Source organism: Bernardetia sp. MNP-M8 (assembly GCF_037126285.1).
Lineage (GTDB): Bacteria > Bacteroidota > Bacteroidia > Cytophagales > Bernardetiaceae > Bernardetia.
Genome location: NZ_CP147012.1, coordinates 230,686 through 288,356 on the forward strand (window position 1 = coordinate 230,686; position 57,671 = coordinate 288,356).

The window sequence follows — 57,671 nt, forward strand, 5'->3', positions numbered from 1 at the left end:
ACACCACAAACAAAGTCAATCCCTTTAGTTGTTTTTTGGCTTGTTTTGGGAGCAATTTATTTTACCTTCAAAATGAATTTTATCAATTTTAGAGGTTTCAAACACGCAATTGATTTGGTAAGTGGAAAATTTGATGACCCTGAACATGATACTGGAGAAGTTTCTCACTTTCAAGCACTTACTACGGCACTTTCGGCTACCGTTGGTTTAGGAAATATTGCCAGTGTTGCTATTGCAATTTCTATTGGAGGACCAGGAGCAACTTTTTGGATGATTACAGCAGGTCTTTTAGGAATGTCTTCAAAATTTGTAGAATGTACATTGGGTGTGAAATATAGAATTATTGATAAAGAAGGGACAGTTTTTGGAGGTCCTATGTATTATTTGAGTCAAGGATTAGCTAAAAAACGTTTAGGTGTTTTGGGTAAAGTTTTGGCTGTTACTTTTGCTGTTCTTTGTATTGGAGGCTCTTTTGGTGGTGGAAACATGTTCCAAGTAAATCAAGCCTTTGCACAATTGGAAGGACAAATTCCAGCATTAGTAGGTAATGGAGTATGGTTTGGAGTTGGTTTTGCCATTTTAGTAGGTGTCGTAATCATTGGAGGTATCAAAAGTATTGCTAAAGTAACGGATAAAATTGTTCCGTTTATGTGTGGTATTTATGTTTTGGCTGCCCTTATTGTAATTATGATAAATATTACTGCTGTTGGTGATGCAATTATGCTTATTTTTGATGGTGCTTTTAATGCTGAAGCTGCTGCTGGTGGTTTTATCGGTGTTTTGATACAAGGTTTCCGTCGTGCAGCCTTCTCTAATGAAGCTGGTGTAGGTTCGGCTTCTATTGCTCACTCAGCTGCCAAAACAGATGAGCCTGTAAGTGAAGGAATTGTAGCTCTTTTAGAGCCATTTATCGATACAGTTATCGTTTGTACAATGACTGCACTTGTTATTATTTTTACAGGAGAATATGCAAATACAGAGGGTTTATCAGGTGCAATCTTGACTTCTAAAGCCTTTGGTAAATCAATTCCTTGGTTTCCTTATGTACTGACTATTGCTATTGTTTTGTTTGCTTTCTCTACTATGATTTCTTGGTCATATTATGGTGAAAGAGCGTGGGCTTATCTTTTCGGACAAAGCAAAGTTGCGAGCTTAGTTTACAAAGCTATTTTTCTGATTTTCGTAGTAATTGGTGCTTCTATCGAACTAGGTGCAGTAGTAGACTTTTCAGATATGATGATTTTGGGAATGGCATTTCCAAATATTTTGGGTCTGATAATCTTATCACCAGAAGTGAGGAAGGATTTAAGAGAATATTTTGGAAAAGTAAAATCAGGTGCAATAAAGAAGTTTAAATAAAACTTTGAATTAAGATACTATAAAAAAAGGCTTGAAATTTAATTTTCAAGCCTTTTTGTTTTTCTTTTTACTTTATCGTCTGCATTTCCTCTGGCAATTTAACATGTTTTTCTATAAACTTTTGAATATCCTCAATAGTATGTTCGTCTGTAAACTGAACAGGTTTTTTAAAGGTTACTTGTAAATCTGTACCTCGTTTTTTCAAAAAGAATCCCTTTTTATCAAATGCTCTTCTAAAGCCGTTTATGTAAACAGGAACTACAATTGGTTTTAGTTCATGAATCAAATGTGCTGAGCCTTTTCTGACTGGTGCAAATGCTTTTGTTGTCCCTTGTGGAAAAGTTACTACCCAACCTTCTGCTAAGGCTTGTTTTATTTTATTGGGGGCAGATGTATCAGCTCCCCGATTAACTTCTTCTCCTTTTGCCCTCCAACTTCTTTTTATGGTTACTGCGCCTGTATAAGCTAACAATTTAGGCAACCAGCCACCATCTTTCATTGTTTCTTCAGCAGCGACATAAAACATTTTTGTACGTGGATTGAGAAGATAAACAGGAAAGTTTATATTTTTAAGTTTCCATTTTACGCTACAAAAAATATGATACATGACCATTACATCAGCAAAATAAGTTTGATGATTGGAAATAAACATAACTCCTTTATTAGGAAGGTTTATCAAATGCTCTGCACCTTCTACTTTTGTGTTATTCAGAATATTAAAACGTGGATAAGTAGCTGCCCCTAGAACGCCTACTAGCATTCGTTTCAAAAAAAGAAAATTTCCAAAGGGATCTTTTCTGATGAGTTTAATATCTTTTACTTGGTTTATCCAAGACATTTTCTGTTTGTCAGAACGTCTTTTATTAGTTTTTCTAAATTTTTTGGGCGATTGAATTTTATTTTTTTCTTCTTTGATAGGTGTGTGTGTGTCCATTATTTTATAAGTAAAAATGATAAAATGTGGTAGTATGAATAGTGTATTGGTTTGTTTGCTTTTTATACTAAACGAATAGCAATACACTTAGGTTTGGTTCTGAAAAGTTAAACAAATATTTTGAGAGTAAGTAGTTTTATTTTTTCTTAAATCATTTTCTATAAAAAAACTCTTTCTTATTCATCATTCTAAAAAAATAGAATAAAAATAAAAAAGAGTTTAGAAGTATTTTTATAAATAGATATAAGTTCAAATTTTTCTATATCTGTAAATAATTATGAATATAAATTAAATAAACTACTCATTCGTAATTAGCTTCACTGCTTTAGCAGATCATAATTTTTAATTCGTAATTATTTCTTATAATTATTCTCCTGCATTTTCTGTTGTTTCTTCCGTAGATGCTTCTGGAGCTTCTTCACTTGCTTCAGCAGCAGGCTCATTAGCTTTAGCAGCTTCTTCTTGTTTCTTACGGATAGCTTCAGTACGAGCTTCTTTTACCTTAGCTTCAGCAGCCATACGGTCTTTTGCAGCTTGTTGCTTATCACTAGAAAGTTTAGAAATACGGCTTTCAATTTTTTGATCTTTAGCTTCTCTCCAAGCTGCCATCTTTTCATCAGCAGATTCTTGAGTAATTGCTCCTTTGTTTACACCTAATTGAAGATGTTTACGGAACATTAAGCCTTTATAGTGCAACATTCTTCTTACTGTTTCTGAAGGTTGCGCTCCTACCATAAGCCATTTCATTGCTTTCTCATCGTCAATAACGATAGAAGCAGGAACAGTTTGTGGATTATAAGTCCCAATTTTTTCGATGAATTTACCATCACGTGGCGCTCGGGAGTCTGCTATCACGATTTCGAAACGTGCAGCTTTTTTGCGCCCTCTTCTTGCAAGTCTAATGCGAGTTGCCATAACTTATACAAAGTTTGAGAGGTCTGAAATAAAATAATTCTCTACAATAAAATAAAATAGAGCTTGTGATCCTTATACAGAAAACAAGACTGCAAAGGTAGAATTTTATTTTAATATTTACAATATTTTACTTCATTATTTAATTTCCAATGCTCCAATTTGATTAAAACCTTTATTTTTTGAGGTAATTGTAATGTACATTCTTTGGATTAGATATGCCCAAAACCCACAAATAAATGACATTAGAAGGGCTATTCCAAAATGAAAAAATAATCTAAAAAAAGTAATTTCTCCATATCCAATAAAATATTCTCCCAGATCAGTTCCATATTTCCATTGCATAAGTGCCAAAAAACAATGATGCCCAATAGCTAAACACGAATAAACAACCTGCATATGCCAATCTTGATAAATAATAAGAAGTGCTGCATTAGTAAAATAAAAAAAGTGCATTTCTGCCATTCCGTGAAGCTGACCTATAAATTGCAATAGAAAAATAGTATACACAACTGCAATCAAAGCTCTAGAAAGTTTACCCTCTTGCAAAACTAACCGAACTATAAGATACAACATACAGGTACAACCTGCTGTAATCCAAGTAAAAACCCACGTACTATATATAGGAGCAAGACAAATTCCAAGTAAAAAAAACAATCCCACAAACTTATCTGAAATAGAATCTACCTGCTTTTGTACCTCATTGAGATAATTTTCCTTATTGGTATATTCAACAATGGGAATCCATTTGTTAGTAAAAAATTTAGTCATATTTATAGAGTAGTTTAAAAAATAGGTAGGCAAAAAAGTAAACAGATACAGTAATTTTACAAATATAATCAGAAAAAACCATTGATTAATCAGCTTTTATTTGGAAAAGTGGAATAAAATGTAAAAATTACGTATTAGTTTATCCAATTCTATCTCTCTTGAGCGTTTTAGTAGTGTCTAAAAACGTTTTTGTCCAGAAAGCACATACAATAATTCATGAATTCATCCAATTTTAATAAATTTATAGAAGATTTTTCTTCCATTAATTCATCAGATGCAACCAATTTTGAAAGGGTTTTGAAAAAATATCCTTATTTTCAAACGGCTGCACTCTTTCTAGCTAAATCAAATCCTTTACAAAACAATACACAAACGGCTGCATTGCGTTCGGCAGACCGTAGAGTGTTACGCACTTGGTTAGACGAAAATTATAGGAAAGAATTAGAAAAAGAAAAGCGAGAACTAGAGGCTAGAAAAGCTGTTTTGGAAACAGAAAATTACAAAGAAAATGAAGAATTAGATATTAATACAGAGTCTATAAATGCCTTTGACAAACTTGTGGGAACGCCAACAGTAGTACCAAAAAATAAAGAAATATCAGAAAATACATCAGAAGAAAGCAATCAAAAGCTAGAAAATACTACTGAAAATAATCAAGAAATTGAAAATAAAGAAGTTATTTCTGAAAGCAATTTTTTTGATGACATTGAAGAAGATAACTCCATAACTAAAACAGAAACGACCGAAAGCCAAATTGATTCTTCTAGTTTTTTTGATGACTTAGAAGATAACGAAGAATTAGAAAAAATAGAGAATTCGACAATAAACTCTGATGCCAATTTCTTTGATGAAGTAGATGAAAACGAAAGTAATGAACCTATTTTCAAGGAACAATCAGATATAAATGAGCCTTTACCAACTTCAATTCCAGAAGAAAGCACTGATGCAAACTTCTTTGATGAAATAGATGAGAACGAAAGTAATGAACCTATTTTCAAGGAACAATCAGATATAAATGAACCTTTGCCAACTTCAATTCCAGAAGAAAGCACTGATGCTAATTTCTTTGATGAAATAGATGAAAACGAAAGTAATGAACCTATTTTCAAAGAACAATCAGATATAAATGAGCCTTTGCCAACTTCAATTCCAGAAGAAAGCACTGATGCTAATTTCTTTGATGAAATAGATGAAAACGAAAGTAATGAACCTATTTTCAAAGAACAATCAGATATAAATGCCCCTTTACCAACTTCAATTCCAGAAGAAAGCACTGATGCTAATTTCTTTGATGAAGTAGATGAAAACGAAAGTAATGAACCTATTTTCAAGGAACAATCAGATATAAATGAGCCTTTACTAACAAATACAGTTACAGAAATTCCTCCAACGACTACAGATGCTAACTTTTTTGATGAAATTGAAGGAGATGATGAGATTTTTGGAGATGCTCAAAAAGATTTAGATAATTATGATGCTTCAGGTTTTTCAAACTTTCCAGACTTTGAAGAAGAAAAAGAAGAAGTAGAAAAGAACAAAAAAGCAAATGAAGATGCAAAAGAAGATGGAAGTTTTTTTGATGATATTTAAAAAAATCCTTGTTGATACTGATTCAACAAGGATTTCTTTACAAAAATTTAAAACAGAATCTAAACCAATTCTTTCCATCCATTTTTATCAATATTTTCTACATCTGTAATTACTTTTTCTTTTAGGGCTTCTTTGAAGTGATCTAAACGAATCGCCAACTGTTCATCAGACGCACCCAAAATTTGAGCAGCCAAAATACCTGCATTCTTTGCTCCATCTAATGCCACAGTAGCCACAGGAACACCTGAAGGCATTTGTAAAATAGATAAAACAGAATCCCAACCATCAATAGAATTAGAAGACTTAACAGGAACACCAATTACAGGCAATGAAGTAAGTGAAGCCACCATTCCAGGTAAATGTGCTGCACCTCCTGCACCTGCAATGACTACTTTAACTCCATTTTTCCTTGCATTTTTGGCAAAATCAAACAAACGCTCAGGCGTACGATGTGCTGAAACAATTGTCAAAGAATATTCTACTTGAAGTTCTTCCAAAACTTCTGCTGCTGCACCCATTACTCGTAAATCAGAACGGCTACCCATTATTATCGAAACCATAATTTCTTTTTTGTAATTTTTATTCTACAAATTATTTAAAAATTCAGTACAATATTACAGAAAATGAGAGTAGAAAAGGAATTTTTGAAAGGTTTTATACAAAATTTTCAAACCAAAAAATCCTTATCGTTTTCAATCAACAATAAGGATTCAATAATTTTATTTTTTTGATAATTTATAATACTTCTTTCAAAACTTCTACTAACTCTTGATTTGTAATAGCTGTTTTTACTATCTCGCCTTTTGGATTGAGAAGGACGTGATAGGGAAGTCCAGAAACTTTATATTTATTGCACACAGCACTTTCCCAACCTTGTAAATCTGAAAGTTCTAACCAAGAAGAATTATTTTGAGCAATAGCTGTTTTCCAACGCTCCTTCGAATTATCTAAAGAAACAGACACAATTTCTAAATTCTTAGAATTATATTGCGAATATACTTCATTTAATACATTTCTATCTTTCATGCTTTCACTGTTCCATGAAGCCCAAAAATCTAAAAGTATCCATTTTCCTTTTAGTTTTTCATTTTTGTTTAGATTGTCTAGTTCGATTTTTTCGCCTTGAGGAGTTTCTAAATTTATAGTTTTTGTAGTAGAAGAGCTTTTTTTGAAAGTTGAAGGAGAAAATATATTACCACATAATCCTACAAGGAATAAGCTCATGGCAATAATAGGTAAGGCAAATAAGGAAAATTTCATATTATTATTTTGAATAAGATTGTTTAGATAGTTTTTTTATTAAGTGTAATTTTGATAGAAAGAGCTGATAGAAAAATTTATTTTTTATTTTATCATAATTTTATCTTTAATAGAGAGAAATTCAAAACAGCTAAATCAATATATTCAATCACACATACTTATATAAACAAAATTAGTGCTTAGTTTTCTTTAAAAAAATGCAACTTAATAGTAGAAGTTACGTTAGAAGTATTTCTACTAGAATAAATGGCATTTTTGTCTCAAAAACAGTATAGAATATAGGAAACGAGCATTTTCAATAAAAAATTTAACACCTATTTAACCTAATTAATTATTTTATTTTAGATTATTTAATAATCTAAAATTTCATCTTAACAGAATTTTCATTCAAATTCAATATCTTTGTAGCCTAATTTTGCTTTAGTTTTTGCTCTTTTTTTATAAATGATATTATCTAAGTCATATCTTAATCTATCAAAAAAGTATAGGCAAAAGAGCAATATATTCATTTTTCAAATTGCACTAGAATCAAAAAAAAATGCAAGAACAAAACTACTCACTCACTCATATTCCTAATCGTCCGTCCAAACCACGTCAATCAGGACTTACTATGGTAATGGATAAAGGGTTAAGTGTCAGAGAAATAGAAGATCTTATCAGTGTAGCAGGCGATTACATAGACATTGTAAAACTCGGTTGGGCTACCTCTTATGTCATTCAAAATTTACAAGAAAAACTAGATGTTTATAAAGCTGCTGGAATTCCTACTTACTTTGGTGGGACACTTTTTGAGGCTTTTTTGGTTAGAAATCAAGTAGATGAATATCAAAAAGTATTGGATAAATATGGAATGCAATACGCTGAAATTTCGGATGGTTCATTAGATTTAGATCACGAAGAGAAATGTAAACTTATTGAGCGTTTCTCTAAACAAGTAACCGTTCTTTCAGAAGTAGGCTCAAAAGATGCTGAAAAAATAATTGCTCCTTATCAATGGATTCAGCTTATGCAAGATGAATTAGAAGCAGGAGCTTGGAAAGTAATTGGAGAAGCTAGAGAAGGTGGAAATGTAGGGCTTTTTCGTTCTACTGGTGAAGTTCGCTCAGGACTTGTACAAGAAATTTTGACCAAAATTCCTGCTGAGAAAATTATTTGGGAAGCTCCTCAAAAAGCACAACAAGTTTATTTTATCAAACTCATTGGTGCAAATGTAAACTTGGGAAATATCGCTCCTAACGAACTTGTTCCTTTAGAAACTATTCGTTTAGGACTTCGTGGAGATACTTTTGATTTCTTTTTGAATGGAAAGTAAAAAGTAATTATTTCAAAAAACAAAAATAGCATAGGGTACTAATAATAATCTATGCTATTTTTTATGTCAAAAAAAACTCTACAAAATCTCAAACTCTATTCTTCTATTTTTTGCTTTATTTTCTGGCGAATTATTCTCTACTTGTGGCTTTACTTCTCCAAAACCTTTAATTACTAATTGTGTCTTCGGAATTCCTGCATTTATCAAATAGTCTACTACCGAAGTAGCACGTTTTTCAGATAGTTTTTGATTATAGGTTTTGTCTCCTACATTATCTGTATGACCAGAAATTTGCACTTTGATTTTCGGATTTGTTTGCATATATCTTACTATTAAATCCAATTCTGTTTTTGATTCATCTTTTAAATCCCATTTGTCAGTATCAAAGAAAATATTATTCAGAACTACCTTTGAGCCTTTTTCAGCTTTCTCTAAATAAATATCTACAACTATATTTTCTTGTGTTCCTGTGGAATAATCAAAGGCAAGACTTTGAAATAAATAACCTTCTTTGTTTACATTAAGGGCATAATTTGAACCTTCATTTAAAACAAAAAGATACTTTCCATTTCGTGGGTCTGATTTTATAGAAGACTGAATAGTTTTGTTAGTCAGGTTATATAAATCTATACTTGCACCTAATTTTTCTTTTGTCTTGGCATCATAAACAGTTCCTTTTATATATCTACTGACTATAATTTCAATTTCTTTAGGCATTTCAAATTTATAAATAAAACTATTACTCAAATCTTGACCTATTATATTATTTTGCTTATCTACTTGAAGCTCTGTTTCTCCATCTGCATAATAAGCTGTTTTCCCATCTGCTGTAACAAAAAGACTTTGTTGGTCAGTATACGTATTTATCGGATAACCCAAATTTTGAGGTTTAGTCCAACCTTTTGCTGAGTTTTCATCTATTTCTGTTTTGAATAAATCAAATCCTCCAAAACCCAAATGAGCATCAGAAGAAAAGAATAATGTTCTGCCATTTACATGAATAAACGGACTATACTCTTCGCCTGCTGTATTTACTTGACTTCCTAGATTTTGAGGGGCTTCCCATTCTCCTTTTTCATTACGAGTAGATTTCCAAATATCTGTTTTTCCTAAACCTCCACTTCTATCAGAAATAAAATAAAGCGTTCGCCCATCTGCTGAAAGAGAGGCTTGAGACTCCCAATTACTTGTATTAATGAGATTACCCATATTTTTAGGTTCAGACCATTTATCACCCTGTTTTTCACTAATAAATAAATCACAACGTCCGTAAACTCGCCTTTCACTACCTTCACAAATAGTAAAAATAATTGTACGTCCGTCTGCCGAAATTGTACACGTTCCTTCATTTGTTTGAGTATTTAGCTCTGTTACTTTTTCAGGAGTCTGCCATATACTATCTTTTTTTACACTTCTCAAAATATCTTCATCAGCTCTAGGATGATTACTTTCTCTTGCGGTAAAATACATTTCTTCTTCATCAGCAGTTAAGACAGCAAAATACTGTAGTTTTCTAGCATTAATCACATCAGTTACACGTTCTGGCTTTATGTCTAAAGGATTTTTGATTCCTGTTTCTGCAAATTTACAAATTGCTAATCCTCTTGTAGCACTATTTTTTTCAGACTGAGATTTAGCATATTGATATGATTTTTGATATAATTTATTAGCTTCTTCGTATTTTCCTTCTTCCAAATAATCTCCTGCAACTACCATATACAAATTAACTCTTTTTGGGTCGTTCGGTACAATTCGTGCAGCTTCTTTAAAATGCAATTTAGATTTTGCTTTGTTCCGAAGTATATGATAATAGCTTCCAAGTGCATAATGTGCCTCAAAATAGTTATTATCTAAATCTACAGCTTTCTCAAAAGATTGTATTCCACGATCAAAATCTCTATTTGCAATATAATCTTGCCCATTTTTATAAGCTGTTTGCGCTCTTCGGTTGCTTGTTCCTTGTGAGAAGGAAGAAGATAATGTAAAGAATGATAGTACGAAAAACAGAATCGTTACTATATATTTGTTAGGATTTAATATCATTGAATACGAATTTTTCATATCTATAAATTTGGATTGTTATTTTTTCTTGTTGATAATTTAGCTCTTAATTTAGTAACAGAACGTCAATAACATTCATAAATTACTTGATTATTATTTGTCGTTGGTGAGGACACCATAGCCGTAAGGTTAAAAATTTATTTGTCTTTCTGTTCCGTGGGAACTTTATATTGGTAGTAAAAATAAAATAGAAAGAGTATATTCTGTTCCGTTAGGAACTTCATATTGGTAGAATTTTAAGAATTTTAATACAAAATTCGACCAATATACAACTCCTACGGAGTAAATGAATTTTAATTTTTCGGTTTTTATCTACCAATATGAAACTCCTAACGGAGTAAAAGGCAAAATTTCTCAATAGCCTTACGGCTATGGTGAGACCTTATTCCCAAAAATAAAAAGAGAATAAATATTATACTTTGTATAACACCATCGATTATATTCTAAGAACCGAACCAAATTAGACAAAAATATTTTAAAGTAATAAAAAAATGAGCAAAAAAGTCGTTTTATTAAATACACAAAACCATTTGTACTAGACTTTGTTGCAAATTTCATAGATTTAAAAAGTATCAAACTTATAAATCAAATTCGCTTTGTCGCTCTTTAGGAGTAATAATTAAACAAACTACTATTCAAAAACACATAATCAATTAATAGAATTCGTAATTGTTCCTTAGGTGTTACATGGTTTGGTTTGTATCTTTAATTTTTTGATACATTTCTATATATTTTTGAGCTAATTTCTGAGAAGAAAAATCATTTTGAATAATTTGAGGAGCAGTTTGTCGGATTTTTTCTCTTTTTATTTTGTCATTAACAGCTATTTCTAAAGTTTGAAGTAAAGAATCTATACTATTTGTTTTACAAACCCAGCCCAATTCTTTTTCTTTTACATAATCAGCTAATCCTACCTTATCTGAAACCAAAACAGGAGTTCCTGTACTTAAACATTCTATAACTACATTGGCAAAATTTTCATTAAAGGAAGGCAGTACAAAAAGATCAGATTTTTCTAAATGTTCAAATTTTTGGTTTCCTTCTAACCAACCTATCCATTTTACTTTGTTTTCTAAATTATTTTGAATAATCAATTTTTGCAAAGAATTTTGATACTCTATACTTTCACTTTTCCCTATCAAATCAAGTTGCAGATTTATTTTTGAATTTTTATTGTTTTGCTTCTTAAGTTGTGAGATGGCTTCAATCAAAATTTCTAGTCCTTTTTTGTGATGAATCCTAGACATAAAGACTAATTTGAAAGTATTAGTATCTTCTTTATCTTGTGTGTTTGTTTTTTCTATTTTATTTTGATTAATAGGAATAGATAATAAATTAGGCAATACAAAAACACGATTATCTTTGATATAATCAACTTCTTCTCTTTCTATTTGTGCTGTGAGATGTAAATATGATTTTTTTAGTAGCTTTTTGCCTAAAAATTTATGAAAAATACTCTTTGGAGATTTTTTTTGTGATTGCAATGTATATTCACCAAGCATTCCACGAGGAGCAACAATTACTTTTACTCCTTTCAAAATACATATCAAAACAGAAAAAATAACAACAGTATTCCACCACGAATGCACATGAATAGCATCAAAGTTTTGAGCTGTTTGGAATAGTTTTTTTAAAAGAGCCATAGAAAAATGAGTATGGTCTTTTGTTTGCCTTTCGAAATACCAAACTTCTACACCATCTACTAAAATAGGCTTATTACTCTCAACATCTAGTTCTTCATTTCCATTTGCTGTTGTGGTATAAACAGTAACTTTATTAGCTGATTTATTATTTTTTATAGTCTGACTATTTATAAAATGAGCTTGAGCTTCACACAATCGGCTTATCGATACAGTAGTTCCTCCATAGATATAGGCAGGTTTGTAAGAAGGGGTAATATGAAGAATATTCAATTAATTATTTTTTTAAGATTACTGAGGTAAAATATAACTATTATTAAGACTCATAATTGGGATTCTTGACAAGTAAATCAAATCTTCTTGCTATATGAAACAATAAATACATCGTAAATACACTCCAAAATACAGAACTGACTACATATTCAAAAGCATTTCCTCTTATCAAAATATAAAATAACCCTAAAAATATACAACCTGATCCAATGGCATATCCACCAAAAAGTGATTCTGCTTTTTTAGATAAAAAAGTAACTAAAATACCTAACAAAAACAAACAAACAAAGACACCTAGTTCTCCCCCTACAATATATGAATCTGCAATAAAAGCAGGTTTGGCTGATACTGTAGTACCTCTACCTACTGCACCTATTTTATACACTCTATCCATAATCACTTCTTCAGGAACTGGTTTGTCTGGATAAAGAATACGGGGAGGAATAGATTCTAGTGACTGAATAAGAATATCTTGTGTCATATAAGGAACTTCAACAGGTATTTTATCTACGTATACCATAAACATTTTTATCTCAGAGAGTCGATAGGTTAAAAATAGCCAATTGTCATCTAACAAACCATCAACATTTTCATTTTGTATTTTTTCTAAGGCTATAGATGCAGCCTGTGTAGATTCTACCTCACCTCCCCAACTCAACCCTCTAACAATTCCTGTATAATAAGGAATTACAAATAAAAAGAGAAATAACATAAAAGGAGAAGCTATTAGGATTATCTTTTTGTAGTTTGACCATAAAATAGCTGCTAAAAGTAATATAGGAAGAACTGTAAATTCTTTCCAACCAGAAATTAATGCTTGAAACTCTCCATAAAAAAATAATATTCCTGTTATGAATATATATTTTTTTTCGTTCTCTAATAAAGAATATCCAAATGAAAACACAGCAAAAACAGCCATAGAAAGTTGAAATTGACTTAAAAATTGTGACCCTCCAGGTAAAAATCTAAAAGTAATGCTTCCTACAAAGAAAAATAAAGTCGCTAAAAAGAGTATTTTAGATATAGAAGTTTGAGAAGAAACTTTAATAATATATTTGGGAACTTTATATGTTGAAAATAACAGTAGTCCATGCACATAAGCAGCATGTCCTAAACAATATAAAATTTGACAATATGCAATAGTAGAAATATAAACATAGGATTCTTCTGCTTTTACTTTATCTAAATAAAAATAACCCATTGCATCTAAATAAAAGAATACAGAGGTTACAGCCATATAGCCTGAAAAAATGAGATGTACCAAAAAGAAAGGACGAAATACTTGATCTAAGATAGGACGGTCAGTTGGAAGTTCTTTAACTACTCCTGTAAAAGTAATCAGATATATCCAAAAAGAACCTCCCCAAGCTGTCCAATAAGCTAATGAATGATTTGTAGAATGAATTAAAAAAGCAAAAAAAACAGGTAAATAAAGTAGTAAATAACGTGGATTCATTTTATTTCAATACGGTTATCTTATAAAAAAAAAGAAAATTCTTTCAGATTCTATTCTTCATCTTCTCTTTTTGCTTCTGCTAATACAATATTAGATTTTTCTGTATTTTCTTTAGCAGTATTATTCTTTTGTGTAATGAGTATGGCTTGTTTTTCCTCCTTCTTTTTTTGCATTTTTTGTCTTTTTCTTTCTTCTTCTTTCTCTAATCGTATTTTTTCTTGTTCTATTAGATTTAGTTCTACAACTCTCTGTTCTTTATACTTTACATTTGCATCAGAAATGGTATCGTTGATATATTTTTCTATCATCAAACTTGCTATTGGAGCTGCCCATGTTCCTCCAAAACCTGCATTTTCTACTATAACAGCTATCGCAATTTTGGGATTATCTTTTGGTGCAAAGGCTATAAAAATAGAATGGTCTTCTCCGTGTGGATTCTGAACTGTTCCTGTTTTTCCACAAACAATAATATCATCTATTCTTGCTCTACGTGCTGTTCCTGCACGAACTACATCAGCCATAGCATCAACAACATAAGGAAAATATTTTTCATCTACTGTCGTTTTTTGCTTTGTTCTGTATTTTATATCTACCAAAGTAGTATCATTTATTGCTCTAACAACATGAGGAATGTAATAATGTCCTCTATTAGCTAGAATAGCTGCAAAATTAGCCAGTTGTAATGGAACAGCACTCATCTCTCCCTGTCCAATACTGAGGGAATATATATTTCCTAACTTCCAACCATACCCACGACGTTCAGCAATTTTATCATAATAGGCTGTTGAGGGAATAAGTCCTCTGCTTTCATAAGGTAAATCTATACCTAACTGTCTACCAAAACCAAACGATAAAGCATGGTCATGCCAACTATCCAAACCAACACGAGTATCCTCTTTATCATTTTCTGAACGATGCTGACGAATGATTCGGATAAAAGATTTATAATAAAATGGATTACAAGAGTGCTGAATAGAACCATGTATATTCAATGGCGAAGGATGATTATGACAGTTTACCAATTCTTTCGAACAGCTAAATGAAGTATGAACTGTATCTAAAACACCATCTTGCAAACCAATCAGAGCCTGTACAATCTTAAATGTAGAACCAGGGGGATAGGCTGCTTGTAAAGCACGATTATAAAGTGGTTTTGTTGGATCTTGAGAAAGCATTAAATAATTTTTGGCTACTTCTGTTCCTTCTCCTGTTAATAAATTTGGATCAAAAGTAGGTGCAGAAACCATCGATAATACTTCACCCGTTTTTGGGTCAAGGGCGACAATACTACCAATTTTGTTTTGCATCAAATACTCTCCATACGTTTGAAGTTCGGCATCTATTGTAGTTTGAAGAGTCATTCCTGCTTCTGGAAGTGTGTCATATTGTCCATCTTTGAAAGCTCCTCTAGCAATTCCCAAACGGTCATACATAACCTGCTGTACGCCTCTTTTTCCTCTTAATTCTTTTTCATAGCTTCTCTCTATTCCACTAATACCAAGCATATCTCCACGTCGGTAATAGTCTGCTGTGTCTTTAGAAAGCATTCTTTGGTCGATTTCACGCACATATCCCAAACCACCAGAGAAAGAAGAGTATGGATATTTACGAATCGTTCTTACATTTGGATAAATACCTTCATAATCAGAGAGTTCATCCTGAATTTTGGCATAATTCTCTACTGACATCTGTTTTATAAATAGATAAGGCTTATAACGCTGCAAGCCATGCTTTGCTTTCTGTAACTTATCTCTAAATTCTTCTAAGGAAATACGCAAAAGCTCACACAAACGAGTGGTATCATTAGGTTCTAATTTAAACTCTTTTGCTATAATTTCTATATCAAAAACAGGATTATTTTCAACCAATAATTTTCCATTTCTATCATAAACAAGACCACGAGGAGGGTATAAAATATTTGTTCGTGTAGAAGTATTTTGAGCTTGCTGTTGAAAATCATCGGAAATGACTTGCAACCAAAGTAGTTGGAAACCATAAATTAACAAAACTACTAAAATAGCTACTTGAATGATATATCTTCGAAGGTCGTTCAAATCTGAATATTTTTAATAGTTATTGGTGGATAAACACCAACAACGGCAGAGATTGGTTTTTGGAAGTTTTTTTGTTTTGTATCAAAAATAAAATGAGTTTTTCTTTCATTTTGATACACTTTTCTATAAGTACCACAAAGTTAAGCACTTTATTCCACTTATTTAGAATAATTACTATTATAAATAATCTAAAAATGATACCAGTCTTTATTTTTTTATCGAAGGAAAAACAGCTTATATAGAATAAATCCTATTGTTGATTTAAAAAATCATAATTCAACCAAATTAACAATTAACTCTTCACTTTATTCTTACTTTCCACCTATTTATCAATCTCTTTCAAAATTCTATTAAAGCTGCGAAGTGTAATTCCTAAGTAATTAGCAATGTCTTGTTTTGAAATAATTTTCATTAGTTGGGGAAACTGTTTTTTTAATCTCAATAAATTTGATTTAATAGAATGAGACTGATTGTGAGAATGCCTTAGAGCTTTGTACTTAATTTTATTAGCCATGGCTTTTACAATCAGGGCATTGAATTCTTTATCATTTTGCAAAAGTTCTGAAAAATGAATCTTAGAGATTTTATATACCACCATATCTGAAATAGATTCTATGGCACAAAAACTCAGACTTTCATTGATTATTTCTATTTCTCCGAAAAGCTCACCTTCTCCAAAAAACTCTTGTATAAAATCATTTCCTGTGTCTTCTGTAAGATAACACTTTGCAATTCCTGTTTGGATCACATAAGCATAAGGTACTTTTTGATTTTGCTCAATTAAAATGTGATTTTTTGGAATTTTTTCTTCAATAAAATAGGTTGTAGTATTTTTTATATTCCTACTTACATATTCAAGTAATTCCGAATTAGTTCTAATCATTTTTACTATTTTTTTTAGTTGGGACAAATGTCCTTTCCCTTCTACTGATTCTTGCCTTTCTTTGCACTTTATTTACACTTAAAAAAATTATTAATAGTAATGGAAACTAACAGACTCAACAGTCAAATTGAATTTATCAAAGAAATAGATAAACTAAAATATATCCAAAGAAAAACGAAACTCTTCAATAGCAACAGACACGAAAATGATGCTGAACACAGTTGGCATTTGGCAATGATGGCAATGATACTGGCAGAACATTCTAACGAAGATATAGATATTTTGAAAGTTTTGAAAATGTTATTGATTCATGATTTAGTAGAAATAGATGCAGGAGATACTTTTCTTTATGATACAACCAAAAATCATGTCAATACAGATAACGAACTAATAGCAGCAAAACGAATATTTGGAATACTTCCCGAAGACCAAACTCAAGAGTACATTCAGTTATGGCAAGAATTTGAAGATGGAAAGACAAAAGAATCAAAATTTGCAAAGACAATGGATAGATTTGAACCTATACTTCAAAATGAATCTAATAAAGGAGGAACTTGGACAGAATTCAGAGTCCCTTACAACAAAATTATAGAAAAAGTAAAAGGAATTAAACTTGGTTCTAGCATAATTTGGGATTACACACTATCCATTCTTGATAATTTCAGAAAAAACAAAATTATAAATGATTAAGTCAGACTCAATTTATACACTAAACTTTGGCTTAGTTTGTCTGAGCTGTTTGCTTTTTTCGGCTAGTTTTAATATGCTAATTCCAGAACTCCCAGATTATTTGAGTGAGCTTGGAGGAGGCAACTATATTGGTTTAATTATCGCATTATTTACTCTTACGGCTGGCATTTCAAGACCTTTTAGTGGAAAGCTAACTGATTCTATTGGACGAAAACCTGTTATCATAATTGGTGCTTTAGTTTGTGTACTTTGTGGTTTTTTATATCCTATTCTGACGAGTGTTGCAGGATTTTTACTTCTACGATTGGTACATGGATTTTCGACAGGATTTAGTCCTACTGCCATTGCAGCTTATGTTTCTGATATTGTTCCTTCCAAAAGATGGGGAGAAGCCTTAGGAATTCAAAGTTTATTTTTTAGTATGGGTTTAGCTTTAGGACCTGCTATTGGAAGTTCTATCAAACTCTACTATTCTTTCGAAGTATTATTTTATAGTTCTTCTTTTTTTGCTCTTTTATCTATCATTTTAGTTTCTAGGCTAGAAGAAACATTACCCAATAAACAGAAATTTAGCACATCTACTTTAAAATTAGGCAGAAACGATATTATAGCAAAAGAAGTGCTTTCTCCTGCTTTAGTTACGCTTTTATCTTATCTATCTTTTGGTATAATTTTGACTTTAATTCCTGATTGGACACAACACTTAGGAGGAAAAAACAAAGGATTATTTTTCATTGTTTATACCATTGCTTCTTTGTTTGTGAGATTTATAGCAGGAAAATTATCGGATAAGTACAGTCGAACATTAATTGTAAGCATTGGGCTTGGCTTTACAATTATCTCTTTAGTTTTGATGGGAACATTACAAACGTTATTTGGACTTCTTTTTAGTGCTATAATTTATGGAATAGGAATGGGTATTGTTTCACCTTCTCTGAGTGCTTGGACAATAGATTTGAGTAACCCAAAAACAAAAGGAAAAGCAATCGCTACTAGATTTATCGCCTTAGAAATAGGAATTGGATTAGGAGCTTTCCTTTCTGGTTGGTATTATCAAAGTGATATTGCTAGAATTCCTATTGTGTTTTATACTTGTGCTGTAATGATTTTAGTTGCTTTTGTTTATGTGGTTGGGTTGTATAGGAATGTAAAGCAATAAATTTATACTTTGACAATTCAGTCCCTACTGTTGTTTGTGTCCTCACAAACGACATAGTCTCCACAAAAAATCAAATAAAAACCAATTCTATCAACCCTTTTTTTTCTTGGTAATACTTCACTACAATAATATCCTTGTATGGTTGCCTAACAAAAAAATCTATCCAGTTTACAACAGAAAAAGTAACAAAATAAATACCATCAGGATTATTGATACTGTATGCTCTTTCGCTCATATTTTTTTATTGGAAAGATACTGTTTTTTGTAGAAAAAGTAAACCATAAAATGTAAAGCAAATACAAACTATCTAATTAGTTGTTGGGCTTAGTTTACAACTAAGACCTATCAGTTATATAAATCTTCAGATTTATGTAGTCAAGTAAATACAAAAATATCCACACTCGCAAATCTGAAGATTTGCCAACTGATAGGTCGTAGTCGCAGACTACGCCCAACATTCATTTTTTTTGTTTGGCTATTGGAACACTACGCCGAACGGGGAGAACACTTTTATTTTTTATTTTCCTTTTGGAATACTACTCCCCAACCATTGTTCTTATTGAATTTACACTCTTTATACAATATAATATTAGGTATGCTTCCTACTTCAGTTTCACAAATATTTAAAATATCTTGTGTCAATTTTACAGTTTCAGGACTGTAACTAAGAATAGATGTATAAAAATGTATACCAGCAATTTCAACAATTTTATCAATTACCAAACAACATTTTTCTCCTACTTCTTGATAAAATATTTCAAAATCCAAATATTCTGATTGTGAAATTACGACAAATTCATCTTCTGAATATGACATATTTAAAATTACGTCAGGGATAATTTCAGCTGATAATTCTTCCCATTCGTCAATAACTATATTTGGATCATATATAAATTTATTTAAAAAGGATAATAATATGCTTAGTGTCTTCGGATATTTCGTCTCAGGTAACATATGCTCTAAACAAGCTATACCAATTGCTACTCGTCCTATAATAGATACTTTCTGTATATTGATCATATTTTTATATTTCATCACTTGTTGTTAAATTTCCCCCTGCTGTACCTCGCAAGATTGTCGTCGCTTGGCTTTGCCGAGTGACTTATATTGTATTCGGCTTTTAGCCGTGTATTTGTATTTCGCTGTTCTATAACAATAGACATAAATCTAAGAAATTAGCTATAATGTATTAGAGGGCTTAAAAGTACAACACAAAAGGAGTATAACATTTCTTATTTTGAATTCATTCTTAAGCCTCTCTAATAAAATGATTATTTTTCTTCTCAAAACCAATCATAGTAGGGTTTCCATGTCCACAATAAATTTTTGTATCATCTGGTAGTTTGTACATTACATTCTGAATTGTGTCTCTCAAAACTTCCATACTTCCTCCAGGTAAATCAGTTCTTCCAATACTTTGAAGAAAAAGAACATCACCATTAATACAAAATTTTTGTTCTGCCGAATAAAAAGCCAAATGCCCTGGGGAATGTCCTGGTACGAAAAGCGTTTTTAGTGTAGAGTTACCAAAAGTAATATCTGTTTTTTCGTCTATAAAAATATCTACTGTTGTGGCATCATATCCACCAAAACCATACGAAGGAGCATATAACGGAACTTGATTGAGTTGTTCGGATTCAATTCTATGTGCTTCTAATTTTACATCATAAGTATCTTTAATAAACTTATTTCCCAAAACGTGGTCAATATGGCAATGTGTATTGATAAGACGAACTACTTTCAAGTCATTTTGCTTAATAAAAGCCTTCAAAACTTCCTTCTCTTGTGGCGAATAACATCCAGGGTCAATGATAATGGCTTCTTTTGTTTCATCAAAAAGTACAAAAGTGTTTTCTTGAAACTGATTAAATGTAAATTGTTGTATAGAAATCATATTTTTAGTGATTAGTGATTAGTGATTAGTGATTAGTGATTAGTGATTAGTGATTAGTGAGAAATTGCCTTATTACATAATTGTTTTGAATTTCTTATCCTCTAAAAAATAAATTCGTAATTCGTAATTCGTAATTCATTGTAACTTTATTTTTCTATCTTGTTTAAATTAATTGTTCACAAAATAAACTCTTCTACTATGAAATTCAAATTTTTACTTTCTCTTTCTGCTTTATTCTTATTTTTTCTTATCGGATTTTCTTCTTGTAAATCTACTCAAACTTCTATCAAAGCAAGCAAAAAATCTGCTTTAATTGGCTCTTGGGAAATGGTAGAGGTACATTGGAAAACAAAAGATACTGTTTATTCAATTCCAAAGGCACAATATGGTCTATTTATTTTTGAAGAAAACCGCTATTCTATTATGTGGACACCAATTGATACACTCCGAACTCCTTTTATAAATCTTTCAAAGCCTACTGATGAGGAAAAAATGGCAGGATTTAGTTCTGTTGTCTTTAATAGAGGAACTTATACAATGACTGATTCTACAGTTACAACAACAGCACTTATAGCAAAAGTACCTAGCTTTGAAGGAGGAAAACAGCTTTATAGATATACTATCAAAGGCGATTTATTACGATTGGTTTTCTTTGATGAAATTTATCCAAATGGAAAAAAACCAGAATGGTACGGAAAATATGTAACTGAATTTGTGATGAGAAAAGCTAAATAAATTCAGAAGTAAGAAGTTAGATTTTAGAAGTTATAATTCAAATGCCTTTTGATTCAAATAATTCTAAAATCTAACTTCTAAATTTATTTAACTATTTGCTCTGCGTGTTCTTTTGTATTTACTTTCTTGATAACTTCAGCAATTTTTCCTTCTTCATCAATTACAAAAGTAGTGCGCTGTGTTCCCATATATTTTTTACCAAACATATTTTTTTCCTTCCAAACACCATAGGCTTCGTTGATAGCATGATCTTCGTCAACTAAAAGAGGAAAAGGTAAATCATATTTTTCAACAAATTTTTTGTGAGAAGCTGCATCATCTTTGCTCACTCCTAAAACTACATAACCTTGTTTTTGGAGGTCTGTATAATTATCTCTCAAATTACAAGCCTGTGCTGTACAACCTGGTGTATCATCTTTTGGATAAAAATACAGGATTACTTTTTTGCCTTTGAGTTGGGAAAGTTTTACTTCATGACCGTTTTGGTCATGCGAAGTAAATTCGGGTGCTTTATCTCCTTTTTTGAGTTCCATAAGACTTTTATTTTTTTATTGACTAATAATTGTAAAACTACTGAACTCAAAAACACAAAATAAAGTTTTGAAAGAATAAAAGCCACAACCATAACAAACTGACTTACAAGAAATTAAAAAATGAGGTTAATTTTATTCAAAAAAAAGTGATTTTTTTTCTTTAAAATGTTGGTAAAATTAAAAAAACCTTTTACCTTTGCACTCGCAATAAGGGAAAAGAAACCCCTTAAAAAAGCAGGAAAAAACAAAAATATGGCGAGGTAGCTCAGTTGGTTAGAGCGCAGCACTCATAATGCTGAGGTCGAGAGTTCGAATCTCTCCTTCGCTACAAAGTTTCATAAAACTAAAGTCTTTATTCATTTTTTGAGTAAGGACTTTTTTTATTTATTCTCTCTTGTAGTTTCTTATTGAAATAGTATCTTTACTCTTTTAATCAAGGTCAAAGAATTTAGAACCAAATGGCAAAAATATCTCGTTATCCAAATTTAGATTTACTAAGAGCTTTAGCAGTTGCTTTTGTAGTTTTTTATCATTGTTGTAATATGTTAGGCGTATCACGTTGGTTGTGGAAATGGAGTGAGATAGTAGGAGTAAGTGGAATAGATTTATTTTGTGTATTGAGTGGTTTTTTGATAGGTAGTCTTTATTGGCACGAGCAAAAAAAATATGGAAATGTTCAAATTTGGAGATTTATTGGACGAAGAGGTTACAGAACTATTCCTATTTACTATATATTTCTTTTTGTGGCTTATTTAGGCGTATATTTTATTCGTGGAGAATCTTTTTCGTGGCAGCATTTATTTTTTTTACAAAACTACCAAGAAAGTATTTCATTCTATGCTATCAGTTGGAGTTTGTGTGTAGAAGAACATTTTTATCTTGTAATGCCTTTCTTGACTTTACTAATTCTCAAACTACCTCGCAAAATTTCTCCTCTTATTATTCTTATATTATTAGTAATCCCTCTTTTGGCTAGGATGTTATCTTATCCGACTACACCCATTTCAGGCTTCGGATATTATTTTACAGCTACTCATTTTAGATATGAAGGTTTGCTTATTGGAGTTATTATTTCTTATATAATTTCTTACAAAAAGACATTTTTCGATTTCTTGATACCTTATGCCTATCTTATTTATGCTCTTACATTCATATTAGTATCTCTTTTCTATTTTGTAGATAACACCTATAAATATTATTTTTCTATAACACTAAACTCTTATATGTATGCACTATCATTGATTGTAGCAGTGCGTAGTGCACCGATACCTATCGCTACAAGTTCTTTTGTTTATAAAGTAGCTGTTTCGTCTTATAGCACTTACCTTGTTCATTCTTTTGTTCTTCAATTTTATCTATATGTCTTTAATAAACTAGGGTTTGATTTTATTTGGTTAGAAATACCTATTGCTTTTGTCACTTCATTTATAGTTGGTTATGCAATCTATAAGCTTTTAGAAAAACCAATTATAAAGCTCAGAAATAAACATGTTCCTGCAAGATAATCTAACTAGTATTTAATTTATGCTAAATCATTTTTTGGATTCTAAATTAAAAACACTACTTTTGCAATTCTATTAAGAACTGTATTTTATTAAAAGGTAATGCCTAAAACTAACTTTCAAACTTCTTCTCGTACTCTTTTCATGACTTGCTTTATGCTTGTGCTAGTTGTCTTTTCGACGACGATGCGCTTTGTTGGTGTAGATGCAAACCTAAGATTATTAGAAAATCGTTTTGAAGGTATAGAAAATACAGAAATTGATTATTCTTTAATCAATAAACTTGATAAAGAGGTAGATACAAAGAAAAATCTATCAAATTCAGATAATCAACAAGAAAAAGAACCTCTCACACTCAAAACAGCAACTTCTTCTGATGCTCTTTTGCAAGGGTTTGTTACTACAGAGTTTTTTCAAAATATAATTCTTACGTCAAGTATAGAATTTGTATTTCCTTCTTTTTCTTCTCAAACTATAAATAGTGTTACGTATTACTTCTCTAGTTCTACATTCTTCAAAACATTATTTAGTTGCTTTATTTCCCCAAACGCACCGTAGTCAGTTATCAATAAAATAAACATTTACCAGTAATCAGTTAAATGCTTTTTAGGTTTCAACCTAATAATTACTTCGTAATATTGTTTATTCCAATTGCAATTTCATTTCACACATTTATACATTTCATATTTTCAATATTGAATTTAATTCTCAATTCTAATTTCTAACTTCTGAATTGGTTTTAATTTCTACCTTTTAAATTTATTCTCATGCAAAATAGAGGTTTTATTATATTCCTTGCTATTCTCTTTGCAGTCTTGTGTTTGTTCTCATTATCATTCACACTTGTATCTCGCAATGTAGAAAGCAATGCAGTAGCCTATTCAAAAGGTGATGCAGCACTCAAAAAACAGTATTTAGACTCTATGTGGTCACAGCCTGTTTATGACATCCTAATAGCTAACTTTACTTATCAAGAAGTAAAAGAAAAAGAGCTTAATCTTGGTCTTGACCTTCAAGGTGGTATGCACGTAACACTTGAAGTTTCTCCAATAGACATCTTGAAAGCACTTTCTAATGAAAGTCAAAACGAAGACTTTCAAGCTGCACTTGCAGAAGCAAACAAACAACAGGCTTCTAGTCAAGACCGTTATGTAGAACTTTTCTTTGATGCTTATCAAGCAAAAGCAGGAGAAGGCAAATTGAAAGATGTTTTTGCTACTTCTGCAAATAGTGGAAAAATCAATTTCCGTTCTTCTGACAAAGAAGTAGAAGATTTTATTCGTACAGAAGTTGATGGTTCGGTTCAAAGAGCTTTCGAAATTATCCGTACTCGTGTAGATAAATTCGGTGTAACTCAGCCAAATGTCCAGCTTATTGAAGGAACTAGCCGTATTCAAGTAGAACTTCCAGGGGTAAGTAATGCAGAGCGTGTTCGTGATTTATTACAAGGCGTTGCCAAACTAGAGTTTTGGGAAGTATATCAGCCACAAGAATACCAAGAAGTTTTGACAAAAATCAATACATTTTGGGTAGAAAATCGTATGGAAAAAGCAGAAACTGCAAATACAGACGATTTGACAATTCCTGATACAACAAATACAGCTGATGCAGGAGATGACTTGATAATGAATACAGACACACAAACAGATAGTTTGGGTAATGCAATTGCTAACGAAGGAGATTCTGCAAAAACAGATGATTTATTAGCTGATGCAGATACAACTCAAAATCAAACTGTTTCTCCTCTTTTCGCAAAACTTACTCCTCTTAGTCAGAATTATTTTACATTGACCTATGAAGCCTTAGATACTTCTTCTATCAATAAAATATTGAATGACCCAATGGTAAAAAATATCATTCCTAAAGACATGAAATTCTTTTGGGGTGTAAAACCAGATGCAGAAAACGAAGGAAAAGCATTTTATACACTTCATGTTATCAAAACAGCAGCAGGTGGCAAATCTCCAATGACAGGAGATGTAGTTACTGATGCTCGTCAAGATATCAATCCAAATGGTCAAGTAGAAGTTTCTTTGGCTATGAATGGAGAAGGCGCACGTCTTTGGAAAGACCTTACAGGAAAAAATGTAGGTCGTCAGATTGCTATCGTTCTTGATGATTATGTATATTCAGCACCAAATGTAAACGAAGAAATTGGTGGTGGTCGTTCTTCTATCTCAGGTAGTTTTACAGTAGATGAAGCAAAAGACTTAGCAAATATCTTGAAAGCTGGTAAACTTCCTGCTCCTACTCGTATTGTAGAAGAAGCAGTAGTAGGACCTTCTTTGGGAGCAGTTGCACAAACACAAGGAATCTTGTCTATCCTTGTTGGATTAGGCTTAGTAGTCTTGTTTATGATTATTTATTATGCAAAAGCTGGTATTGTAGCAAACGTAGCTCTTCTTGCAAATATCTTCTTTATTTTCGGACTTTTGGCACAACTTGGAGCAGCACTTACACTTCCAGGTATTGCAGGTATCGTTCTTACAATCGGTATGTCAGTTGATGCAAACGTACTTATCTTTGAAAGAATCAGAGAGGAACTTGCAATGGGTAAAGGTTTGATGGTTTCGATTGAAGACGGTTTTCAAAGAGCTTTGATTACAATTATTGATGCCAACGTAACAACACTTATCACTTCGGTTGTACTTTATGTATTGGGCGCAGGTCCTATTAAAGGTTTTGCTGTTACTTTGATGATTGGTATTGTTTGTTCATTCTTTACAGCAGTTTATGTAAGCCGTTTGATTATCTATTGGATGAGCCGTAAAGGAGACGAGAGCAATATGTCTTTCTCTACTCCATTTACTAAAAATATGTTAGCAAACACAAACTTCAATTTTATGGGCAAACGTAAAATTGGTTATATCGTTTCTGGTGTTGTGATTGCTGTTGGTATTGCTGTTTTAGTGACAAATGGCTTAAATATGGGTGTTGATTTCACAGGTGGACGTTCGTATGTAGTTGCATTTTCACAAGACGTAACTCCTTCACAAATTGAAGCAAGCATTGAACAAAAACTCAATACTTCAGTAGAGGTAAAAAGTTATGATGGAAATGATAAAGTAAAAATTACAACAAGTTACCGTTCGGAAGAAGAATCTACTGATGTAGATGAGCAAATTCAGAACGAAATTATGGCTAGTTTGGGAGAAAAATATACAGCTCTCAATCCAGAAGTAGTAAGTACTTCGAAAGTAGGTGCAACTATCGCTGATGATATTGCAGACTCAGCTCGTACGGCTGTAATTGTAGCTTTGATTTTGATGTTTGGTTATATTTCAGTTCGTTTTAGCAACTGGCGTTTTGGTGCTGGTGCTGTTGCAGCCCTTACACATGATAGTTTGATTGTACTTTCTCTTTTTGCAATTGCTTATCTTTTAGGATTTGCTGTTGAGATTGACCAAGTATTTATTGCTGCCATTCTTACTGTAATTGGTTATTCATTGAATGATACAGTGGTTGTATTTGACCGTATTCGTGAAGCTCTTAATGATAGAGTGGATGAAGACTTACAAGAAACAATCAACGGAGCTGTTAATCAAACACTAAGCAGAACATTGATTACTTCAGTTACTACACTTTTAGTAGTATTGATTTTGTTTATCTTCGGTGGAGAAGCTCTTAAAGGATTCTCTTTTGCTCTTCTTATTGGTGTAATTGTAGGTACGTATTCTTCTGTTTTTGTAGCAACTCCTTTAGTATTAGATTTGTATTCTAAGAATGCTATCGAACACGAACGTGAGTTATTAGAAAAGAAAAAAGAAAAATATGCTCAACAATATTCTGACAAAGCAGAAATGGCTGAATATATGAAAGCAATGGAAGAGGAAGCAGAAAATCCTGAGCAACAACAGGAAGCGCAACCTCTTGTAAGACCTAAGAAACCAAAGAAATATTAATCAATGATTAGTGGTTAATTATAAATGATTAATTAACTACCTATTTCTAAGGAATGAAAAATCCCTTCTGACTTTATTGTTAGAAGGGATTTTTCATTTTAAACAAAAATAAATTTATCTAGCTCTCAAATGCCAAAAATCTTCTCCTTTTTGATTGTTTCTAGATATTTTATATTTTTTTGATGATGATAATGCTGCAATAGGTAAGCTAACAATAAAACTAAATAATCCAACTCCAGCAAATTTATAATACCTGTCTTGTCTAAATTTCCCACTACCATAATTAATGCTTACCAAAGGTGCAACAATGAGAGTTGTAAAAGCAGATAGAATAGCAGCCGAATTACTTATTCCCCCCAACACTTGACGAGTAGGAGTAGAATAACTAATAGAGTTTACCTTCTGAAAAGGAATGTCTACGACTTTTATTATTTTGTTCTTATCATACTTACGAGGATTCATAACAATATGATAACCTTCATCTGAATCAAAAGAAATATATTCTTGTGAAATATTGTAAATTAAAGATGAATCTGATATACTATTTATATTTCCTGTTAATGATATTTTCATTTCTTTCATCGTCGAATCACTTTTAATTGCTTCTTGTGATAGCTCATAATTACCTGATAGTTTTATTTTTTTCTTCGGATTTAGAGAGTTTACTAAATAAAATATTTCTTTTTTGTTATTACTGTTTTGCCCAAAGCTTTTGAGAGAAAATAAACTTACTAACACAAATAAAATCAAAGAAAGTATAATGTAATTTTTCATGTTTTGAATAAATTAGAACCGTATAAAAATAGTTTTTTTTGCAAATTTAAGAATAATGAGAATATGCTTTTTAAATAAAAATTCTAGTTAATTGAAAAATTTCAAATTATATCTCCTACAAAATTATTTTACAAAGCTAATAATAAAAATATATCTACTTTGAATCGTATACTTTCTTTGAATTTTCTACCTACTCTTCTTCTGTTGTTTAAGGAAAAAGGATATTTGCTTTATATCATTTCTAATAATCATTTTTCTAGTTCTTAAGCATAGATTTTTGTGATTTTATTCTTTAAGAACGTAACCTTCTAAATTGCGATATTCAAATACTTCAACCTTAGTAGAATTTTTATTTATTGTGGTAATAATTAAATCATAATATCCATTACTATTTATTTGAGTTGTATCAAATATAATTTCTTTACTTGTCTTTATCCATTTTTCTTTTTCACTCTCTGGATGAGAACCCAAATTCTCATAATGTGTTTTTACAGTTTTTAGTTTTTCAAACTTTGACAAATCATAAATAGTAGTACAAGAATAATTTTCTCCCATATGAGTAAAACCAGCATAAAAGAAAAGAGCAATTTTTTCTTTGCCTATTTTTTTTAAAACAATAGTTTGAATCTTTCCATAAAGTCCATGTGTTCCATAAAATTTATCAAATTTATTGACTTGCCATTTTTTGAGTTTTTCATCATATTCAAAAGTAGCAACTGAAATAGTAGGAGCGCAAAAATGACAATCAATCGCTCTATTTTTTTCATACATGTACGTAGCAAAAATAACAACTGCCTTTTTTATATTTCCTTCTTGATAAAAAAATACAGTATCTAAGTGAGTATAAGCAAAATCTTCATCAGAAATTACGTTCTGTTTGCTTTCATAAAAATTAGGCTTCCATTTTACCTCTTCTAAATCATGTTTATTACTAATTTCTATTCCATCAAAAAGAAGCATCAAAATTTCATTTTTTTGGCTTAAAAACTGTTCTTTTTCAGTTTTAGAAATTAATGAATCAAAATTTTGAGCAAAAGCAGAAAGCGAAACCAAGAAAAAAATAGCTATTAAAAAGTATTTTTTCATTGAAATTCAATTTATAACTTATCACTTACAATTTATCACTTGTCTTACCATTCACAATTTCATTAAGTATTCCATCCCACAAATCAATTCTTTTTTGAAGGGCAATTTTACTGATGGCTATGGCATCGTTCCATTTTGCTTCATCGTCGCCACAAAGTTCTTTTATCATTTGGATAGACATGTGAGAATGATGGTCGCCATCCAATTCGATATGACGGTCAAAATAATAAACTAGTTTTTTGATACTTTCAGCATCATGAGAAGACTTGGCTTTCATATCTCTCAAAATAGAAGTAAACATGTCAGGAATCAAATCTTCTCTTCCGAAAGTAAAAACCACAGCTATTTTATGCGCTTTTTTAGTTTCAATGACATCAAATGAAAAGGAAACAAATTCTTTTATAGATTCGGCAATATCAATTTGAGAAAGGGCTGTTCTGACACTTTTCCATTCCTTCAAAAGTTGTATCAAATAAGTGATTTTAGAAATATCAGCTTTACAGTCATTCATTGCATCAATGTAGAGTTCGAAATGACTTTTTGCGTTTCCTTCCTCGTCTTGATCGGTTTCTTCTGCCAAAACAATTTCATTGATTAAACGACGTGTAAGAGGATTTCCCTTCGGAATCCAAGGCACTTGAACACAAGTAAGTTCATTTTGAAGTGATTTAAGCAGCGACATAAAATCCCAAACAGCAAAAACATGATGCTCTAAAAAAATCTTCAAATCTTCTACCGAACTTATAGTTGCATAGACTTGATGATGTAAAAGTTGCTCACGCAGAGGCTCTATCTCCGTTCTAATTTTTTGAATATATACGTTTTGTTTTTCTTCTAGTGTTTGAATATCGGTTTTGCTAGTAGTCATTATGATTGATGAACAAGGTAAAAAAGTGTTTGTTTTTAGATTAAACTGTTTTGAGATAGGGTATTGTTAGAGAAGATTTATTAAAAATGTGAATTCCATTTTTTGGAAAGATGTTTGAAACTCTCTTTCTTTATAATTTTATTTTTATCTTAGACTAAAAATCTAAGATACGTTTTTTCAGCCTAAAGTTAAGCTACATCTATTCTTCATTACAAAATTAAAAAAACTAGCTCACTTTTACTCTAATTCTCCTCCAACTATCAATATAACTATGAAATTAAACCTACGTTTTTTATTCGTTTTATTATTTATTAGTGCTTTTCCCTTAATTTTATTATCTACTTCTGCTTTTGCTCAAAAAAAACAAGTTCCTCAAACTACTCGTCTCTTATTTGTACTTGATGCAAGTGGAAGTATGAATTCGGCTTGGGAAGGCGATACACGTATCAATATTGCCCGTCAAATTTTGTCTAATATGATAGATTCGATTGCAAATGTACCTTATGTGGAGGTTGCGATGCGTGTCTATGGTCATCAATTCAATTTCAAACAAAAAAATTGTCAAGATTCTAAATTAGAAGTTGCTTTTGGCTCAAGAAACAATGACAGAATAAGAACTATGCTTGATGGATTAGAACCAAAAGGAACAACTCCCATCGCCTATTCATTAGAACAAGCCACAAAAGATTTTCCTAATGACGGAAAAGACACCAGAAATGTAATTGTAATGATAACAGATGGCATTGAAGCCTGTGATGGTGACCCTTGTGCTATTTCAAGAGGTTTGCAAGAAAAAGGAATATTCTTAAAGCCTTTCATTGTAGGAATGGGAATTGAACCCAAATATGCAAAAGGTTTTGAATGTATGGGACGTTTTTTTAATGCCAAAACATCAAGACAATTTAAAGGATTTTTGCAAGAAGTAGTCAAACAAACCTTAGGAAAAACAACTGTAACAGTTGAGCTTTTAGATGAGAAAAAACAACCAAAGGAAGCTAATGTTCACATGGCTTTTATAGATCAAGTCACTCAAAAATCTCGTTATAATTTGGTTCATTTTAGAGACAAAGGAGGCAAAACAGATGAGCTTGATATTGATGCTATTCCTACTTATGATTTGATTGTTTATACTACACCATCAATTATTCAAAAAAATGTAGAAATTATTGGAGGAAGACACAATGTAATCAAGGTAATGACTCCACAAGGAAAGTTAAACATTGAACAAAAAGGCTCTTTAGATTATTCCACTGGACATAGTGCCATTGTTCAGAAAAAAGGCAGCAACGAAATTTTGGTCAATCAACAAGTCAATGAACCCCATAATTATTTGATTGGAAACTATAGAGTAGAAGTCTTGACACGCCCAACTACTGTTTTTGAAAATGTCCAAATCAATCAAGGCAGAACAACAAATCTAAAAGTAGCTTCCCCAGGGGTAGTAACCATTTTGAATAAACTATCAGGCTATGGAAGTGTCTATGTTATTAAACCAGACGGAAGCGAAGAATGGGTGATGAACCTACCAGAAAAAGGAATTCCAAGAACCAACTTTGCACTTCAACCAGGGCGTTATCGTTTTGTTTTTCGTTCTTCTGAAGCCAATGATAGTTCGTATTCAAAGAGTGCTTTTTTCGTTCTTAGTGAAGGAGGAGCATATACCTTAGATATTTTAAGAATGTAGTCATTCAACCCTAAGGGTTTTCATAATCCCTTAGGGTTTGAGTTTTCAAATCTGTTCTTAATTTACTTTTTGTATCACAAAAAACTCTACTCGTCTGTTTTTGGTTTTATTTTCTTGATTTGTATTTTCTACTTTTGGTTCTGTTTCTCCTTTCCCTAGTGGAAGAAGTCTTCTTTTATCAACTCCTTTACTTTCCAAAAACTGACAAACTGCTTTTGCACGTTTTTCGGATAAAATCTGATTGTAACTCATTTCACCTTCATTATCTGTATGAGCAATTATTTGTAAAGAAACATCAAGATTTTCATTCATAAAAAGTAAAATCCGTTCCAAACTCATTTTTCCATTTTGTGTAAGCAGAGCCGAATTCGAATCAAAGGTAAAATCATTTAGTTCAAAATCTTTTCCAGTGGAAGTTTCTATGAGTTTATTTTTTTGAGAAATCAATTTAGAATTTTCTTTTTGAGGGAAAAAGCCTTGTAATTGTTTTGGAATAGGAATGCTATATACTTCACTTCCATAACAAGCAGCACAATGGTCTTGTACCCTTGAAAAATAAATCTTATTCTCTTTTGGCAGAACCGTAAAACTACTTTCTGTATCATCTGAACTAATACTTTCTATCAGTTCCATTTCAGACCATTTATTATTTTCTTGTTTTTGAATCATATAAATATCGTACAAACCTAGATTTTTCACTCCTTTCATACGTTGTGCAGAAAATAAAAGTGTTTTTCCGTCAGGCAAAATATAAGGTGCAACATCACAACCATAATTAATATGTTTATTGTCTGAAATAGGAATCATTTGAGGTTCATTCCATTCTCCAAATTCGTTTTTAGTTGAAAAATAAATTCTTGCACAACCTACTGCATTCGGATTTCTTGAAAAGTAAATCGTATTTCCATCAGCAGAAATAGACGGAGAAAGTTCATACGATTTTGTTTTATTGAGAGCCTTTACTTCAGTTGGTTCTTGCCAAGTCAGTTTTCCGTTTTCCAAAATTCTTTCTGTTTTCCAAATATCATAATCACCTTTTTTGCTTTTCTTAGAGTAAAAAAGTGTATTTCCATCAGCAGAAAGTGAAGGAGAAGAAATTTTATTTTCACCGTCTGGATTAACTATTTCAATTTGCTCTCCTTTTATATGATAATCTAATTCCTTGTAAAAAGTAACTCTGTTATATTTATAGTTAGGGTTTTGTCTATACCAAACATCATATAAACTATCTACAAACTGATAAGAAACAGGCTTTACATAGAAAAATGAATTATCAATACAAGCAATGATTTCATTGGATTGAATACTTGTAGTGATAGAATGATTGTAAGTATTATTTCTTTTATCTATTGTTGTCGTATCAATAATGTTTATTCTACGAATTTTAGCCTTCTCCAATTTTACAATGTCTAACGATTTTTTTAGAGAATCTATAATAGAATTTCCACTCCAAGAAAGACCACTTTTATTATTTTTTTGAAAGACAGAATTTTCAACTAATTCTAAATTTTCTAAATCATTTTTTTGAGGCAATTCAATTTCATTTTGGATAAAATTTTCTGAATTTATTTGAGTTTTTGGATTAAATATAAAATCAGAAACAAAGTAAATTCCGATACTAGAAAACAGAAGTAGCAACGCAGATAAAAGATAAATGCGTTTTTGATAAAAATTATTTTTGATGATTCTTTGAGTATGAATCTCTTCCAGTTCCTCCAAAATTTGAAGGTTTGTAATCTCTTTTACAAGTTGTTTTTGTAAGAGAATATCTTGTTTTTCATTATTAGACAAATGATGAAAATCATTTAAAGAATCGATATTAAAATTTTCGTTCTCTAAAAGCTGTTCTATTTTTTCTATTTCTGTGAGATGTGGCGACATAGTATTCTTTATTAAAGTTTTAGAGTAGAATAGTTTGTAAATTTTCTAATTGATGTTGAGCTAATTTTTTAGCTCGCTGCAAACACTTGTATTTCTGTGCTTTAGCTGTCGAATCCGAATTATAACCCAGTTTTTCAGCTAATTCTTTCATAGAAAATTTATCTACATAATATCCTGACAATAATTTTTTACACGGCTCGCCTAGCTCTGTCAAAATTTTTCTCAAAACAGAAATGGCTTCTTCACTTTTATAAATATTTGTATCGTCTTGATTTTCAAAATCTATTTTATCAGAAAATTCTATCAAAAAATCTGTATTCAAAAATGTGTTTTTTCTGTCTTCTTTTCGTCTTTTATTTCTAAAAATATTATGACAAATTCCGAAAAGATACGTTGAAGGTTTTGCAGTCAGTTTAAAATCTAGCTTTTGTGCTTGATGATAAAAAACTAAAATTGCTTCTTGAAAAATATCTTTTGTTTCGCTTTCTTCTGCTCCTAATTTCTGCAATCCTTTACTTGTTTTTTCAAAAGATTGATAGAGGTATTCTAAGGCTTTTTTTCGATGTGCTGCCTGTCTTAGAAATTGGATTAATTTTTCATTTTCCATTATAAAATAGTCTGTAAAATTTGGCTTTTACTTCTTTATGTTTGATTTCTGAAAAGGTAAACCAAAAAAATCAAAAGTATGTCAGACTTCCCAGTCTGATCACGAATGCCAACAGACTGGGAAGTCTGTTATACAATTATTCTTGAAACATATAATCTTCTCTTATTAACTCAATAGGTTCTAAAAATGACTTATCAAGTCTATCAAAATGATAAATTCCGAGTGCATTCGGAACAAGCTCGGCAATATAAGAACGCCTAATTTGATGTGTTGGGAGATAAAAAATTTCTATAAAAGGCGCAGAACGAATCAATTTATTTTTGAGTTGATTGGATAAAAACTCTTTCTCAATTTCATTTTTTTGCTTTAGATATTCTATAAAAAGAGAATCAAAACGAAGTTTTTTGATGGAAAACAAATCCATTTTATCAACTTTATTGATGAAACTTATTTTACTAGAATCATTCTGATTATTTGTTTGGTTTACTGTTTTAGTTTCTTCTTTCTCAAATTCTAAAAAACCTTCTTTTTCAATCAAAAATTTATCATAACTTTTTCTATCAAAATACTTCCAAAACAAAAAACTCTCATCAGCAAAAGAAGCCTTAAAAGTGGTTGCAATTAAATCAGCCTTATTTTTATTTGCTGTGTTTGACTCTGAGTCCAAATAAAGAATAGAATTTATTCCCAAGTTTTTCCATTGTTTTCGTGCTAAATTTACCCAAGCTGTATCATGTTTTTCTGCAAAAATCTTTATAACATTAGTAGAATCAAAACCTATTTTTTGTAAAATATCTCTGCTTGTTTGAGGATGGAAATAATAACCATCTGCCTTTTCTTGTGTGTTTTTTGGTAAGATATTCGGAAAAATTCCTTCGTGAGCTGGGTAAGAATAAGACGCAATCTTTTTAAATTCTTCTCTATAAATTCCCATATTCAAAGCCTGACGAAAAGATTGAATTGTAAAAAAATTCGCATTTAATTCTACATCAGAAGTATCTAAAATTTGAATTTCAAAACCTGCCGTTTGCAAAAGGGGAAAAGAATCTAGTTGAATGAGTTTTGAAACAAACCCTTTACTTTGATTTTCAGATTTATTTTTGTTTGTTTTTGAGTTGTTTTTGTTTTGCATTTCTTTTTCCTTCTGTATAATGAAGGGCAAAACGGTTTGAGTTTGCTGGGTGGAGGGAAGCCAGTCTAATTCATCATTTAGAATTTTATATGCAATACCTTCTGGATTTTGATAAAAAGAAACGTGTATTTCATCTAAAAGAGGAAGCGTATCTAATTTGATTGTCTTATGAAAATAATTTTGATGTTTCTTTAAAACAACTTTTTGATTGTCTTCAAAATAATCAACATAAAAAGCACCCGAACCAACAGGCGAAAATTTATCTCCCAAACGACTTTTTTTACTAGGAACAATCAAAGATTCGGTACAAGAAAACAACTGAATCAAAGGCGAAAAAGGAATTTGTAAATGTATTCTAAATTTTCGTTCATTAATTATTTCAAAGGCTTTCTCATAATCTGCTCCTATTATTTCTTTGAAAATCTGCGTTTGAATAGGTATTTTTTCATTCCTTTTAAGCTCAAATTTTGCCCAATTTGTCAGACTTTCTACGACATCTTTTGAAGTCAAAAATTCTTTTGTGGAAGTGCTATGAAGTTGAATATTCGGTTTCAAGACAAATTCCCACGTCAAGCTATCAATCTGTGTTGTAGAATCTGCTAAAGAAGGATAAAAATTTCTGTCATTTTCTAGTCGCCAAAGTCCATTAAAAATCTGATGCACAATTCTTCTCTCAGCTTCATTGGTCACAGAAAGAGGATGTAGAGTTTTTATATATTCTAATTCATTATAACGAAATATTTTTTGATTGATTTGTTCTTGTTCCTTTTCAGATTTGCAAGAGAAAAGTAAAAAAATAAGGGAAAAGTAAAATAGGAATTTCATTGCAGCAGATGGAATTTGAAGATTTTAGAGTAGGCTGCAAAGTTACATAATTCCCATTATCAACCTTCCGATTACAGAAGGATTGCTAAGGGAAAAATTTATTTTCACAAAAAACAGGGTTTAAACCCTGTTCAATTCATAATGATAAATATCATTTCAAGAAAACGTTGATAATGGTCAGTAATCTGACTTTAGCAAGCGTTGATATAATCACTCAATCTCCTCTATCAAATGCAAAAACTCACTCAACATCATTGCCGTTGCGCCCCAAATAGAATCCTCATTTACAGAAAAATAAGGAACATCTAAAACTATTTTATTTGGAAGAGTTACTTTTTTCTGCAAACGCAATTTTGGATTTTGAAGAGACGAAAGAGGAGCTTCAATAATTCTAGCTACTTCTTTTGGGTCTGGAATAAAATTTGGCTTTGCATCTAAAAAACCAACAAAAGGAGTTACCATAGAATCACTCGGTGGAATATATAAATCTGACAAAGAACCCAAAATATTGATTTTTGGAACAATAACGCCTATTTCTTCTTGTGTTTCTCTAATAGCAGTCATCATCAAATTTTCGTCTTGTTCTTCTCGTCCTCCTCCTGGTAAACCAATTTGTCCTCCGTGATTGTGCATACCTTCGTATTGTGGGCGCAAAACCAAAGGCATTTTCCAGTCAAACTTTTCGTTTCCATCTTCATCTTGATAAGGATACAACAACATCAAAACGGCTGCAATTCGTGTTTTTTTACGTTCTTTGTATTGAAAAGAAGTTGTTGTTTTTCGTGCTGAAGATTCCATCAATCGTTGTGCTTTTTCAGCAGGACGAAGAGGAGAATCCAAACGGTTTTTGAGTTTTTGTATAAAATCGCTCATTCAGTTATCAGTTTTCAGTAAACAGTTATCAGTTAATTTCATTGTACAATAGAAAATACGCTTAATAGACTTATTTTGTTTAAAATTTAAGTGTCGTCAGTGGAGACAACATAGCCGTAAGGCTATTGAGAAATTTTGGCTTTTACTCTATTAGGAGTTTAATATTGGTAGATAAAAACAGAAAAATTAAAATTCATTTACTCCGTAGGAGTTGTATATTGGTCGCATTTTGTATTAAAAATCTTGAAATCCTACCAATATAAAGTTCCTACGGAACAGAAAGACAAATAAATTTTTAACCTTACGGCTATGTTGAGGACACCGAAAACGGCAAGTAATAAAAAAATTCGTAATTTTTAATTCGTAATTCGTAATTGAATAATAAATATGAAAAATCTAAAAGTTGGTTTAGTCCAACAAACATGCAGTACAAACCGAGAAGAAAATATCAAAAAAAGTCAAGAAGGCATCAGAGAATGCGCCAAAAAGGGTGCTAATTTGGTCGTCTTGCAAGAACTTCACAACAATGTTTATTTTTGTCAGAGTGAAGATGTAAATTATTTTGACCTTGCCGAAACTATTCCAGGGTACACTTCAAATGCCATTGCCGAAACAGCAAAAGAATGTGGCGTTGTGGTTGTGGCTTCTATTTTTGAAAGGCGAGCAGCAGGAATTTATCACAACACAGCTGTAGTTTTGGAAAGCGACGGAACAATTGCAGGAACGTACCGAAAAATGCACATTCCAGACGACCCAGCCTATTATGAAAAATTCTATTTTACCCCTGGGGATTATGAAAAAAGAAGTGTCAGTGATGAAGGAGCAGGTTTTGAGCCTATCAATACTTCTGTGGGACGTTTGGGAGTTTTGGTGTGTTGGGATCAGTGGTATCCAGAAGCAGCTCGTTTGATGGCTTTGGCTGGTGCAGAAGTTTTGATTTATCCAACAGCCATCGGATGGGAACAAGGCGACACACAAGACGAAAAAGACAGACAACGAAATGCTTGGATTATTTCACAACGAGGACACGCAGTAGCCAACGGTTTGCCAGTAATTTCTGTAAACAGAACAGGTTTTGAAGAAGATTCGACAGGTGTAACTGATGGAATTACATTTTGGGGAAACAGTTTTGTAACTGGCTCACAAGGCGAGTTTTTATTTGAAGGAACGAAAGACAAAGAAGAAAATAATGTTGTAGAAATTGATATGAAACGAAGCGAAAATGTCCGTCGTATTTGGCCTTTTCTTAGAGATAGACGAATAGATGCGTATTCGGATTTATTGAAACGTTATCGTAGTTAGAGCTTTTCCCACGGTTAAAAACCGTGGGTTTTCTTTTTGATAAGATTAATATTTATAAAACAGAACTCAAAAATCTTCACTACATTTGCCTACTCTTTCTGCATAAATAATTATTTTTTCTTTTTATTTATCAGTCCCACAACTAATGAATTTTGATTTACTGCTCTCTAATCTAACCAATCCTACACTTTTATTTTTTGTGTTAGGAGTTTTTGCTGTCAAAGTAAAAAGTGATTTAGAAATCCCTGCTGGTTCTGTCAAGTTTATTTCACTTTATCTTCTTTTCGCTATCGGTTTTAAGGGTGGACAAGAACTTTCTCACAGTCATTTTGATTTAGAGATTTTATTTTCACTTCTATTTGGAATTTTTCTCTCTGTAATTGTTCCTCTTTATACATTTTTTATCTTGAAGCGCAAACTTTCTGTTTTTGATGCGGGTGCGATTGCAGCGTCTTATGGTTCGGTAAGTGCTGTTACTTTTGTAGCTGCTGCTTCTTTTTTAGAACTTCAAAATCTTGCCTTTGGTGGACACATGGTTGCTGTTATGGCTCTTATGGAAGCTCCTGCAATTGTGGTGGGTGTAGCTTTGATTATGCTTTACAATAAAAAAGAACAAGAATCAGAAGTAAACAATGATGAAGAAATAGAAGAATATGAACCTAAAATCATTCCTACTCACGATTTTCAGATTGATGATACTTACCACGCTACTCCAAAAAATATTTCTTCTGTTAGTAAAATGAAAAACATCATCATTCACTCTTTTACAAATGGTAGTGTTTTGATGGTTTTGGGAAGTTTATTCATCGGACTTATTGCAGACGAAAAACAAGCCGAAGGGATAAAACCTTTTACAACTGATATTTTTAAAGGTTTTTTGGCTATTTTTCTTTTAGCTATGGGAATTGAAAGTGGAAAAAAACTAAGTGCATTTCTAAAATCTGGTTGGTTTGCAGCTCTTTTTGCGATTATTATTCCTATTTTTAATGGCTCTCTAACGGCTATTTTGAGTGGTTTTATTACTGATGATGTTGCTAATCGTTTTATTTTTGCGATTTTGGCTGCTAGTGCTTCTTATATTGCTGTTCCTGCTGCGATGAAAATTGCCGTTCCACAAGCTAACTCTGGTCTTTTTATTCCGATGGCTTTAGCAGTAACCTTTCCTTTTAATATTACTGTTGGAATGCCTATTTATTTTATGTTGATTCAATAGATTAGTTTAGTTGTTGGTATTACATTATGGAAATACCAATTAGGCAAAAACTGGTTTAAGCCTCCTCGCTTGAACCAGTTTTCACAAAATAAAACTTTCGTGCGTTTGCCCTAATCCTTACAGATAATCCTTAATTAAATCTTCTAATTTTTCTTGTCCTTCCAAAATAAGTTGTGCAAATTCTCTTAAAGCTCCTTCTCCTCCTTTTCGTTGAGTAATATAATCTACTCTTTCAGTTACTTCTTTCATAGCATCTTGGGGAGCTGCACTCAATCCACATCGCATCAAAATAGGCAAATCTATCCAATCATCGCCTATGTAAGCGATATTTTCAGGGTCTACTAAATTTTCTTTCAAGATAATTTCGAAAGTTTCTAGCTTGGCATTTATACCTCCTTTTCCGTGATAGTGAAAATCAAAACCTAGTTCTTGACAGCGTTTTTTAACTACATCAGATTCTCTTCCTGTAATTACACCTACTTTAAAACCTAGTTTTTGAAGTGGTTTGATAATAAAACCATCTTTTACATTAAAATTTTTGTATTCCAAAAAATTATCATCATAAATAATTTTACTGTCTGTCAGTACACCATCTACATCAGTAAGAATGATTTTAATTTTTTGTATTTTTTCTTTTAGAGAAGCATTCATTTTTGCAAATATTTTATTCAAATTATAAAAATTAGTAATACAAGATAACAAAAAAAGCTATTGTTTCTCAAGAATAACAATAGCTTTTTGTTTTTTTAAATCATATTATTTATTGGGACAGACTTCTTCAGCAGATTTGCCACAATAGCTACATGAACCATCATCAGTTTTCAAGAATGGACTTTGACTAGCACATGTTCCTCTAAACTGTCCTTGTTTTTGAAAAAACATTCTGACTCCCATTCCTACAAAGTAAATCATAAGAACGCCTATTGCCAAAACAATTGTATATAAGATTGTCATAATTTTGAAGTATTGTTTTTTTTTTTGCAAAAATACAAAAAAGGTTTGAATAGTATTATTTGTGTCTTCTCTTTCTCTAGAATTCAAAATCTTATTGTGTATTCCTAAAATTTTGACTTTTAACGGATAAGTTGATATATAGTTTGTATAAAAATTTAAAAAATGAACTTCTTTGGAAAATCAAATTTGATATTTTAATAAAACTAGCTACCTTTGCAAACTAAAATTTTGTGAAGTGTGTCGTATCAAATCAAGTACAGAAGTCTGTTTCACAAGTTTGTCAGTACATATTTTGAGTAGATATAGCACTTATTTTAAGTAAAGAGTAATTTCTATTAAAAATTTGAACTTCCTTTTCACATTAACCTTATTAAAAAAAATTACACGGATAGATTATGTCTATAATTACAGCAATTCAGAAACGCACAGGACTACTTCTCGTAGTTATTTTGGGCGCACTTGCAGCCTTCGTTCTTACTGACCTTATTGGTAACGCAGGTAGAATGGGTAGCGACCAAGTCATTGGAGAAATTGATGGAACAGAAATCAAATATCAAGATTTTAATAACCAGCTTCAAATCATGCGTGATAGAATGGAAGCTGCTAACCAAAACAAACTGAACGAGTCACAGATGCCAATGGTTCGTACTCAAACTTGGAATGAACTTGTTACACAATATGCTCTCAAACCTGAATGGGAAAAATTAGGTATAATGGTAACTCAAGAAGAAGTTATTGATATGGTACAGGGAAATAATATCTCTCCTCAAATCAAACAAGCTTTTACTGACCCTGAAACAGGTGTTTTTGATAAAGATAAAGTTATTGCCTTTATCCGTAATCTTCAAAATCAGTCACCACAAGCACAACAACAGTTTGCAGTTTTCGAACAACAGCTTCCAGAATCTCGTAGAAGTGAAAAATATGAAAACTTACTTCGCAAATCTGTTTATGTAACTACTGCTGAAGCAAAACGTCGTTATGAAGACGAAACAACAAAATTAGATTTGAAATTTTTGTATGTTCCTTATGCAAATATTGCAGACTCAACAGTAAATGTTACTCCAGACCAGATACAAGAATATTACAATAATCATAAAGAAGATTATGATGATGCAGCCTCAGTTGCAGTAGAATATATTGCTATTCCGATTGCTCCATCAAAAGCAGACAGTATGGAAGTGAAGCGTTATTTGAGCGATATCAAAAACAAATTTGCATCAGCACAAAACGATACTTCTTTTGTGGCTATCAACTCACAAATTGAAACTAACTTTGCAGAGCTTTCTAAATCTAATTTGCCTGAAGCTATCAAAAAGGAAATGGGAGAAGAAGTAACAATAGGAATGGTAAGTGATCCTACTATTGTGAAAGGAGTATATACTATGTTCAAAGTTGTGAAAGAAGTAGGACAAGTAGTTGACTCTGTAAAAGCAAATCACATTTTATTTAGTACTCAAGGAAAATCTCCAGAGGAGAAATTAGCCATTGAAACAAAAGCTAAAGAAGTATTAGCACAAGCTAAAAACGGAGGAAGTTTTTCAGCATTAGCAAAAGAATATAGCGAAGACAAATCTAATAGCGAAAAAGGGGGAGAACTAGATTGGTTTGGTCGTAATGCAATGGTAAAACCTTTTGAAGATGCTACTTTTGGAGCTACTCAAACTGGGATTTTGCCTGAGTTAGTAGAAACTAATTATGGGTATCATATCATAGATGTAAAAGATTTAAAGAGAACTAACAAATACTTAGTTGCTTCAGTTGGACGTTTGTTAGAACCTAGTCAATCTACTCGTGAGACTCTTTATCGTCAAGCAGGTGATTTGGCTTCAAGTAAAAATATAACAGAGTATGAAGAACGTACTAAACAGTATAACTTATTGAGTTTGCAAGCAAATGATGTAAAACAAAATGCTCGTTCTTTAAACAATATCTATGATCCTTCTATCCGTCAAGCTATTCGTTGGGCATTTGAAGAAAATACAAGCATAGGTGATATTTCTAATGAAGTATTTGAAGTAGATAATCAATATATTGTTATGACATTGAAATCTCGTACTAAAAAAGGAATTCAACCTCTTTCTAAAGTGTATGAGCAAGTTCGTCGTAAAGTTATTGAAGAAGCTAAGAAAAAAGAAATTTTGGCTAAATTAAAAGATAAAACAGGTACATTAGAAGAAATTGCAACAGCTTTTGGAGAACAAGCTCGTGTACTATCTCAACCTAATTATACTTATATCACAACTACTCTTAATGGAGTAGGATTTGCACCAAAAGCAGTAGGTATGGCATTTGGAATGAAAGAAGGTGAAACTTCTAAACCTATTGCTGATGAAACAGGTATTGTGATAATGAAAGTAGAAAAATATAATAATGCTGGAGAAGTAGCAGATTATGCTAAATACAAAGAACCATTGGTTCAAGATCGTCAGCAAGTATTTAATACAAACGGAATTCTTCGTGCTATCAAACAATTAACTGATACAGAGGAAAACATAGATAGTTTTTATTAATAGGAATATCATTGATAAGAAATCAATGACAATATAGTTTCTAACAAAAAAAACCTAAGTTTTAAAACTTAGGTTTTTTTTGTGGTTAAATCAGAATTTGAAATAAATATAATTGTATTTGATTCTGAATTTTTGCTGAATACATCTCATTTTGTTGCTTTTTGCAACTGTTATGGGTGTTTTAGCATAGCGACACCAACAAAAAAGTAATATTATTTTAAAATGAATAAATTTACACTTTGAAAAACTCACATCAATAAACAGGGTTAAAACCCTGTTCAATTAAAAAACTACCTTTTGTGATTTTTCACAAAGATATGTTTTCAAAAACAGGCTATGAATTATAAATTGGACAGGATTTTAACCCTGTTTTATAGATAGCTAAAAATGTAAATTTATTTTTTTAGTCTTCCTAAATTCATAATTCTAACTTCTTACTTTATTTAATTATCTGTTTCTACCATACTGCTCATGACTAGAAACCCAATCAGAAGAAGAAATAGCCGAACCAAGAGAAATTTCACCAGCAAGTACAACAGCAGCGATAATTTCAGCAAGTTTGTTTACTCTATCTCTACCAAAACAATCCATCATTTCTAGACACTCTTTTTGAGTAGCCAAACCAACACCACCACCATAAGTAGCAATAATTAGAGAAGGAATAGTAATTGAAATGTAAAGGTCTCTTTCAGGGGTAAGTTCTGAATAAAGAATACCAGCCGAAGATTCTGAAACGTTGGCTACATCTTGACCAGTAGCAATAAACATAGCTGTAATACCATTGGCAGAGTGCGCTCCATTATTGTTTGCACCTGAGAGGAATGCTCCAATAGTGGCTACCTGTCCGTGATAAGCCAAAGATTCTGGCTCTACACGCATATTCTGAATAAGTACGTCTCTAGGAATTGTACATTCTGCAACGACACGCTTACCACGAGTACGCATCACATTGATTTGAGATGCTTTTTTATCAGTTGCAAAATTAGATTCTAAATAGAAATGTTCTAGTTTGTTTTCATCATAGTTGTCCAAAATCCAGCTACACGCTGCAAAAGTAGCACGTCCAACCATATTCTGACCTGCTGCATCACCTGTTTTATAATTGAAACGTAGATAAGCAAACTTATTTGATAGATAACAATCAATATCACTAAGCTTAGCAACACTTGAAGTTGCTTCTGCTTCTTCTACAATTTTATCATAAATTTCTTTCTTCTTTGTCCAAGCTACAAAATCTCTAGCACCACGAGCATCTTTAAAAACAAAAACAGGCGCACGTTGCATAGCATCTCCAATGACCGTACACTTTACTCCACCACTAAGGTTAAGTACCTTCATACCACGATTATAAGAGGCTACTAATGTTCCTTCTGCTGTTGCCATTGGAACTAAGAAATCTCCTTTTGCATATTCTCCATCTACTGTAATAGGTCCTGCAATACCAATCGGAATTTGTGCTACACCTACAAAATGCTCACAATTTCCTGCTGCAATATGTGGGTCGAAAGAGTATTTTGTTACGTGGTCTAATTTTTTACCTGTAACTTGTTCGACAAATTCTTGTCTAGTTTTGATTGCACTTTCAGCATAATCATCATTTTTATCTCTAGGAATTTTGACTTCTTGATCATTGAAACCTGAAATAGCATCTTGTACTTTAAATTTGAGCTTTCCGAATGGATTAGCTACAAATGAGATTTGAATATCATGTTTTGCTTCTGGAAGTTTTTCAATATTAGCCAGTACATTAAAACTTTTACTCAATGGAAAATCAATAGGACTACTAGAGTCCATGGCAGAAGGCTTAATCATATTTCCGTCTCCCATATCGATTTGAATGTCACTCATCGGAACTTCTTTGCCGTTTATTTCAACGCTGACAAGCTCACTAAATTTGGCATCACTCAAACGATTTTTGATAGTAAATTGTACTCCTTTGTCTGTATTTTTTAAACTTCCTCGTGAGTAAAGTTGTTTGAGAATCAAGCTTGGTATTTGCATAAGTTTTGCAGTAAGGTGTGTGTTAAAAATTTAATTTAGTCATATATATTCTTAAAAGTTAAGCTAATATTGTAAAAAACCACTGATAATACAACTTATTTGTTAATGAATTAGCAAATTATTTGGTTTTTTTTCAAAATCCCAACAATTATATCGTCTAAAAACTAAATTTAGATACACTCACTTTATACTAACTTTTGTCTAACAAATATTAATGCTTCTAGTTTTAAAAATAAATAGTAATTTTGAAAGTGAGAGCAGTATTTTTCGAACACTATTCTAAAAAAAACGTATTTAATTTAATAAAACTGTTCATCTACGTACATTATATAGATTATAGCTTTTTATGAAAAAAAGAACTCTTTTACTTGGAGCTGCATTAGCAGCTGGTTTTACTTATTGGTGGAAAAAACCAAAAGAAATTAGTTTTGATTATACATTCAAGACCAATTTTTCACCTACCGTACTTTGGACATATATAGAAGAAGCCTTTCGAAACTCAAAAGAAAGCGAACTTTGGATTCAACATTTAGAAGAATTAGAAACAACAGGAATAGAGGCAGGAAATAAAGTAATGGCAATTTATAAAACACCTCTTTTTGCTAAAGTGCATCATTATTATATTACAGAAGCAAGTTATGGAAAATATTTTGTCTATGAACCTGTTGCCGAACATCCATTAAAAGGGCGTGCAATTGTAGAGATTACACCCACAAAAAGAGGATGTAATTTGCGTTGGAGAGGAAAATATTATTTCAAGGGAATGCCACTTGCTGCAATTTATTTAGTAGGTTATTTTGAAAAGGCTTTTTTTAAAGGACTTCAAGAAAATTTATATAAAATAGAGCCTCGTATGCCTCAAAATATGCAGGTTGTTGATAGAATTTATGATTAGATGTATTGACTGATGAATATTTCAAAAATTGAACGAATTAAGTTACAGAGTTTAGACAATTTAGAATTATTTTCTACATATAACTCTAATCAAGATTTTCCTTTGCACTATCATGAAACATTTTGTATTTCTAGTATAGAAAAAGGAGCTTTTATAGAAAATGATAAAATTGCCTTGCAAAACTCGCTACTTATTTCGAATCCTTTAGAAATACATAAAAATAGTGCTTTTCAAAATCTAGATTATTCTATCAAAACGTTATATATCAGTAAGGATATTTTTAAATTTGCTTTAGGAAAAAACAAAGTAAATGATGATTTTTTATTACAAAATCTAATTACAGATACTTTTCTTTTTAATAAATTCAATCAATTATCTAATCAAATTGTAGCTTATAAAAAGAATGATTTTGGTGATAGTTTTGAAAACCAATTTATAGGATTTATTCAAGAAATTGGACAGTACGAATCTTCTAAAAAAAATAAAACAACTGCTACCAATATAACCCAAACACCTACTTGGTTAAATGACACAAAGCAGTATTTAATTGCTAATTTAGACCAAAAAATAAGTTTGGAGGCTCTAGCCAATCAGACAAAACTAGATAAATTTCAATTTATTAGAGCTTTTAAAAAATATGTTGGTCTTACCCCCTTTCAGTACATTCTTTTGAGCAGAATATCGCTTGCCAAACAATTACTTCAAGAAGGAAATTCTATCACAGAAACAGCTTTAGATGCTGGATTTTATGACCAAAGTAATTTTGCAAATTACTTCAAAAACTATGTTGGTGTAACACCTAGAAATTATCAACAGAGCTTCAATATTTTACAAGATTAAGGAAAAGAGGTGTTTTATCTTTGAGAAAATTATTTTTTAACTCTAATTTTTAGATTTTCTCACCAAAACACTATCATCTATGAAAGATTCTCTTAAAACTTTCTTGTTAATTCTCTTATCTTCTCTCACTATTAGCTGCTCAAAAGAAGTTTTACCTCAAATCAATACTGCCCAAGAACTAGACGCTTCTCTTCAAAAAAGCTATGAAAAATCTAACTTTGGAGGTTTTTCAGTTGCTGTTATCAAAAATGGTGAAGTAGCTTTTCAGAAAAGTTATGGTAAAGCTAACATTGAAAAAAATATTGATTTGACCAATGAAATGTCAATGAATATTGCTTCGATTAGTAAAGTATTTATTGGAATTTCACTTGTTAAAGCTATTGAAGATAGATATTTTACCTTAGAAACTCCTATTAATTCTATTTTACCTTTTGAAGTAATCAATCCAAATTTTCCAAATGAACCTATTTTAATTAAACATTTAGTTACTCATACTTCTGGAATCAAAGATAGTGAGTCTGTTTATTTTCAAAATTACAGTATTTTGGAAGGAGAAGATATTTCTACAAAAGGAGCGCAAAGAATGATACAAGAATTAGGAATCAAAACAAACGGAAATGTTCTTTCACTTGAAAATTTTACAAAATTATATCTTTCCACAACAGGAACTCTTTATCATTCAGATAATTTTGTAAATGCTTCTACTGGAACTGAGTATGAATATAGTAATACTGGCTCTGCATTGGCAGCTTACCTTATTGAAATTGTCACTCAAACTCCTTTTGATGTCTATTCAAAACAAGTTATTTTTGAACCTTTGCAAATGAGTCATACAGCTTGGAGAAAATCAGAATTAAATGCTGAGTTAGTTTCTACTCAGTTTTTTGATGCAGAAACTCCTCTTCCTGCTTATACAATGGCAACTTATCCAGATGGTGCTTTACTCACTTCTATTGAAGATATGACGATTTTCATGCAAGAAATGATAAAAGCAAAAACAGGACAATCCTCTTTACTACTCTCAAAAGAATCATATCAACTTCTCTTTGATAAGAAACTAAAAACAAGACCAAAACAAATGCCTGAGAGAGAAGATAATTATGGTGTTTTTTGGCTTTGGTCTACAAATGGTCGTATCGGACACACAGGAGGAGACATTGGAACAACTACTTTTTTCGGATTTGATCCAAATACACAATCAGGCTCAATAGTTTTGATAAATTCTAATGTAGAAGAAGCTGGCGAGTTAGCTCTTGAAGTATTGAGTGAAATTGTAAGAGCTTATAAGTCTTTTGAAGCTGCAAAATAATATCTATTGATTTTATTAAAATCCTTTTTACTTCAAAACAGTAAGAAGGATTTTTGCGTAAACAAGTGAATACATTTTCTATTCTCACTTTCAATTTATGCACATTCACAAAATCCACAGACAAAAACATTTTGACTTTTTAAATGAAAATCGTAAAGACCCGATTACAGGAGATTTGATTGTGGCAGGAAATGAAGTTGTTTTTTGTGAGGAATGCAAATCAGCTTTTCTAAAAGAGACATGGGAATATTTGGGTGGAAAACATTGTGATTCTTCTGAAACACTTATTAACTTTCCTATTCAAAAAACATTAGAACTTCGTGTTTTACAAGATGCAAATTCCTTACTTTTTCCTATAAAAGGGTCAGAAAACGAGAGTTTTGAGAGTTTTGGATATAAATTAGATGATTATTTTTGGAAGAAAATCAAAGTCAATTTACGTATTGATACACAAATTCAGAGAACAGTTGAAAAGAATAGTGATTTCTCTGCGATTATAAAGTATATAATTTATACTGCAATAGGAGTAATTGTTTGTATTTGTATCATTGTAGGAATGATAATAGACTTTTCCGACCAAGGATATATAGTATTAATGGCAATAGCAGCAGGATTCATATCATTACCCTTTATTCTTGATGAATATGGTACAATAAGTATTTATGAACCTAGAATTTCTTTTTTATACCCAAAAGAAGCATTACTTCATTTTAAAGACGATGCTGTTTTGGTTTATTTTGATAAATCAAAAAGTGCCTACAGTATTGAATATACAGATATTACTCAAATTGTTTTTTCAAATCAAAACATTACTATTTGTACTACGAATGCACATCAAAACACATTTCGTTTAGTTGAAATTTCATCAGAACAAATTGAAAAGATTATTCATTGTGTATATAAACTCTCTTCTTCTACTTTGATGATATTTAAAAATCAGCATCCAATTATAAAAAAACTTGTGAAGAGTTTAGAGACAGAATATAAAAGTATTTGGATAGAATAATGTAATTTATTTCTCTATGATATTCACAAATAAAACTCTAATTCCCCTTTTTGGTGTCTCCACTGACGATTTCATCACCCGTGTCTAATTACTATAAGTTTAATTGATAATTCTGTTTAGCATAGTTCAAAATTCAATAAAAAAGCTATGTCGATTGTGGTATTTCCAGCTCAAAAAAGAATGAAGAACTCTAAACAAAATATTTATTTATACAAATTTTGTATAATTCAAAAATAAATATTAACTTTGCAGTTCGTTAAAAAGCGGGTAGATAACAAAATTTAGACTTTTTAGAACAAAATAAGAACTAAAATAAGCTCTGAATTTAGAAAAAATAATCCCTATTTGATAGTTTATTCTATTAAACAGCGTTGTTCTGCCTCTATATAGAATAAAAATAAGTGTTTTGAACGATTAATTTTTCATTCTATTTTTATCTAAATTCTAAACTTATTAAAATCTAAAATCTAAATTTAATTTTATGGCTAAACAAGACAGCATCGAACAAGACGGAACAGTATCAGAAGCATTATCAAATGCTATGTTTCGTGTTTCTCTACAAAACGGACACGAAGTAACTGCTCATATTTCTGGAAAAATGCGTATGAATTATATCAAAATTCTTCCAGGAGATAAAGTAAAGTTAGAAATGTCGCCGTATGATTTGACTAAAGCCCGTATCGTATATCGCTACAAATAAAAATGTAGGTCGTATTTAGATTCTTTACTTAATTGTTGCTGATTAAAAAAGAAATTAGAAACGGCGTTCTTTTTTTCTTTATATAAATAAACTTTTCACATTAATTTTCAAAACTATGAAAGTTAGAGCTTCCGTAAAAAAGCGTAGCGTAGATTGTAAAATCGTACGTCGCAATGGAAAAGTTTACGTTATCAACAAGAAAAACCCTCGCTTTAAGCAGCGTCAAGGTTAATTTTGTTTTTTTTGATGTAATTTGATTTTTATTAAATTAACTACAGTCAAAAAATGCGTAACCTTTTTATATTAGGAAATAAAAATTAAGTAAAAAACGGATTTCATTCGTAATTTTTAATTTTTAATTCGTAATTGTTTTAATAAATCATCACTTAGAATTAATCAGCTAATATGGCAAGGATTCAAGGTGTCGATATTCCAGATAATAAGCGTGGAGTCATTAGTTTGACATACATCTTTGGTATTGGAAACACTCGTGCAGCTCAAATTTTAGATGCAGCAGGAGTTGACCAAAACACAAAAGCTAAAGATTGGTCTGACGATGAAGCTAAAGCTATTCGTGAATATATCGGCGAAAACTTCAAAGTAGAAGGTGAACTAAAATCCGAAGTACAACTAAACATCAAACGTTTGATGGATATTGGTTGTTATCGTGGTTTACGCCATCGTAAAGGACTTCCTGTAAGAGGACAACGTACACAAACAAATGCACGTACTCGCAAAGGAAAACCAAAAACGGTTGCAAACAAAAAGAAATAATAATTTTTACTTTTATCTTTATTATAATAATAAAGATAAGAAAAAGTCTAGTAGAAGAAATATAATTGTGATATGTACAATTAATGTATATGAATTTCATTTTTAATTCGTAATTCGTAATTGATTTTCTGATGCAGCTTAAACGTTTAAAAACTTATGGCACAAAAGCGTAAAGACAAAGCCAAAAAACGAGTAGTGAAAGTTGCTGCTGTGGGACAAGCTCACATCAAAGCATCTTTTAACAACGTTATTATTTCTATGACTAACGAAGCAGGTCAAGTTATCACTTGGGCAACAGCAGGCAAAATGGGTTTCAGAGGTTCTAAAAAGAACACTCCGTATGCAGCTCAAACAGCAGCTCGTGATTGCGCTCAACGTGCTTACGACTTAGGTCTTCGCAAAGTAGAAGTATTTGTCAAAGGACCAGGTTCTGGTCGTGAGGCAGCTATTCGTACAATCCATAGTGTTGGTATTGATATTACATCTATCAAAGATGTAACTCCTCTTCCTCACAACGGTTGTCGTCCTCCAAAACGTCGTAGAGTATAATTTTAATTGTCAAGACATTTTAAAATGTCAGGCAATTTTAGTTTAACAAAACGATAAAAAAGGAAAAATAGCAACTTGTTATTTTCACTCTTAAAATGTAGCTTAGACTTTAGTCTGAGCAAACAGGCTAAGAACATTTAGATAGAATTTTCTGTCTCGCTTCTTTCCAATTCTAGCGTAAAAAGAATAGTGAGTTGAAACGTTTAGGAGTTATTCTCCCTTGTTGCGTGCTTTAGATAGAATTTAGATATAGTTTTTATAGTTATAGATATTTTAAATCGACTGGCTCGGCAACTCTTATTTTTTTGGAAACGGATTAGTTATAACCTTTCTAATCGTCTGTTTTCTAAGAGATTTAATTAAGTTTGACAGTAATTATCACTCTTAATTTATACAATCATATAAAAATAAGTAACGTAGAGAAGGACTAGAATACCCCGTTTAGCTCACGACTGTATAAATCCGAAAAAATGTAAATTTCGTTTTCTAGAAAACGATTTGTTTACAGAGCATCAATGATTTATACTTTTAGAATTTATTTTTAATTTTCGTAAAACACGAAAAATACAAACAGTATGGCACGTTATACAGGACCTACGGCAAAAATTGCAAGACGTTTCGGAGAGGCAATCTTCGGCCCGAGCAAAGCCCTAAAGAAAAAAGCTTATCCGCCGGGTCAGCACGGAAAAGGTCGTCGTCGTAAAGTATCAGATTATGCAGTCCAGTTAATGGAAAAGCAAAAAGCTAAACATACTTACGGTGTACTTGAGCGTCAATTTTCAAATGTATTTAAGCACGCAGTAAGAGCGCAAGGCTCAACAGGTGAGAATCTTTTGAAATTCTTAGAAACTCGTTTAGATAATGTTGTGTATCGTTTAGGTATTGCACCTACTCGTAGAGCTGCTCGTCAGCTTGTTTCTCACAAACACATTACAGTAAACGGAGAAATCGTAAACATTGCTTCTTATTCATTACGCCCTGGCGATATCGTTGGAGTACGTGAAAAGTCAAAATCTTTGCAAATTATTACTGATGCTTTGAGTGGAAGAGCAAATGCTCGTTACTCTTGGTTAGAATGGGATAATACAGAGCTTCAAGGCAGATTTATGATGCTTCCAGAGCGTGAGGAAATTCCAGAGAACATTCAAGAACGTTTAATCGTTGAGTTGTACTCTAAATAATCCTAGCTTATACAACCTATTTATTCAGGTTACAATTATTAGACAGTTACAAACTGTTTATTACCTGTTAGGTTATCAATTCTTTAAAAAAACACTTCAAAATATACAGTAAGTTCTATGGCAGTATTAGCGTTTCAAATGCCCGACAAAGTGGTAATGGAGAAAGCCGATGATTTTCACGGTATTTTCGAATTCAAACCATTAGAACCAGGTTATGGTGTAACTGTTGGTAACGCACTTCGTCGTGTATTGCTTTCTTCATTAGAAGGATATGCAATTATCGGTATCAAAATGGGTTCAGTTTTACATGAGTTTTCTACCGTCGAAGGCGTTGTAGAAGATGTAAGTGAAATTATTTTGAATTTAAAGATGTTGCGTCTTAAAAAATTAGTAGAAGATGAATCTAGTCAGAGGATTACAATTCAACTTTCTGGAAAATCTGAACTAACTGGAAAAGACATCACAGATGCTACTAATGAATTTGAGGTGTTGAATCCAGAATTGGTAATCTGTCACATGGACGAATCAGTAGAACTCGAACTTGAACTTTTCTTAGACAAAGGACGTGGATACGTTCCTGCTGAGGAAAACCGTCAAGCAGAAAATTCTGCAAGCTATATTCCAATAGATGCTATCTATACGCCAATTAAAAACGTAACTTATAGCATCGAAAACACTCGTGTTGAGCAAAAAACGGATTATGAGAAGTTAGTTATGGATATCCAAACTGACGGTTCTATTCATCCTGAAGATGCTCTTAAAGGTGCAGCTCATTTACTTATGCGTCATTTGGCTCTAATTTCTGACCAAAACATTACGCTTGATTATTTAGAAACACAACAAGAGGAGGAAGTAGATGAAGAATTTGTAAGAATGCGTAAGCAACTCAAAACAGCTCTTTCAGAAATGGATTTGTCTGTTCGTGCTTATAACTGTCTTAAAGCAGCAAACATTCGTACACTTGGCGACCTTGTAAGTTTGGAAATTTCTGATATGATGAAATTCCGTAACTTTGGTAAGAAATCACTTACTGAATTGGAACAACTTGTATCTGATTTGGGACTTACTTTTGGATTAGACATCGTTAAGTACAAATTAGACGAAGATTAATTTTGAAATCAATTACGAATTAAAAATTATGACCTGCTAAAGCAGCGAAACTAATTACGAATGTAACGTATTAAACATAAATACTTTATGATTCATAATTTGATTAATTTTTATTCCTAATTACTTTATAATTTTTCTTTTCAAATGTATTTAATAGGGTCTGATTTAATGTTCTACTACTGGCATTTTATACAGAAATTCAGGCAAAGTTTAGTTTTTTATAAAATAAACTTGTCCAAACTTATACGAAAATGAGACACGGAAAAAAATTCAATCATTTAGGGCGTACATCATCTCACCGTAAGGCGATGCTCTCTAACATGGCGGCTTCTCTCATATTACACAAACGAATTCAAACAACTACTGCCAAAGCAAAAGCATTGCGCAAATATGTAGAGCCTTTGATTACTCGTTCGAAGGGTGGAACTCAAAACGACCAACGTGTTGTTTTCTCTTACCTTCAAAATAAAGAAGCTACCAAAGAGCTTTTCAATGAAGTAGCTCGTAAAGTGGGTGAGCGTCCAGGAGGATACACACGCATTATCAAACTTAGTTTGTCTCGTGCAGGCGATAACTCTGATGTTTGCTTTATTGAACTTGTAGATTATAACGAGCTTATGCTACAAGAATCAAGCACTTCAGGACGTACTCGTCGTGGTCGTCGTAAGAAGAAAAAATCTTCTGACACAGCAACAGCTTCTTCTGAAGCAACTGCAGAGCAAACAGAAGAAAAGAAAGCTGATGATGCTTCTTCTAGCGAAGAAGAGTAATCAAAACTTGATTTTCTCAAAATATAAAAAACACCTTTTTAATCTTTATAGAATTAAAAAGGTGTTTTTTTATTCTGTATTATTCTAAAAAGTATAAGTAACTCTCATTTGATTTGGAGCAAGTGAAAGCGAAACAGGAATATCATACAAAACTTTTGATTGTCTTTTATTAAGAAAGTAAGCCGTCAGATCAAAAATAAATAAAAATCCTCCTTGCAAAATAAGTGATTTCCCATACCCTAAAAAACGATTTGTATTTTTTATAGTTGTTTCAGTTTTTGCCCGTTCTCTCAAATATAATCCTGCTGCCATATATCCCACATCAATCCCTGTGTTGAGCAAAAAAAGAGATTCTGTCGAATGATAGGCTTTTATAGTTTCTGCATAATTCAAATCTGTAGCTTTTTTTGCAAATAAAAGACTGCTTCCTGCCAAAGCAAAATTGACAGTATTCCAATAGATATTAAACTGATGAAAATATTTGTCTTCTCCATTATTTACTCCTGCTGCTAGGGTTGCTCCACTATATGCAAAATTAGCAACCGACCAACCTCCCAAAACATACATAGAGTTTTTTTGAAGTGAAAGACGTTCTTTATTTATTTGAGGCAAATCAATTTTATTTTCTTGAGCAAAAGAAGAATTAATAAATAAAGCAAAGAAAAATACAGATAGAAAGGCAGATTTTTTTGTAAGCATAATAACATCCAGTTAAAAAAATTGAAGAATTGAAATCACTATGCTAACCTTTTTGAATTAGATTTGGTTTGTTTTTTTGCCTTTCACCTTTTCTTGAGAAGAATTTATTGTGCTATTTTTTATTCCTATATTTTAAAGTAAAAAAGCTTGATAAATTCATTCTAAAAATGTTATTGTCCTAATTTTATCAAAAGTATAGCTAAATTTAAAGTTGTAAGAAAAATAAATCAAATAATTTATTGTGTAAGAAATGAAAATAGTTAAATGGATACTAATAATTGTAGGAGGAGGATTTGCCTTATATATCGTTGGTGCGATAGTAGCTCTAATAGTTCTGTTTGCTCAATTTGATTCTTCAAGCTATGAAGAATTAGTTGTAAATTATGAGGAGAAATCAAAAGAGATTCGTGAAGTTGAACAGTTTATTAATTCTAGGCTTCCCAAAAATAAAGTTGTAGAAATTGAATTTGAAAATTACTCCATAAGTAGATTTTACGTAAGAACTGACGGGAAGTATGATCCTTCTTTAGATATTAGTGGTACAAAGTCAGTAAAGGAAGAGGATTTATTCAATGGTTTAAATTGGAGCTATAAAACTACTGATTCTTTAAAGCGAAAATTAGATAAAGCAGGTTGTATTTCTGTTCAAAGTGGTACACCTTGTCAGATTGGATTTCAAAGACATGGAATGGGAATGTATTTTTATAATTTATTTGATGAACCAGTTCTAGATAGTTTGACTAACAATTATAATGATAGTTGTAGGTATATTTTGTATAAGCAAGATGTCGCTTTAGAATGGCTCGGTGGTGCTATTGGTGTTCAATGTTTTCCTGAATTTAATAGAAAAAGAAGGTAGGTAATTAAGCCTATTTATAAAATAATTATTTTCTAAATTAGAAGTCATTCCATTTCTACATTCACAAAAAAACCTAATAAATCCATTTTAAATAGCCTATTGTCCTAATTTTATCAAAAGTATAACTAAATTTAAAGTTGTAAGAAAAAATTCAATTTTATTAAACCTATAATTTACAAACATGATAAAACAAGCAACAAAACAATTTCTATTTTTACTACTTACTTTATCTGCTTTTACAGCGTGTAAACAAGAAGTAAAAAAAGAAGATACAGAAACAAAAGAAGAAGCAACAACAGAAAATCTATTATTACAAAAATGGACAGGCGATTATGGTGGTGTTCCTGCTTTTGATAAGATGAAATTGGAAGACATTAAGCCTGCTATGATTAAGGGAATGGAAATGAATTTGGCTGATATTGAAAAAATAGCCAACAATCCAGAACCTGCTACTTTCGAAAATACGATTGAAGAAATGGAACGTGCAGGAAAAGAACTAGATAGAGCTTTCAATTATTATGGAATTTGGAGTAGTAACATGTCTTCACCAGAATTTAGAGCAATTGATGAAGAATTATCACCTAAGTTTTCAGAGTTTAGTTCTAAAATCTCTCAAAACGAAAAATTATTTCAACGCATCAAAACAGTTTACGATAATTCTCAAACTACTCCTTTAGAAGCAGACAAACAACGAGTTTTAGAGCTAACTTATAAAGGTTTTGAAATGAATGGAGCAGAACTTAGTCCAGAGAAAAAAGAAAGATATGCAGCTATTGACAAAGAACTTTCTACACTTTACACTAAGTTTTCGAATAATGTTTTGCACGATGAAGAAGGTTATATTACTTATATTGATGAAAATCAATTGGGAGGTTTATCAGAAGGTTTTATCAAATCGGCTGCAAAAATTGCTGCTGATAATGGACAAGAAGGAAAATATGCCATCACAAATACTCGCTCTTCAATGGATCCTTTCTTGACATATTCTACTGAAAGAGATTTGCGTGAAAAGGTTTGGAAAAATTATTATTCAAGAGGAGATAATGGTGATGACTACGACAACAATAAAATTATTGCAGAAATTTTAAAATTACGTAGAGAGCGTGTTGAGCTTTTGGGTTATAAAAACTTTGCAGAATGGCGTTTGCAAGACCGTATGGCAAAAACTCCTGAAAATGCAATGAATTTGATGGAAACAGTTTGGAAGGCATCTATTGCTAGAGTGGATGAAGAAGTAAAAGATATGCAAGCTGTAGCCAATAAAAACGGAGACAAAATTACTATTGAACCTTGGGATTATCGTTATTATGCTGAAAAAGTAAGACAAGATAAATATAATTTGGATTCAGACGAAGTAAAACAATATTTACAACTTGACAAACTTACTGAAGCAATGCACTATGTAGCAGGTCGTTTGTTTAATTTCAAATTTACGCCAGTTCCTGAAGGTTCTGTTCCTGTTTTTCATGAAGATGTGAAAGTTTGGGAAGTAACTGACAAAGACACAGGCGAGAATATCGGACTTTGGTATCTTGATCCGTATGCTAGACAAGGAAAGCGTTCGGGAGCATGGGCAACAAGTTATAGAAGTCATACAACCTTTGATGGAAATAAAAATGTTTTGGCTTCCAACAATTCAAATTTTGTAAAACCTGCACCAAATCAACCTCTTTTAGTTTCTTGGGATGATGCAACTACATTTTTTCATGAGTTTGGTCATGCACTTCATGCTCTTTCGTCAAATGTAAAATATCCAACTTTGAATGGTGGTGTTAGAGATTATACAGAATTTCAATCACAGCTTTTAGAGCGTTGGTTATCTACTGACGAAGTTATTAATAACTATTTGGTTCATAATAAAACTGGTCAGCCAATGCCAAAAGAGTTAGTTGCCAAAATCAAGAAAGCATCTACTTTCAATCAAGGTTTTTCTACAACTGAATATTTGGCTTCTGCTATCATGGATATGAAATTCCACCTTGCAGATCCAGAGAATATTGATGTAGATAAGTTTGAAAAAGAAACATTGGAAGAATTAGGAATGCCAAAACAATTAGTGATGCGCCACAGAACGCCACATTTTGGACACGTTTTTTCAGGAGAAGGCTATGCAACAGCATATTACGGCTATATGTGGGCTGATGTTTTGACGGCTGATGCTGCCGAAGCATTTGCAGAAGCTCCAGACGGTTTTTATGACAAAGAAATGGCTGATAAATTAGTAAAATATTTGTTTGCACCGAGAAATGCCATAGACCCAGCCGAAGCCTACAAGTCATTTAGAGGACGTGAAGCAAATATGGAAGCTCTGATGAGAGATAGAGGTTTTCCTGTGCCTAAATAGTA

51 protein-coding genes and 1 tRNA gene (1 of these 52 running past the window's edge) are annotated in these 57,671 nt (G+C 31.6%); 27 read left to right on the plus strand and 25 right to left on the minus strand.

Going from position 1 to position 57,671, the window contains the following annotated elements:
* On the plus strand, positions 1–1,359 hold the 3' portion of the coding sequence (locus tag V9L04_RS00980; protein ID WP_338792191.1) for an amino acid carrier protein. It extends 771 nt beyond the left edge of the window; the window shows 1,359 of its 2,130 coding nt (coding positions 772–2,130); its start codon lies beyond the left edge, outside the window; its stop codon occupies positions 1,357–1,359.
* A gap of 67 nt (positions 1,360–1,426) precedes the next feature.
* Here V9L04_RS00980 and V9L04_RS00985 read toward each other — a convergent pair whose 3' ends face one another.
* The 3 genes from V9L04_RS00985 to V9L04_RS00995 all read right to left on the minus strand — a co-directional run bounded on the left by V9L04_RS00985 (position 1,427) and on the right by V9L04_RS00995 (position 3,976).
* Positions 1,427–2,293 (minus strand): lysophospholipid acyltransferase family protein, encoded by an 867-nt coding sequence (locus V9L04_RS00985; protein ID WP_338792192.1) that lies wholly within the window; start codon positions 2,291–2,293, stop codon positions 1,427–1,429.
* 366 nt (positions 2,294–2,659) lie between these two features.
* The gene (locus V9L04_RS00990; RefSeq protein ID WP_338792193.1) at positions 2,660–3,208 is read right to left on the minus strand and encodes a 30S ribosomal protein S16; all 549 of its coding nucleotides are present in this window, start codon (positions 3,206–3,208) and stop codon (positions 2,660–2,662) included.
* A gap of 135 nt (positions 3,209–3,343) precedes the next feature.
* The gene (locus V9L04_RS00995) at positions 3,344–3,976 is read right to left on the minus strand and encodes a hypothetical protein (RefSeq protein WP_338792194.1); all 633 of its coding nucleotides are present in this window, start codon (positions 3,974–3,976) and stop codon (positions 3,344–3,346) included.
* A gap of 216 nt (positions 3,977–4,192) precedes the next feature.
* Here V9L04_RS00995 and V9L04_RS01000 point away from each other — a divergent pair, with 216 nt between their 5' ends.
* Positions 4,193–5,566, plus strand: a complete 1,374-nt coding sequence (locus V9L04_RS01000; RefSeq protein WP_338792195.1) for a hypothetical protein — start codon at positions 4,193–4,195, stop codon at positions 5,564–5,566.
* A gap of 59 nt (positions 5,567–5,625) precedes the next feature.
* On the opposite strand, the gene purE is transcribed toward V9L04_RS01000, so the two are convergent.
* Together purE and V9L04_RS01010 are read right to left on the minus strand one after the other, a co-directional pair.
* Positions 5,626–6,126, minus strand: coding sequence for a 5-(carboxyamino)imidazole ribonucleotide mutase (gene purE / locus V9L04_RS01005; protein ID WP_338792196.1), 501 nt, complete (start codon positions 6,124–6,126; stop codon positions 5,626–5,628).
* A 175-nt stretch (positions 6,127–6,301) separates the two neighbouring features.
* Positions 6,302–6,826: a thioredoxin family protein gene (locus V9L04_RS01010; protein ID WP_338792197.1), complete on the minus strand. Its 525-nt coding sequence runs from the start codon at positions 6,824–6,826 to the stop codon at positions 6,302–6,304.
* Between the two features lie 538 nt (positions 6,827–7,364).
* Here V9L04_RS01010 and V9L04_RS01015 point away from each other — a divergent pair.
* Positions 7,365–8,138 carry a phosphosulfolactate synthase gene (locus V9L04_RS01015; protein ID WP_338792198.1) on the plus strand — a complete coding sequence of 258 codons (774 nt, stop codon included), beginning with the start codon at positions 7,365–7,367 and terminating at the stop codon, positions 8,136–8,138.
* 78 nt (positions 8,139–8,216) lie between these two features.
* On the opposite strand, the gene V9L04_RS01020 is transcribed toward V9L04_RS01015, so the two are convergent.
* From V9L04_RS01020 to V9L04_RS01040, 5 genes are all read right to left on the minus strand, one after another.
* Complete coding sequence (locus tag V9L04_RS01020; RefSeq protein WP_338792199.1) at positions 8,217–10,199, minus strand: OmpA family protein; 1,983 nt, start codon at positions 10,197–10,199, stop codon at positions 8,217–8,219.
* Positions 10,200–10,882: 683 nt separating this feature from the next.
* Positions 10,883–12,112: a glycosyltransferase gene (locus V9L04_RS01025; RefSeq protein WP_338792200.1), complete on the minus strand. Its 1,230-nt coding sequence runs from the start codon at positions 12,110–12,112 to the stop codon at positions 10,883–10,885.
* Between the two features lie 43 nt (positions 12,113–12,155).
* The gene (locus V9L04_RS01030; protein ID WP_338792201.1) at positions 12,156–13,568 is read right to left on the minus strand and encodes a hypothetical protein; all 1,413 of its coding nucleotides are present in this window, start codon (positions 13,566–13,568) and stop codon (positions 12,156–12,158) included.
* A 50-nt stretch (positions 13,569–13,618) separates the two neighbouring features.
* Positions 13,619–15,622: a penicillin-binding protein 2 gene (mrdA, locus tag V9L04_RS01035; protein WP_338792202.1), complete on the minus strand. Its 2,004-nt coding sequence runs from the start codon at positions 15,620–15,622 to the stop codon at positions 13,619–13,621.
* A 322-nt stretch (positions 15,623–15,944) separates the two neighbouring features.
* Positions 15,945–16,505, minus strand: a complete 561-nt coding sequence (locus tag V9L04_RS01040) for a Crp/Fnr family transcriptional regulator (protein WP_338792203.1) — start codon at positions 16,503–16,505, stop codon at positions 15,945–15,947.
* Between the two features lie 99 nt (positions 16,506–16,604).
* Here V9L04_RS01040 and V9L04_RS01045 point away from each other — a divergent pair, with 99 nt between their 5' ends.
* Both V9L04_RS01045 and V9L04_RS01050 read left to right on the plus strand, forming a co-directional pair.
* Positions 16,605–17,195 (plus strand): HD domain-containing protein, encoded by a 591-nt coding sequence (locus tag V9L04_RS01045; protein WP_338792204.1) that lies wholly within the window; start codon positions 16,605–16,607, stop codon positions 17,193–17,195.
* Entirely contained in the window at positions 17,188–18,354 is a 1,167-nt protein-coding gene (locus tag V9L04_RS01050; protein ID WP_338792205.1) for an MFS transporter, read from the plus strand. Before V9L04_RS01045 ends, V9L04_RS01050 begins: the two co-directional genes overlap by 8 nt.
* Positions 18,355–18,424: 70 nt before the next feature.
* Here V9L04_RS01050 and V9L04_RS01055 read toward each other — a convergent pair whose 3' ends face one another.
* The 3 genes from V9L04_RS01055 to V9L04_RS01065 all read right to left on the minus strand — a co-directional run bounded on the left by V9L04_RS01055 (position 18,425) and on the right by V9L04_RS01065 (position 20,248).
* Positions 18,425–18,589: a hypothetical protein gene (locus tag V9L04_RS01055; protein WP_338792206.1), complete on the minus strand. Its 165-nt coding sequence runs from the start codon at positions 18,587–18,589 to the stop codon at positions 18,425–18,427.
* A 275-nt stretch (positions 18,590–18,864) separates the two neighbouring features.
* Positions 18,865–19,389, minus strand: coding sequence for a hypothetical protein (locus V9L04_RS01060; protein ID WP_338792207.1), 525 nt, complete (start codon positions 19,387–19,389; stop codon positions 18,865–18,867).
* A gap of 214 nt (positions 19,390–19,603) precedes the next feature.
* A complete protein-coding gene (locus tag V9L04_RS01065) occupies positions 19,604–20,248 on the minus strand; it encodes an MBL fold metallo-hydrolase (RefSeq protein WP_338792208.1) in 645 nt (214 codons plus the stop codon).
* Between the two features lie 198 nt (positions 20,249–20,446).
* Between V9L04_RS01065 and V9L04_RS01070 the strand changes: the two genes are divergently transcribed.
* Positions 20,447–20,983, plus strand: coding sequence for a lipocalin-like domain-containing protein (locus tag V9L04_RS01070; RefSeq protein ID WP_338792209.1), 537 nt, complete (start codon positions 20,447–20,449; stop codon positions 20,981–20,983).
* Between the two features lie 83 nt (positions 20,984–21,066).
* On the opposite strand, the gene bcp is transcribed toward V9L04_RS01070, so the two are convergent.
* Complete coding sequence (bcp, locus tag V9L04_RS01075; protein ID WP_338792210.1) at positions 21,067–21,516, minus strand: thioredoxin-dependent thiol peroxidase; 450 nt, start codon at positions 21,514–21,516, stop codon at positions 21,067–21,069.
* Positions 21,517–21,770: 254 nt separating this feature from the next.
* On the opposite strand from bcp, the gene V9L04_RS01080 reads away from it, so the two are divergent.
* The 4 genes from V9L04_RS01080 (at position 21,771) to secDF (ending at position 26,920) form a co-directional block, all read left to right on the plus strand.
* Positions 21,771–21,844 (plus strand) — tRNA-Met (locus tag V9L04_RS01080).
* A 130-nt stretch (positions 21,845–21,974) separates the two neighbouring features.
* Entirely contained in the window at positions 21,975–23,021 is a 1,047-nt protein-coding gene (locus V9L04_RS01085; RefSeq protein ID WP_338792211.1) for an acyltransferase, read from the plus strand.
* A gap of 99 nt (positions 23,022–23,120) precedes the next feature.
* A complete protein-coding gene (locus V9L04_RS01090; RefSeq protein WP_338792212.1) occupies positions 23,121–23,576 on the plus strand; it encodes a hypothetical protein in 456 nt (151 codons plus the stop codon).
* 209 nt (positions 23,577–23,785) lie between these two features.
* On the plus strand, positions 23,786–26,920 hold the full coding sequence (secDF, locus tag V9L04_RS01095) for a protein translocase subunit SecDF (RefSeq protein ID WP_338792213.1): 3,135 nt from the start codon (positions 23,786–23,788) through the stop codon (positions 26,918–26,920).
* Positions 26,921–27,034: 114 nt separating this feature from the next.
* Here the strand turns inward: secDF and V9L04_RS01100 are convergent, their stop codons facing one another.
* From V9L04_RS01100 to V9L04_RS01110, 3 genes are all read right to left on the minus strand, one after another.
* Positions 27,035–27,694 carry a hypothetical protein gene (locus V9L04_RS01100; protein WP_338792214.1) on the minus strand — a complete coding sequence of 220 codons (660 nt, stop codon included), beginning with the start codon at positions 27,692–27,694 and terminating at the stop codon, positions 27,035–27,037.
* Positions 27,695–27,979: 285 nt separating this feature from the next.
* On the minus strand, positions 27,980–28,780 hold the full coding sequence (locus V9L04_RS01105) for a hypothetical protein (protein WP_338792215.1): 801 nt from the start codon (positions 28,778–28,780) through the stop codon (positions 27,980–27,982).
* A 25-nt stretch (positions 28,781–28,805) separates the two neighbouring features.
* Positions 28,806–29,648: a DUF3050 domain-containing protein gene (locus tag V9L04_RS01110; RefSeq protein WP_338792216.1), complete on the minus strand. Its 843-nt coding sequence runs from the start codon at positions 29,646–29,648 to the stop codon at positions 28,806–28,808.
* A gap of 271 nt (positions 29,649–29,919) precedes the next feature.
* Between V9L04_RS01110 and V9L04_RS01115 the strand changes: the two genes are divergently transcribed.
* Positions 29,920–31,332 carry a VWA domain-containing protein gene (locus V9L04_RS01115; protein ID WP_338792217.1) on the plus strand — a complete coding sequence of 471 codons (1,413 nt, stop codon included), beginning with the start codon at positions 29,920–29,922 and terminating at the stop codon, positions 31,330–31,332.
* 57 nt (positions 31,333–31,389) lie between these two features.
* On the opposite strand, the gene V9L04_RS01120 is transcribed toward V9L04_RS01115, so the two are convergent.
* From V9L04_RS01120 to V9L04_RS01135, 4 genes are all read right to left on the minus strand, one after another.
* Positions 31,390–33,213, minus strand: coding sequence for an OmpA family protein (locus tag V9L04_RS01120; RefSeq protein WP_338792218.1), 1,824 nt, complete (start codon positions 33,211–33,213; stop codon positions 31,390–31,392).
* Positions 33,214–33,232: 19 nt separating this feature from the next.
* Positions 33,233–33,820: a sigma-70 family RNA polymerase sigma factor gene (locus V9L04_RS01125; RefSeq protein WP_338792219.1), complete on the minus strand. Its 588-nt coding sequence runs from the start codon at positions 33,818–33,820 to the stop codon at positions 33,233–33,235.
* Between the two features lie 136 nt (positions 33,821–33,956).
* Positions 33,957–35,777 (minus strand): ABC transporter substrate-binding protein, encoded by a 1,821-nt coding sequence (locus tag V9L04_RS01130; RefSeq protein ID WP_338792220.1) that lies wholly within the window; start codon positions 35,775–35,777, stop codon positions 33,957–33,959.
* Positions 35,778–35,987: 210 nt separating this feature from the next.
* Complete coding sequence (locus V9L04_RS01135; protein WP_338792221.1) at positions 35,988–36,650, minus strand: CoA pyrophosphatase; 663 nt, start codon at positions 36,648–36,650, stop codon at positions 35,988–35,990.
* 387 nt (positions 36,651–37,037) lie between these two features.
* On the opposite strand from V9L04_RS01135, the gene V9L04_RS01140 reads away from it, so the two are divergent.
* Positions 37,038–37,952: a carbon-nitrogen hydrolase gene (locus tag V9L04_RS01140; RefSeq protein WP_338792222.1), complete on the plus strand. Its 915-nt coding sequence runs from the start codon at positions 37,038–37,040 to the stop codon at positions 37,950–37,952.
* A gap of 145 nt (positions 37,953–38,097) precedes the next feature.
* The gene (locus V9L04_RS01145) at positions 38,098–39,165 is read left to right on the plus strand and encodes a sodium-dependent bicarbonate transport family permease (protein WP_338792223.1); all 1,068 of its coding nucleotides are present in this window, start codon (positions 38,098–38,100) and stop codon (positions 39,163–39,165) included.
* 117 nt (positions 39,166–39,282) lie between these two features.
* On the opposite strand, the gene V9L04_RS01150 is transcribed toward V9L04_RS01145, so the two are convergent.
* Together V9L04_RS01150 and V9L04_RS01155 are read right to left on the minus strand one after the other, a co-directional pair.
* A complete protein-coding gene (locus tag V9L04_RS01150; RefSeq protein ID WP_338792224.1) occupies positions 39,283–39,867 on the minus strand; it encodes an HAD hydrolase family protein in 585 nt (194 codons plus the stop codon).
* Positions 39,868–39,921: 54 nt separating this feature from the next.
* Positions 39,922–40,119 (minus strand): hypothetical protein, encoded by a 198-nt coding sequence (locus V9L04_RS01155; RefSeq protein ID WP_338792225.1) that lies wholly within the window; start codon positions 40,117–40,119, stop codon positions 39,922–39,924.
* Between the two features lie 395 nt (positions 40,120–40,514).
* Between V9L04_RS01155 and V9L04_RS01160 the strand changes: the two genes are divergently transcribed.
* On the plus strand, positions 40,515–42,632 hold the full coding sequence (locus tag V9L04_RS01160) for a SurA N-terminal domain-containing protein (protein ID WP_338792226.1): 2,118 nt from the start codon (positions 40,515–40,517) through the stop codon (positions 42,630–42,632).
* 447 nt (positions 42,633–43,079) lie between these two features.
* Here the strand turns inward: V9L04_RS01160 and V9L04_RS01165 are convergent, their stop codons facing one another.
* Positions 43,080–44,633 carry a hydroxymethylglutaryl-CoA reductase gene (locus V9L04_RS01165; RefSeq protein WP_338792227.1) on the minus strand — a complete coding sequence of 518 codons (1,554 nt, stop codon included), beginning with the start codon at positions 44,631–44,633 and terminating at the stop codon, positions 43,080–43,082.
* A 346-nt stretch (positions 44,634–44,979) separates the two neighbouring features.
* On the opposite strand from V9L04_RS01165, the gene V9L04_RS01170 reads away from it, so the two are divergent.
* From V9L04_RS01170 to rplQ, 11 genes are all read left to right on the plus strand, one after another.
* Complete coding sequence (locus tag V9L04_RS01170) at positions 44,980–45,528, plus strand: hypothetical protein (protein ID WP_338792228.1); 549 nt, start codon at positions 44,980–44,982, stop codon at positions 45,526–45,528.
* 12 nt (positions 45,529–45,540) lie between these two features.
* Positions 45,541–46,368, plus strand: coding sequence for an AraC family transcriptional regulator (locus V9L04_RS01175; protein WP_338792229.1), 828 nt, complete (start codon positions 45,541–45,543; stop codon positions 46,366–46,368).
* A 79-nt stretch (positions 46,369–46,447) separates the two neighbouring features.
* Positions 46,448–47,677, plus strand: coding sequence for a serine hydrolase domain-containing protein (locus V9L04_RS01180; RefSeq protein ID WP_338792231.1), 1,230 nt, complete (start codon positions 46,448–46,450; stop codon positions 47,675–47,677).
* A 97-nt stretch (positions 47,678–47,774) separates the two neighbouring features.
* Positions 47,775–48,683, plus strand: a complete 909-nt coding sequence (locus V9L04_RS01185) for a hypothetical protein (protein ID WP_338792232.1) — start codon at positions 47,775–47,777, stop codon at positions 48,681–48,683.
* Between the two features lie 481 nt (positions 48,684–49,164).
* A complete protein-coding gene (gene infA / locus V9L04_RS01190; RefSeq protein WP_014798808.1) occupies positions 49,165–49,383 on the plus strand; it encodes a translation initiation factor IF-1 in 219 nt (72 codons plus the stop codon).
* A 115-nt stretch (positions 49,384–49,498) separates the two neighbouring features.
* Entirely contained in the window at positions 49,499–49,615 is a 117-nt protein-coding gene (ykgO, locus tag V9L04_RS01195; protein ID WP_014798809.1) for a type B 50S ribosomal protein L36, read from the plus strand.
* Between the two features lie 173 nt (positions 49,616–49,788).
* The gene (gene rpsM, locus V9L04_RS01200; protein WP_338792233.1) at positions 49,789–50,157 is read left to right on the plus strand and encodes a 30S ribosomal protein S13; all 369 of its coding nucleotides are present in this window, start codon (positions 49,789–49,791) and stop codon (positions 50,155–50,157) included.
* A 156-nt stretch (positions 50,158–50,313) separates the two neighbouring features.
* The gene (gene rpsK, locus V9L04_RS01205; RefSeq protein ID WP_338792234.1) at positions 50,314–50,706 is read left to right on the plus strand and encodes a 30S ribosomal protein S11; all 393 of its coding nucleotides are present in this window, start codon (positions 50,314–50,316) and stop codon (positions 50,704–50,706) included.
* Positions 50,707–51,281: 575 nt separating this feature from the next.
* Positions 51,282–51,887 carry a 30S ribosomal protein S4 gene (gene rpsD, locus V9L04_RS01210; protein WP_338792235.1) on the plus strand — a complete coding sequence of 202 codons (606 nt, stop codon included), beginning with the start codon at positions 51,282–51,284 and terminating at the stop codon, positions 51,885–51,887.
* 117 nt (positions 51,888–52,004) lie between these two features.
* Positions 52,005–52,997: a DNA-directed RNA polymerase subunit alpha gene (locus tag V9L04_RS01215; RefSeq protein ID WP_338792236.1), complete on the plus strand. Its 993-nt coding sequence runs from the start codon at positions 52,005–52,007 to the stop codon at positions 52,995–52,997.
* A 251-nt stretch (positions 52,998–53,248) separates the two neighbouring features.
* Positions 53,249–53,767, plus strand: coding sequence for a 50S ribosomal protein L17 (gene rplQ / locus V9L04_RS01220; protein WP_338792237.1), 519 nt, complete (start codon positions 53,249–53,251; stop codon positions 53,765–53,767).
* A gap of 84 nt (positions 53,768–53,851) precedes the next feature.
* Here rplQ and V9L04_RS01225 read toward each other — a convergent pair whose 3' ends face one another.
* Positions 53,852–54,466 carry a hypothetical protein gene (locus V9L04_RS01225; protein WP_338792238.1) on the minus strand — a complete coding sequence of 205 codons (615 nt, stop codon included), beginning with the start codon at positions 54,464–54,466 and terminating at the stop codon, positions 53,852–53,854.
* Positions 54,467–54,716: 250 nt separating this feature from the next.
* Here V9L04_RS01225 and V9L04_RS01230 point away from each other — a divergent pair, with 250 nt between their 5' ends.
* Both V9L04_RS01230 and V9L04_RS01235 read left to right on the plus strand, forming a co-directional pair.
* A complete protein-coding gene (locus V9L04_RS01230) occupies positions 54,717–55,325 on the plus strand; it encodes a hypothetical protein (RefSeq protein WP_338792239.1) in 609 nt (202 codons plus the stop codon).
* Positions 55,326–55,506: 181 nt separating this feature from the next.
* A complete protein-coding gene (locus tag V9L04_RS01235) occupies positions 55,507–57,669 on the plus strand; it encodes a M3 family metallopeptidase (protein ID WP_338792240.1) in 2,163 nt (720 codons plus the stop codon).
* The last annotated feature ends 2 nt before the right edge of the window (positions 57,670–57,671 follow it).

Excerpts from the sequence above, each read along its gene's own strand:
- bcp (WP_338792210.1), bottom strand. The coding sequence starts at position 21,516 with ATGGAACTCAAAAAAGGAGATAAAGCACCCGAATTTACTTCGCATGAC.
- rplQ (WP_338792237.1), top strand. The coding sequence starts at position 53,249 with ATGAGACACGGAAAAAAATTCAATCATTTAGGGCGTACATCATCTCAC.
- V9L04_RS01055 (WP_338792206.1), bottom strand. The coding sequence starts at position 18,589 with ATGAGCGAAAGAGCATACAGTATCAATAATCCTGATGGTATTTATTTT.
- rpsD (WP_338792235.1), top strand. The coding sequence starts at position 51,282 with ATGGCACGTTATACAGGACCTACGGCAAAAATTGCAAGACGTTTCGGA.
- V9L04_RS01105 (WP_338792215.1), bottom strand. The coding sequence starts at position 28,780 with ATGAAAAAATACTTTTTAATAGCTATTTTTTTCTTGGTTTCGCTTTCT.
- V9L04_RS01040 (WP_338792203.1), bottom strand. The coding sequence starts at position 16,505 with ATGATTAGAACTAATTCGGAATTACTTGAATATGTAAGTAGGAATATA.
- V9L04_RS01010 (WP_338792197.1), bottom strand. The coding sequence starts at position 6,826 with ATGAAATTTTCCTTATTTGCCTTACCTATTATTGCCATGAGCTTATTC.
- V9L04_RS01230 (WP_338792239.1), top strand. The coding sequence starts at position 54,717 with ATGAAAATAGTTAAATGGATACTAATAATTGTAGGAGGAGGATTTGCC.
- V9L04_RS01175 (WP_338792229.1), top strand. The coding sequence starts at position 45,541 with ATGAATATTTCAAAAATTGAACGAATTAAGTTACAGAGTTTAGACAAT.
- V9L04_RS01100 (WP_338792214.1), bottom strand. The coding sequence starts at position 27,694 with ATGAAAAATTACATTATACTTTCTTTGATTTTATTTGTGTTAGTAAGT.
- V9L04_RS01070 (WP_338792209.1), top strand. The coding sequence starts at position 20,447 with ATGAAATTCAAATTTTTACTTTCTCTTTCTGCTTTATTCTTATTTTTT.
- V9L04_RS01015 (WP_338792198.1), top strand. The coding sequence starts at position 7,365 with ATGCAAGAACAAAACTACTCACTCACTCATATTCCTAATCGTCCGTCC.
- V9L04_RS01165 (WP_338792227.1), bottom strand. The coding sequence starts at position 44,633 with ATGCAAATACCAAGCTTGATTCTCAAACAACTTTACTCACGAGGAAGT.
- V9L04_RS01135 (WP_338792221.1), bottom strand. The coding sequence starts at position 36,650 with ATGAGCGATTTTATACAAAAACTCAAAAACCGTTTGGATTCTCCTCTT.
- V9L04_RS01170 (WP_338792228.1), top strand. The coding sequence starts at position 44,980 with ATGAAAAAAAGAACTCTTTTACTTGGAGCTGCATTAGCAGCTGGTTTT.
- V9L04_RS01060 (WP_338792207.1), bottom strand. The coding sequence starts at position 19,389 with ATGAAATATAAAAATATGATCAATATACAGAAAGTATCTATTATAGGA.
- purE (WP_338792196.1), bottom strand. The coding sequence starts at position 6,126 with ATGGTTTCGATAATAATGGGTAGCCGTTCTGATTTACGAGTAATGGGT.
- V9L04_RS01125 (WP_338792219.1), bottom strand. The coding sequence starts at position 33,820 with ATGGAAAATGAAAAATTAATCCAATTTCTAAGACAGGCAGCACATCGA.
- V9L04_RS01185 (WP_338792232.1), top strand. The coding sequence starts at position 47,775 with ATGCACATTCACAAAATCCACAGACAAAAACATTTTGACTTTTTAAAT.
- V9L04_RS01050 (WP_338792205.1), top strand. The coding sequence starts at position 17,188 with ATGATTAAGTCAGACTCAATTTATACACTAAACTTTGGCTTAGTTTGT.
- V9L04_RS01180 (WP_338792231.1), top strand. The coding sequence starts at position 46,448 with ATGAAAGATTCTCTTAAAACTTTCTTGTTAATTCTCTTATCTTCTCTC.
- rpsK (WP_338792234.1), top strand. The coding sequence starts at position 50,314 with ATGGCACAAAAGCGTAAAGACAAAGCCAAAAAACGAGTAGTGAAAGTT.
- secDF (WP_338792213.1), top strand. The coding sequence starts at position 23,786 with ATGCAAAATAGAGGTTTTATTATATTCCTTGCTATTCTCTTTGCAGTC.
- V9L04_RS01090 (WP_338792212.1), top strand. The coding sequence starts at position 23,121 with ATGCCTAAAACTAACTTTCAAACTTCTTCTCGTACTCTTTTCATGACT.
- infA (WP_014798808.1), top strand. The coding sequence starts at position 49,165 with ATGGCTAAACAAGACAGCATCGAACAAGACGGAACAGTATCAGAAGCA.
- V9L04_RS01215 (WP_338792236.1), top strand. The coding sequence starts at position 52,005 with ATGGCAGTATTAGCGTTTCAAATGCCCGACAAAGTGGTAATGGAGAAA.
- V9L04_RS01160 (WP_338792226.1), top strand. The coding sequence starts at position 40,515 with ATGTCTATAATTACAGCAATTCAGAAACGCACAGGACTACTTCTCGTA.
- V9L04_RS00995 (WP_338792194.1), bottom strand. The coding sequence starts at position 3,976 with ATGACTAAATTTTTTACTAACAAATGGATTCCCATTGTTGAATATACC.
- V9L04_RS01130 (WP_338792220.1), bottom strand. The coding sequence starts at position 35,777 with ATGAAATTCCTATTTTACTTTTCCCTTATTTTTTTACTTTTCTCTTGC.
- V9L04_RS01145 (WP_338792223.1), top strand. The coding sequence starts at position 38,098 with ATGAATTTTGATTTACTGCTCTCTAATCTAACCAATCCTACACTTTTA.
- V9L04_RS01140 (WP_338792222.1), top strand. The coding sequence starts at position 37,038 with ATGAAAAATCTAAAAGTTGGTTTAGTCCAACAAACATGCAGTACAAAC.
- V9L04_RS01120 (WP_338792218.1), bottom strand. The coding sequence starts at position 33,213 with ATGTCGCCACATCTCACAGAAATAGAAAAAATAGAACAGCTTTTAGAG.
- V9L04_RS01000 (WP_338792195.1), top strand. The coding sequence starts at position 4,193 with ATGAATTCATCCAATTTTAATAAATTTATAGAAGATTTTTCTTCCATT.
- ykgO (WP_014798809.1), top strand. The coding sequence starts at position 49,499 with ATGAAAGTTAGAGCTTCCGTAAAAAAGCGTAGCGTAGATTGTAAAATC.
- V9L04_RS01225 (WP_338792238.1), bottom strand. The coding sequence starts at position 54,466 with ATGCTTACAAAAAAATCTGCCTTTCTATCTGTATTTTTCTTTGCTTTA.
- V9L04_RS00985 (WP_338792192.1), bottom strand. The coding sequence starts at position 2,293 with ATGGACACACACACACCTATCAAAGAAGAAAAAAATAAAATTCAATCG.
- V9L04_RS01235 (WP_338792240.1), top strand. The coding sequence starts at position 55,507 with ATGATAAAACAAGCAACAAAACAATTTCTATTTTTACTACTTACTTTA.
- V9L04_RS01155 (WP_338792225.1), bottom strand. The coding sequence starts at position 40,119 with ATGACAATCTTATATACAATTGTTTTGGCAATAGGCGTTCTTATGATT.
- V9L04_RS01020 (WP_338792199.1), bottom strand. The coding sequence starts at position 10,199 with ATGAAAAATTCGTATTCAATGATATTAAATCCTAACAAATATATAGTA.
- V9L04_RS01115 (WP_338792217.1), top strand. The coding sequence starts at position 29,920 with ATGAAATTAAACCTACGTTTTTTATTCGTTTTATTATTTATTAGTGCT.
- V9L04_RS01030 (WP_338792201.1), bottom strand. The coding sequence starts at position 13,568 with ATGAATCCACGTTATTTACTACTTTATTTACCTGTTTTTTTTGCTTTT.
- rpsM (WP_338792233.1), top strand. The coding sequence starts at position 49,789 with ATGGCAAGGATTCAAGGTGTCGATATTCCAGATAATAAGCGTGGAGTC.
- V9L04_RS01065 (WP_338792208.1), bottom strand. The coding sequence starts at position 20,248 with ATGATTTCTATACAACAATTTACATTTAATCAGTTTCAAGAAAACACT.
- V9L04_RS01045 (WP_338792204.1), top strand. The coding sequence starts at position 16,605 with ATGGAAACTAACAGACTCAACAGTCAAATTGAATTTATCAAAGAAATA.
- V9L04_RS00990 (WP_338792193.1), bottom strand. The coding sequence starts at position 3,208 with ATGGCAACTCGCATTAGACTTGCAAGAAGAGGGCGCAAAAAAGCTGCA.
- V9L04_RS01110 (WP_338792216.1), bottom strand. The coding sequence starts at position 29,648 with ATGACTACTAGCAAAACCGATATTCAAACACTAGAAGAAAAACAAAAC.
- V9L04_RS01085 (WP_338792211.1), top strand. The coding sequence starts at position 21,975 with ATGGCAAAAATATCTCGTTATCCAAATTTAGATTTACTAAGAGCTTTA.